General features: G+C 67.6%; 50 protein-coding genes (2 of these 50 cut by a window edge). 21 read left to right on the top strand and 29 right to left on the bottom strand.

All coding sequences use genetic code 11. From position 1 onward, the window contains the following. Both U5A56_RS04850 and U5A56_RS04845 read right to left on the bottom strand, forming a co-directional pair. On the bottom strand, positions 1 to 492 hold the 5' portion of the coding sequence (locus tag U5A56_RS04850) for a sigma-54 dependent transcriptional regulator (protein WP_321921405.1). 546 nt of this gene lie to the left of the window's left edge; 492 of the gene's 1,038 nt are visible here — the first part of the coding sequence; it begins with the start codon at positions 490 to 492; its stop codon lies off the left edge, out of view. Positions 493 to 569: 77 nt separating this feature from the next. Continuing rightward, positions 570 to 869, bottom strand: coding sequence for a hypothetical protein (locus U5A56_RS04845; protein WP_321921098.1), 300 nt, complete (start codon positions 867 to 869; stop codon positions 570 to 572). A gap of 1 nt (position 870) precedes the next feature. On the opposite strand from U5A56_RS04845, the gene U5A56_RS04840 reads away from it, so the two are divergent. Together U5A56_RS04840 and U5A56_RS04835 are read left to right on the top strand one after the other, a co-directional pair. Then, a complete protein-coding gene (locus U5A56_RS04840) occupies positions 871 to 2,838 on the top strand; it encodes an ATP-binding protein (RefSeq protein ID WP_321921097.1) in 1,968 nt (655 codons plus the stop codon). Positions 2,839 to 3,218: 380 nt separating this feature from the next. After that, a complete protein-coding gene (locus U5A56_RS04835) occupies positions 3,219 to 3,863 on the top strand; it encodes a DUF4142 domain-containing protein (RefSeq protein ID WP_321921402.1) in 645 nt (214 codons plus the stop codon). Between the two features lie 34 nt (positions 3,864 to 3,897). On the opposite strand, the gene U5A56_RS04830 is transcribed toward U5A56_RS04835, so the two are convergent. The 3 genes from U5A56_RS04830 to U5A56_RS04820 all read right to left on the bottom strand — a co-directional run bounded on the left by U5A56_RS04830 (position 3,898) and on the right by U5A56_RS04820 (position 5,487). Beyond that, entirely contained in the window at positions 3,898 to 4,398 is a 501-nt protein-coding gene (locus tag U5A56_RS04830) for a PRC-barrel domain-containing protein (protein WP_321795510.1), read from the bottom strand. A 66-nt stretch (positions 4,399 to 4,464) separates the two neighbouring features. Continuing rightward, on the bottom strand, positions 4,465 to 4,896 hold the full coding sequence (locus tag U5A56_RS04825; protein WP_044843097.1) for a CBS domain-containing protein: 432 nt from the start codon (positions 4,894 to 4,896) through the stop codon (positions 4,465 to 4,467). 342 nt (positions 4,897 to 5,238) lie between these two features. Then, entirely contained in the window at positions 5,239 to 5,487 is a 249-nt protein-coding gene (locus U5A56_RS04820; RefSeq protein WP_044843098.1) for a hypothetical protein, read from the bottom strand. Positions 5,488 to 5,629: 142 nt separating this feature from the next. On the opposite strand from U5A56_RS04820, the gene U5A56_RS04815 reads away from it, so the two are divergent. The 5 genes from U5A56_RS04815 to U5A56_RS04795 all read left to right on the top strand — a co-directional run bounded on the left by U5A56_RS04815 (position 5,630) and on the right by U5A56_RS04795 (position 11,718). Further along, on the top strand, positions 5,630 to 5,929 hold the full coding sequence (locus U5A56_RS04815) for a hypothetical protein (protein ID WP_321795514.1): 300 nt from the start codon (positions 5,630 to 5,632) through the stop codon (positions 5,927 to 5,929). Positions 5,930 to 6,220: 291 nt separating this feature from the next. Beyond that, entirely contained in the window at positions 6,221 to 6,532 is a 312-nt protein-coding gene (locus U5A56_RS04810) for a hypothetical protein (RefSeq protein WP_044843100.1), read from the top strand. Between the two features lie 207 nt (positions 6,533 to 6,739). Next, entirely contained in the window at positions 6,740 to 7,618 is an 879-nt protein-coding gene (locus U5A56_RS04805) for a MipA/OmpV family protein (RefSeq protein WP_321921095.1), read from the top strand. Between the two features lie 108 nt (positions 7,619 to 7,726). Next, the gene (locus U5A56_RS04800) at positions 7,727 to 9,421 is read left to right on the top strand and encodes a VRR-NUC domain-containing protein (protein WP_321921094.1); all 1,695 of its coding nucleotides are present in this window, start codon (positions 7,727 to 7,729) and stop codon (positions 9,419 to 9,421) included. Beyond that, the gene (locus U5A56_RS04795) at positions 9,418 to 11,718 is read left to right on the top strand and encodes an ATP-dependent DNA helicase (RefSeq protein ID WP_321921093.1); all 2,301 of its coding nucleotides are present in this window, start codon (positions 9,418 to 9,420) and stop codon (positions 11,716 to 11,718) included. Before U5A56_RS04800 ends, U5A56_RS04795 begins: the two co-directional genes overlap by 4 nt. Positions 11,719 to 11,772: 54 nt before the next feature. Here the strand turns inward: U5A56_RS04795 and U5A56_RS04790 are convergent, their stop codons facing one another. After that, entirely contained in the window at positions 11,773 to 12,543 is a 771-nt protein-coding gene (locus U5A56_RS04790; RefSeq protein WP_044843104.1) for an IclR family transcriptional regulator domain-containing protein, read from the bottom strand. Positions 12,544 to 12,705: 162 nt separating this feature from the next. On the opposite strand from U5A56_RS04790, the gene U5A56_RS04785 reads away from it, so the two are divergent. Beyond that, positions 12,706 to 12,939 (top strand): AbrB/MazE/SpoVT family DNA-binding domain-containing protein, encoded by a 234-nt coding sequence (locus U5A56_RS04785; RefSeq protein ID WP_044843105.1) that lies wholly within the window; start codon positions 12,706 to 12,708, stop codon positions 12,937 to 12,939. Beyond that, positions 12,926 to 13,339 (top strand): PIN domain-containing protein, encoded by a 414-nt coding sequence (locus U5A56_RS04780; protein ID WP_321921092.1) that lies wholly within the window; start codon positions 12,926 to 12,928, stop codon positions 13,337 to 13,339. The genes U5A56_RS04785 and U5A56_RS04780 overlap by 14 nt, the downstream gene beginning before the upstream one ends. 42 nt (positions 13,340 to 13,381) lie before the next feature. On the opposite strand, the gene U5A56_RS04775 is transcribed toward U5A56_RS04780, so the two are convergent. Next, positions 13,382 to 14,683 (bottom strand): UDP-N-acetylglucosamine 1-carboxyvinyltransferase, encoded by a 1,302-nt coding sequence (locus U5A56_RS04775; protein ID WP_124519561.1) that lies wholly within the window; start codon positions 14,681 to 14,683, stop codon positions 13,382 to 13,384. Positions 14,684 to 15,045: 362 nt separating this feature from the next. On the opposite strand from U5A56_RS04775, the gene U5A56_RS04770 reads away from it, so the two are divergent. After that, on the top strand, positions 15,046 to 15,663 hold the full coding sequence (locus U5A56_RS04770; RefSeq protein ID WP_321795533.1) for an HNH endonuclease: 618 nt from the start codon (positions 15,046 to 15,048) through the stop codon (positions 15,661 to 15,663). Positions 15,664 to 15,694: 31 nt separating this feature from the next. Here U5A56_RS04770 and shiA read toward each other — a convergent pair whose 3' ends face one another. Further along, complete coding sequence (shiA, locus tag U5A56_RS04765; RefSeq protein WP_321921091.1) at positions 15,695 to 17,002, bottom strand: shikimate transporter; 1,308 nt, start codon at positions 17,000 to 17,002, stop codon at positions 15,695 to 15,697. Positions 17,003 to 17,359: 357 nt separating this feature from the next. Between shiA and U5A56_RS04760 the strand changes: the two genes are divergently transcribed. Then, positions 17,360 to 18,487 carry a 4-hydroxyphenylpyruvate dioxygenase family protein gene (locus U5A56_RS04760; RefSeq protein WP_321921090.1) on the top strand — a complete coding sequence of 376 codons (1,128 nt, stop codon included), beginning with the start codon at positions 17,360 to 17,362 and terminating at the stop codon, positions 18,485 to 18,487. A 70-nt stretch (positions 18,488 to 18,557) separates the two neighbouring features. On the opposite strand, the gene U5A56_RS04755 is transcribed toward U5A56_RS04760, so the two are convergent. From U5A56_RS04755 to U5A56_RS04735, 5 genes are all read right to left on the bottom strand, one after another. Further along, complete coding sequence (locus tag U5A56_RS04755; RefSeq protein WP_321921089.1) at positions 18,558 to 19,793, bottom strand: NADH:flavin oxidoreductase; 1,236 nt, start codon at positions 19,791 to 19,793, stop codon at positions 18,558 to 18,560. Positions 19,794 to 19,914: 121 nt separating this feature from the next. Continuing rightward, positions 19,915 to 21,249: a type II toxin-antitoxin system HipA family toxin gene (locus U5A56_RS04750; RefSeq protein ID WP_321921088.1), complete on the bottom strand. Its 1,335-nt coding sequence runs from the start codon at positions 21,247 to 21,249 to the stop codon at positions 19,915 to 19,917. 2 nt (positions 21,250 to 21,251) lie between these two features. Next, positions 21,252 to 21,674: a helix-turn-helix transcriptional regulator gene (locus U5A56_RS04745; RefSeq protein ID WP_321921087.1), complete on the bottom strand. Its 423-nt coding sequence runs from the start codon at positions 21,672 to 21,674 to the stop codon at positions 21,252 to 21,254. 175 nt (positions 21,675 to 21,849) lie between these two features. Then, positions 21,850 to 22,974, bottom strand: coding sequence for a bifunctional 3,4-dihydroxy-2-butanone-4-phosphate synthase/GTP cyclohydrolase II (gene ribBA, locus U5A56_RS04740; protein ID WP_321921086.1), 1,125 nt, complete (start codon positions 22,972 to 22,974; stop codon positions 21,850 to 21,852). Next, the gene (locus U5A56_RS04735; RefSeq protein WP_321921085.1) at positions 22,971 to 23,909 is read right to left on the bottom strand and encodes an alpha/beta hydrolase; all 939 of its coding nucleotides are present in this window, start codon (positions 23,907 to 23,909) and stop codon (positions 22,971 to 22,973) included. Before U5A56_RS04735 ends, ribBA begins: the two co-directional genes overlap by 4 nt. Positions 23,910 to 24,190: 281 nt before the next feature. Between U5A56_RS04735 and U5A56_RS04730 the strand changes: the two genes are divergently transcribed. Further along, the gene (locus U5A56_RS04730; RefSeq protein WP_044843154.1) at positions 24,191 to 25,381 is read left to right on the top strand and encodes a helix-turn-helix transcriptional regulator; all 1,191 of its coding nucleotides are present in this window, start codon (positions 24,191 to 24,193) and stop codon (positions 25,379 to 25,381) included. A 277-nt stretch (positions 25,382 to 25,658) separates the two neighbouring features. Here the strand turns inward: U5A56_RS04730 and U5A56_RS04725 are convergent, their stop codons facing one another. Together U5A56_RS04725 and U5A56_RS04720 are read right to left on the bottom strand one after the other, a co-directional pair. Next, positions 25,659 to 26,030, bottom strand: a complete 372-nt coding sequence (locus tag U5A56_RS04725; protein WP_415749090.1) for a histidine kinase — start codon at positions 26,028 to 26,030, stop codon at positions 25,659 to 25,661. 60 nt (positions 26,031 to 26,090) lie between these two features. Continuing rightward, complete coding sequence (locus tag U5A56_RS04720; RefSeq protein ID WP_321921398.1) at positions 26,091 to 26,828, bottom strand: hypothetical protein; 738 nt, start codon at positions 26,826 to 26,828, stop codon at positions 26,091 to 26,093. Positions 26,829 to 27,239: 411 nt separating this feature from the next. On the opposite strand from U5A56_RS04720, the gene U5A56_RS04715 reads away from it, so the two are divergent. From U5A56_RS04715 to U5A56_RS04680, 8 genes are all read left to right on the top strand, one after another. After that, positions 27,240 to 28,250, top strand: coding sequence for a DNA-binding protein (locus U5A56_RS04715; RefSeq protein ID WP_321921397.1), 1,011 nt, complete (start codon positions 27,240 to 27,242; stop codon positions 28,248 to 28,250). Between the two features lie 123 nt (positions 28,251 to 28,373). Beyond that, positions 28,374 to 28,994 carry a TetR/AcrR family transcriptional regulator gene (locus tag U5A56_RS04710; RefSeq protein ID WP_044843116.1) on the top strand — a complete coding sequence of 207 codons (621 nt, stop codon included), beginning with the start codon at positions 28,374 to 28,376 and terminating at the stop codon, positions 28,992 to 28,994. A 207-nt stretch (positions 28,995 to 29,201) separates the two neighbouring features. After that, positions 29,202 to 30,245, top strand: a complete 1,044-nt coding sequence (locus tag U5A56_RS04705; protein ID WP_044843117.1) for an NADP-dependent oxidoreductase — start codon at positions 29,202 to 29,204, stop codon at positions 30,243 to 30,245. Positions 30,246 to 30,339: 94 nt separating this feature from the next. After that, positions 30,340 to 30,639: a putative quinol monooxygenase gene (locus U5A56_RS04700; protein WP_044843118.1), complete on the top strand. Its 300-nt coding sequence runs from the start codon at positions 30,340 to 30,342 to the stop codon at positions 30,637 to 30,639. A gap of 143 nt (positions 30,640 to 30,782) precedes the next feature. Beyond that, positions 30,783 to 31,238 carry a (2Fe-2S)-binding protein gene (locus U5A56_RS04695; RefSeq protein ID WP_321921084.1) on the top strand — a complete coding sequence of 152 codons (456 nt, stop codon included), beginning with the start codon at positions 30,783 to 30,785 and terminating at the stop codon, positions 31,236 to 31,238. An 84-nt stretch (positions 31,239 to 31,322) separates the two neighbouring features. Further along, complete coding sequence (locus tag U5A56_RS04690; RefSeq protein ID WP_321921083.1) at positions 31,323 to 33,542, top strand: xanthine dehydrogenase family protein molybdopterin-binding subunit; 2,220 nt, start codon at positions 31,323 to 31,325, stop codon at positions 33,540 to 33,542. 16 nt (positions 33,543 to 33,558) lie between these two features. Next, positions 33,559 to 34,887, top strand: a complete 1,329-nt coding sequence (locus U5A56_RS04685) for a cytochrome c (protein ID WP_321921082.1) — start codon at positions 33,559 to 33,561, stop codon at positions 34,885 to 34,887. 177 nt (positions 34,888 to 35,064) lie between these two features. Then, positions 35,065 to 36,510: an NAD-dependent succinate-semialdehyde dehydrogenase gene (locus U5A56_RS04680; RefSeq protein WP_044843122.1), complete on the top strand. Its 1,446-nt coding sequence runs from the start codon at positions 35,065 to 35,067 to the stop codon at positions 36,508 to 36,510. 139 nt (positions 36,511 to 36,649) lie between these two features. Here U5A56_RS04680 and U5A56_RS04675 read toward each other — a convergent pair whose 3' ends face one another. The 7 genes from U5A56_RS04675 to U5A56_RS04645 form a co-directional block, all read right to left on the bottom strand. Then, a complete protein-coding gene (locus tag U5A56_RS04675) occupies positions 36,650 to 37,519 on the bottom strand; it encodes a 4Fe-4S dicluster domain-containing protein (protein ID WP_321921081.1) in 870 nt (289 codons plus the stop codon). A gap of 10 nt (positions 37,520 to 37,529) precedes the next feature. After that, the gene (locus U5A56_RS04670) at positions 37,530 to 40,508 is read right to left on the bottom strand and encodes a molybdopterin-dependent oxidoreductase (RefSeq protein WP_321921080.1); all 2,979 of its coding nucleotides are present in this window, start codon (positions 40,506 to 40,508) and stop codon (positions 37,530 to 37,532) included. A gap of 54 nt (positions 40,509 to 40,562) precedes the next feature. After that, positions 40,563 to 41,300: an OmpW/AlkL family protein gene (locus U5A56_RS04665; RefSeq protein ID WP_124645833.1), complete on the bottom strand. Its 738-nt coding sequence runs from the start codon at positions 41,298 to 41,300 to the stop codon at positions 40,563 to 40,565. Between the two features lie 115 nt (positions 41,301 to 41,415). Then, positions 41,416 to 43,410, bottom strand: a complete 1,995-nt coding sequence (locus U5A56_RS04660; RefSeq protein WP_321921079.1) for an acyl-CoA synthetase — start codon at positions 43,408 to 43,410, stop codon at positions 41,416 to 41,418. Then, positions 43,407 to 44,363, bottom strand: a complete 957-nt coding sequence (locus tag U5A56_RS04655; protein WP_321921078.1) for a fumarylacetoacetate hydrolase family protein — start codon at positions 44,361 to 44,363, stop codon at positions 43,407 to 43,409. The genes U5A56_RS04660 and U5A56_RS04655 overlap by 4 nt, the downstream gene beginning before the upstream one ends. A gap of 36 nt (positions 44,364 to 44,399) precedes the next feature. Next, positions 44,400 to 45,470: a VOC family protein gene (locus tag U5A56_RS04650; RefSeq protein WP_321921077.1), complete on the bottom strand. Its 1,071-nt coding sequence runs from the start codon at positions 45,468 to 45,470 to the stop codon at positions 44,400 to 44,402. Between the two features lie 12 nt (positions 45,471 to 45,482). Further along, the gene (locus tag U5A56_RS04645; RefSeq protein ID WP_044843129.1) at positions 45,483 to 45,791 is read right to left on the bottom strand and encodes a hypothetical protein; all 309 of its coding nucleotides are present in this window, start codon (positions 45,789 to 45,791) and stop codon (positions 45,483 to 45,485) included. Between the two features lie 148 nt (positions 45,792 to 45,939). Here U5A56_RS04645 and U5A56_RS04640 point away from each other — a divergent pair, with 148 nt between their 5' ends. Next, positions 45,940 to 46,689, top strand: coding sequence for a TetR/AcrR family transcriptional regulator (locus U5A56_RS04640; RefSeq protein WP_124484818.1), 750 nt, complete (start codon positions 45,940 to 45,942; stop codon positions 46,687 to 46,689). Between the two features lie 146 nt (positions 46,690 to 46,835). On the opposite strand, the gene U5A56_RS04635 is transcribed toward U5A56_RS04640, so the two are convergent. The 7 genes from U5A56_RS04635 to U5A56_RS04605 form a co-directional block, all read right to left on the bottom strand. Next, positions 46,836 to 47,330: a helix-turn-helix domain-containing protein gene (locus U5A56_RS04635; RefSeq protein ID WP_321921076.1), complete on the bottom strand. Its 495-nt coding sequence runs from the start codon at positions 47,328 to 47,330 to the stop codon at positions 46,836 to 46,838. An 81-nt stretch (positions 47,331 to 47,411) separates the two neighbouring features. Next, the gene (locus U5A56_RS04630; RefSeq protein ID WP_321921075.1) at positions 47,412 to 48,113 is read right to left on the bottom strand and encodes a PqiC family protein; all 702 of its coding nucleotides are present in this window, start codon (positions 48,111 to 48,113) and stop codon (positions 47,412 to 47,414) included. Further along, entirely contained in the window at positions 48,110 to 49,705 is a 1,596-nt protein-coding gene (locus U5A56_RS04625) for an intermembrane transport protein PqiB (RefSeq protein WP_321921074.1), read from the bottom strand. Before U5A56_RS04625 ends, U5A56_RS04630 begins: the two co-directional genes overlap by 4 nt. Positions 49,706 to 49,744: 39 nt before the next feature. After that, on the bottom strand, positions 49,745 to 51,079 hold the full coding sequence (locus tag U5A56_RS04620; protein WP_321921073.1) for a paraquat-inducible protein A: 1,335 nt from the start codon (positions 51,077 to 51,079) through the stop codon (positions 49,745 to 49,747). A 134-nt stretch (positions 51,080 to 51,213) separates the two neighbouring features. Continuing rightward, complete coding sequence (locus U5A56_RS04615) at positions 51,214 to 52,680, bottom strand: efflux transporter outer membrane subunit (protein WP_321921072.1); 1,467 nt, start codon at positions 52,678 to 52,680, stop codon at positions 51,214 to 51,216. Continuing rightward, on the bottom strand, positions 52,680 to 55,850 hold the full coding sequence (locus tag U5A56_RS04610) for an efflux RND transporter permease subunit (protein WP_321921071.1): 3,171 nt from the start codon (positions 55,848 to 55,850) through the stop codon (positions 52,680 to 52,682). The genes U5A56_RS04615 and U5A56_RS04610 overlap by 1 nt, the downstream gene beginning before the upstream one ends. Then, positions 55,847 to 56,673 carry the 3' portion of an efflux RND transporter periplasmic adaptor subunit gene (locus U5A56_RS04605; protein WP_321921396.1) on the bottom strand. Its footprint extends 340 nt past the window's final position, so 827 of the gene's 1,167 nt are visible here — the last part of the coding sequence; its start codon lies beyond the right edge, outside the window; it ends in the stop codon at positions 55,847 to 55,849. The genes U5A56_RS04610 and U5A56_RS04605 overlap by 4 nt, the downstream gene beginning before the upstream one ends.

The raw sequence follows: 56,673 nt of genomic DNA, 5'->3' as shown, positions 1-56,673 counted from the left end.
GCCGCCGACCCGCACGATCGTGTTCGATTCGAGCGCCCGCAGCAGCTTCACCTGCAGCGACGCGGGCATCTCCGCGATCTCGTCGAGCAGCAGCGTGCCGCCGCACGCGGCTTCGAAAAAACCCTCCCGTTGCGCGATCGCGCCGGTGAAGCTGCCTTTTTCGTGACCGAACAATTGCGCTTCGGCGATGTCCGCCGGAATCGCGCCGCAGTTGACGGGCACGAATGGCCCGTCGCGTCGCGCGCTGAGGTCGTGCAGCAGGCGCGCGACGATATCCTTGCCGACCCCGCTTTCGCCGGCAATCATCACGCTGGCGCGGGTCGGAGCGATTTTCTCGATACGGCCGAGCAGCGTGCGCATCGCCGCGGAGCGGCCGGACAGCCGGCGCGCGTCGGCGCCTTGCTTCGGACGGTTTGCGGATTCAGCCATAAGCGTCGGCGGGCCGTTTTGAAAATCGGCACCGCACCTTCCCTTCATTGCAATATCTATCATCGACAGCGAAACCGCACGGAAGGTGCCGCGATTTAGAAATTTACAATGTCCGGTGCGGGGATCGAAGAAATACGCGATCACGGGGGCACGATGCCGACAGGCGGCAGCCGACACCGCGTGTCGATGCTTTTTTGCAGCCGACCGATGAAAAATCGCAAGTCGGCATCACCCGCGTTCCGCGCAAACGCGGCGGGGCGGCCGAGCGACGCGGCGCGGCGGCACGCGCAGCACGCCGCGCCGCGAAGCCGCCGCGCGGCCGTGCCGCGGGTACGCGCGTTGCGCCGGCCCTTGGGCTCGCCCCCGAACGCTCGACGGCACATGCCGGCCGCCGAGGCGGGAGCCGTCGAGCGACGGTCGCCGGGGCGATGCAGGGACACGATGAGGATCCTTACCCGTGAACTGTTCCGGCAGGGTGCATGGGTCGTGCTGGCCGTCGGGGTGGCGTCCGTGCTGCAGGCGTGGGCGATGCACGTCGTCGGCGTACATGCACCGTTTGCACAGCTGCCTTTCTACGCCGGTGTTGCGGCTGCGGCCTGGCTGACGTCGTTCGGCGGCGGCCTGGTCGCGACGGCCGCCAGCGCGGTCGTGATCGGCGCGTTGGGCTGGCGCGAGGTGACGCTGCCCGCGCTGCTCGCGCAGGCCGGCGCCTTCGTCGCGATCGGTTTCGTCGAATGCGTGCTCGTGGTGGTCGTCAAGCCGCTGCTCGCAAACGATCGGCTGCGCGGCGCCGAGGATGCCGAAGAAAATGGCGCACGCCCGCCGCGCCGCGAACCGACACCCGCGGCGCGCTCGCTCGACGACATCCTGCTGCGCCGCGTGGTCGATGCGTCGCCCGACGCGATCGTCGGCGTCGATGCCGTCCGGCGGATCACGAGCTGGAATCCGGCCGCGCGGCGCCTGTTCGGCATCGATGCCGCGGCGGTGATCGGGCACGACGTCACGACGCTGATCGCGCCGCGCTGGCTGCGCTTGCATCCGGTTCCCACGTCGTTCGCGAACGCGCGCCCGCCCGCAGGCCCGCTCGACATTCTGTGCCTGCGCCACGACGGCGGCCGCTTTCGCGCGACCTTCGTGGCGGCGCCGATCGTCGACGCGCAAGGCAACTGCACCGGCATGTCGATGACGCTGCGCGAAGCGCGTGAACGCCGCCGAAGCGAGCGGCGCAACCTGCGTTCGTTACGCGGTGCGCGCGACGCGCGCGTGCAGGCCGACGAGTCGAACCGGCTGAAGGACGAACTGCTCGCCACCGTATCGCATGAACTGCGCACGCCGCTGAACGTGATCTACGGCTGGGTCGAGGTGATGCGCAGCGCCGACGGCCAGAGCTTCGCTCACCAGGCGATCGATGCGATCGACCGCAGCGCACGCTCGCTGTCGCGGATGGTCGGCGACCTGCTCGACGCCTCGTCGCTCGCGACGGGGCGGATGCGGCTCGAGCGCGCGCCCGTCGATCTCGTGCGCGTCGTGCGGGAGGCGGTGCGCGAACTCGGCGCGACGGCGGAGGCGAACGGTCTCGAACTGTCGATCGCGTGCGCGATGTCCAACTGCGTGATCTCCGCCGACGGCGAGCGGGTGCGCCAGATGCTGTCGAACCTGCTGTCGAACGCGATCAAGTTCACGCCGCCGGGCGGCAGCATCAAGGTGTCGCTGACCCGGGCCGGCGCGCGCGTGCGGCTGTCGGTCGCCGATACCGGCCAAGGCATTTCGGCGGAACGCCTGCCGCATCTGTTCGATACGTTCAGCCGGCCGGAAGGCGCGTCGGCCTCGCCCAAGCGCGGCCTCGGACTCGGCCTGTCGATCGTGCGCAACATCGCACGGCTCCACGGCGGCGAGGTCACGGCGGCGAGCGATGGCACCGGGCGCGGCACGACCGTGACCGTGATGCTGCCGGTGGACTGGGACGCCGACGTGCCGAACGGCCAGCCGTTACGGCCGAGCGGCGCGTCGACGGCGGTCGCACTCGACGGCCGGCGCGTGCTGGTGGTCGATGACGATGCGACGTCGCGCGCGAGCCTCGCGGCGGCGCTCGAAACGCTCGGCGCGCAGGTGTCGACCGCGCAATCGGGGCGCGACGCGCTCGACGTGGTCGCGCGGCAGCACCCGAGCGTCGTGCTGTCGGATCTCGCGATGCCGGACGGCGACGGCTTCTGGCTGCTCGACCACATTCGCCATTTGCCGAACGGCAGCGGGCGCCTGCCCGTCGTCGCGGTGACCGCGCATGCGGGTGCGGCGGACCGGAACCGCGTGATGGCCGCCGGCTTCGACGCGTATCTGTGCAAGCCGGTCGACATGCCGACGCTGGCCAGCGTCATCGTCGACGTGTCGAGCGCCGAGCGGCATCGCTGACGCGCGGCGGCCTGCGCACTTCGCGCAAGGCGGCACGATGAAGGGATCGAACCTTGCCAGGCGCGACAGCACCGGCGGCAGGCCGAGTCGACGGGCAGCGTGCCCGACGAGCGGCGACGCGCGACCGCGATTCGGGTCGTGCAAGACATCGACGGTGCGCGCGGTGTGTGCGACAGGCTGCGGATCCGCGGGAAGTCACGTATGACACGACGTTCGCGGAGCGCACGCTGCGGGTAACCGCCGCATTGTCGATCGAGTATGTCGAGGGTGCATGGAGCAAAGGCGCGTGGACCGATTTCCCGCGTCCGCGCATCGTCCCGCATGACGGGCCGGTTGCCGCGTTCGGCAGGGCCGATCCGTCGACCGATACGGAGGTCCGGATGAAAACGAGCGACAGGAATCTGCGCCGAGCCACCGCGGTTGCCGGCATCGTGTGCCTGGTGGGATCGGGCGTGCTCGCGGTGTTGCGCGTACCGGCATTCGCGCCGGCGCATGCGCAGGCGCCGCCGGCATCGTCCGTTCAGGTCGCGCCGGGCGTCGTCAGTCCCGGCGCGACCGCCGACGAGGCGGACATGACGCGGCGGCCGAGCGGCATCGACGCCGAATTCATCGACAAGGCCGGCATCGTCGGCAAGACGGAGTTGCAGGCAAGCCAGCTCGCGCTCGACCGATCGTCGAATCCGGGCGTGAAGGCCTTCGCGCGCCGGATGATCGACGATCACGTTCGCATGACCGCGGAATTGCGCCGGCTCGGCGCGCAAAAGGGCTTGCCCGTGCAGACGCGGATGCTGGTCGATCCGGCGGTGAATGCGCTGCGAAGCAAGAACGGCCATGCGTTCGACAAGGGGTACATCGAGCTGGCGGGACCGAACGCGCACGACGCGGCGATCAGGCTCTACTCAGCCGAGGCGCGCGACGGCCACGACCGGCAGCTTCGCGCGTTCGCGGCCAACGCGCTGCCGACGCTGAAGGCGCACCTGAGCGCCGCGCGCGCACTCGAGCGTGCGATCGCGGCCGCGCACTGATCCGCACGGCGATCCGCGCGCCCCGGCGCGTCCGTCAGTGCGGCCGCGTGTCGCTTTCCGGGCCGTCCGGCGACGCCTCGAAGGGCGGCGCATCGAGTACCGTTTCGCCTTCCTCGATCAGCCAGTACGGCGATGCGCCATAGTACGCGTGCAGCCCCTCGGCCCAGGCGGGATCGGCCATCGTCGGCCAGCGGTCTTTCTCGAAGCCGGGCGCGTCGCGCACGCGCTCGGTCGAAACGGGCAGCACGAAGCAGCGGCGCCCGGCGTCGAGCGTCAGCACGTTCCACGGCACCGCGAGCAGCTTGTCGCCGATCCCGAGCAACCCGCCCGACGACACGACCGCATACGCGATCCGGCCCGAGCGGATATCGAGCATGATGTTCGTGATCTTGCCGATGTCGTCGCCGTCCAGCGTCAGCACGCGATCATCTTCCAGCGTGCTGGCGGCCATCACGTCCGGCCCCGGCCCGCCGGCCGAACGGCCGCGGTCGCCGACGATGCGCGCCTGCGTGCGCGACGGTCTGTCCGTTGTCATCGCTGTTCTCCTGGTCGAAGCGGCGCGGCGCACACGGCGCGCGGGCCGCACGGGTGAGGGCCGCGGTCAGCGGCGGCGCGGCAGGGACACGTCCTCGAGCGTGTTCGCCAGCTCGTCGCGTGCCGGGCCGCCCGCGCGTGTCGCGATGTCGCCCAGCGACACGATGCCGACGATCTGGTGATTGGCGTCGAGCACCGGCATCCGGTGCAACTGCACGTCGGCCATCCGCTGCTGGACGTCGCCGACGCCGTCGTCTTCCACGCACCACTGCACCGGCGCGGACGCGACCACCTTTACCGGGGTATCGGACGAATGCCCGTGCGACAGCGCTCGCACTGCGAGGTCGCGGTCCGTCACGATCGCGACGAGCCCGGTGTCATCGCAGACAGGCAGCACGCCGATGTCGAAGCGCTGCATCAATTCGGCCGCATGGCGAATCGTGTCGGTCGGCGCGACGCAGACCACGTCGCGCGACATGATTTCATTGACGCGATACATGAACGCCTCCTTCGTGAACGAGACGACATGGAAGCAGAACGCGTGCCGCGTTCAATCGGCACAGGCCGGGCCTGCGCGGCCGGGCCACGGCGAAATTTGCCAGCCGGCTTGTACATCTTCCACGGCGGCAGCCGCGGCCGGGCCGCGAGCGACGCTCAGTGGCCGACGCCCGTCATCACGACGATTGCCAGGACCAGCGCGCTCTCGATCGCGGCGAGCGCCGCGACGCCTGCGGCGCCGCTGACTTCGTGCCATGCACGTTCGATGCGTTTCATCACTTCACTCCGGTTGGGCCGGCCGGGCGACGCTACGTTGCCGCGCATCGCGGGCCGGGTGCCGCCGTCAGCCGTGATCGCGGGGCGGTTGCGGGGCGTCGGGCGCGCGACGTTCGCGTTCGCCGGACGGCCTGGCGGGGTCGATGCGGGTCGCACCGCCGACGGCGGGCGGATCGCTGGCCGGGAACGTCTCCTCGAGCCCTTCGTCGATGCGCTCTTCCGTCTTGTCGTCAGACGGCTTGCGCGACGTGGCCAGGGAGAGCGGGCTGGCAGCCGGTGACACGGCGTCTCGGCTACCGGGGGCGGATGCGGTCATGATCGAACCTCCTTATGGGTACGAGGGGTGCAAGCGCCGTACCCGCGCAGCGCGGGCGGCATGACGCTTGCAGCCGTCGAGCCGGCCGGGCGGGCTGAGACGTGGCCGGCCCCGCCGCCGGCGTGGACGAGAGGACATCGTGATGAATGAACCCAGGGAAAGAATACGTTACGACGCGAACGTGTGCGGCGGCGATTTCAGTCAGGTGCGCGAGCGTTTCGACACATGGAAGCGCGAATCGCGGCTCCATCGGCCCGAGCGGCGCATGTTCGACGGGAAGGACGAGGTTCGCGAGCTGGACCCTACCGTCTACGCGGGGCCGGAAAGCGCACAGCGGGCGCTCGCCGCGCGATGCGCGCCGTCCGATCGATTCGCACTCGCGGCGCGCCTCGCCGCCGAAGGGCGCACGCTGTGGCTGGTGATGGCGGCCTACGATGCATGACCGGTGCGCACCCGGGCAGGCACGCCGCTTGCGCGCGCTCGCCGCACCCATCGACACGCGCGAGCCGCCGCGCAGGAGCGACATGAGTACACGATCCATGCTGCACCGTCCGGAGCCGACGCCCGACTTCGATCCCGATCCGGCGCTGCCCGAGCACGACGATCCGTTCGATCCGCCCGTGCCCCCGGGCCTGCCGCACGGCGATCCGCCGTCGCAGCCGCCGCCGATGCGGATGCCGGGCGAGGGCAGCGAACCACGGCCGGCCGCGCGATCACTGAAAGGAGGACCATCATGGACATTCACGTGCAATCGCCCGACAAGCGCGCGATCGCCCAGGTGCTGGGCCGCTATTTCGAGTCGCGTTCGTTGCGTTACCACATCGAGGAGTTGCCGGGCGGCGTGCTGCATATCGGCTTTCGCGCGAGCGGGCGCCCGGTCGCCGTCACCGTGTCGTTCGACGACACCGCCTACGACACCTACACGCACTGGGACGCGAGCCAGAAGCAGCTCGCGCTCGGGCGTCTCGCGGACGGCTTCTCGCGCATGATGGCGAAGCGCAGCCCGGCCGCGCTCGCCGGCGACTATCACGTCGAGCGTTTCTGATTTCGCAACCCTGCGCCGGTTCATGCCGGAATACGGCAAAGTGCCCGCGTTCAACGGGCGCTTTGCGGCTTCGCGTGCGCCAGCGTAGGATGTTCACAATTCAGCGCACGCTACGTTCGCGCCGTCGGCTGCTCGCCGTTGCAGCCGGCCAGGCTGCGACGCGCTTTCCCTCAGGTTCGTTTCGTGCAACCGACGGAGACCGCCTTGATGACCGTTGCCCGCCCGTTGTTGTCGCCCGGCACCCGCCGGTTCGTGTCCGGCCTGTCGGCCTTCGCCGCGCTGGCGGCGGGCGGTGCCCGCGACGCGTCGGCCCAGACGCCGTCGCCGCTCGGCGAATGGCAATACTCGGCGGGCGTCCCGCTGCAGAAACTGTTCAGTCCGACCGTCCCCACGTGGCAGGTCAGCGTCGGCGCGGCGATGACGCTGCAGCCGCGCTACGCGGGTTCCGATCGCTATCGCGTGATGGGCGGCCCGAATTTCGACGTGCGCTATCGCGACCTGTTCTTCCTGTCGACGGGCGACGGGCTCGGCGCGAACGTGTTGCGCGGGCCCAACTGGCGCGTGAGCCTGTCGGTCGGCTATGACCTCGGACGCCGCGCGGCCGACGATCTCGACCACCTGAACGGGCTCGACAACATCAACGCGGCGCCGGTGATGAAGCTCGCGGCCGACTACGTGATCTCGAAGGATTTTCCGCTCGTGCTGCGCGCGGATGTGCGGCGCAGCATCGGCGGCTCGAACGGCTGGGTCGGCGATTTCTCAGCGTACATGCCGATGCCGGGCAGCAACGAACACTTCTTCTGGTTCGCCGGGCCGACCGTGTCGTTCGCCGATTCGCGCTACATGAACAGCTGGTTCGGCGTGCCCGCGGGGGCGTCCGCGCGCTCGGGGCTGCCGGCCTATTCGTCGGGCGCGGGGATGAAGTCGTTCGGCGCGGGCGTGACGATGGTGTGGTTCGTCAACAAGCACTGGTTCGTGACGATGGACGGCGCGATCGAACAGCTCGTCGGCCGCGCACGGCGCAGCCCGATCACGCAGCAGTCGACGAACGGCGTGTTCGACATGTCGGTGAATTACCAGTTCTGACCGCGATCGGCGACGGCCGGGCGGCCGCGTCGTGGTGCGCGGCATGCGGCATTTTTCGTCACATTTGATATGATTCCGACCTGTACAAACGTACAGTGATCGATCCCCGTGACGCCTGCATCGCCGACGCCCCCGGCGTTTTACTACCTGACCAATTTCGAACGCGCGCTGGCCTGGCTCGGCGAGCGTTACGACGACCTGCTCGATGCGAGCGAACATGCGTTTCTCGCGCATTTCGCGCAACTGCCGAAAGCGTCGCGTGCGTTGCTCGTGCGGATGCTGATGCGCAGCGGCACCGACTTCCGCGCGAGCAAGCTCGCGTACGACGAAATCGGCAGCACGCTCGACGCGGCCGCGCCGGTCGTCGAGCTCGGCTGGGTCGATCCGGCACCCGCGCTCACGCTCGACGAGTTGTTCGTGCTGTCGACCAAGGCCGACCTGCTGAAGGTGTTCCCGTCGCTCGCCGCGCACGCGGGCGAGCGCAAGCCCGAATGGCTCGAGCGGTTGCGGCCCGCGCACGACGTGGCGCAGCCGTTCGACGCATGGTGCGCGCAGGCCGACGATCGCGTGCTGCGCGTGACGGTCGGCGCGCTGTGCGACCGCCTGCGGCTGATGTTCTTCGGCAATCTTCATCAGGACTGGAGCGAATTCGTGCTCGCCGATCTCGGCGTGTTCCAGTACGAAAGCGTGCCGTTCGCGCCGTCGTCGCGCGCGTTCCAGCAGCGCGACGACGTCGACGCGTATCTCGCGCTGCAGACCTGCCGAGAAGCACTCGACGCATGGCCCGACGACCAGCCGTTCGACGATCTGCTGCAGGCGATCGACGCGGTCGGTTGCGCGCAGCCGTGGCTCGCGACGCGCCGCGCGAAGCTGCTGTTCACGCTCGGGCAGACCTGCGAGCGCCGCGCCGACTGGGCTGCCGCGCTCGACGCGTATGCGCGCAGCGCGTGGCCGGGCAGCCGGCACCGGCGCATTCGCGTACTCGAACGCTGCGGCCGCGACACCGATGCGCTCGCGCTCGCGCTCGATGCGCGCGGCGGCTTCGAAAGCGACGAGGAGCGCCAGCGCGTCGAGCGGATGCTGCCGCGCCTGCAGCGCCGTCTCGGGCAGCGGGTCGAACGCGCGGGCGGCACGCCCGACGTGCCGCGCGAGACGCTCGTGCTGGTGCGACCTGAAGCGTTCGTCAGCGTCGAATACGCGGTGCGCGACCATCTCGCGCAGCCCGGCGCGCCGGTTCACTACGTCGAGAACACGCTGATCAATTCGCTGTTCGGCCTGCTGTGCTGGGAGCCCGTGTTCGCGGCCGTGCCAGGCGCGTTCTTTCACCCGTTCCAGCGCGGCCCGGCCGACCTGCACGCGCCCGATTTCGCCGTGCGCCGCACGGACGCGTTCGCAGCCTGTTTCGCGCAACTCGACTCGGGCGCGTACCGCGACACGATCCGCCGGCACTTCGCGACGAAGACGGGGCTGCAATCGCCGTTCGTGTTCTGGGGCGTACTGACCGACGAACTGCTCGACGAGGCGCTGGCCTGCCTGCCGCCCGAGCACCTGCGGCTGTGGTTCACGCGCCTGCTCGCGGATATCCGCGGCAACCGCTCGGGGCTGCCCGATCTCGTCCGTTTCTGGCCCGGCGAGCGGCGCTATGAATTGATCGAGGTGAAGGGCCCCGGCGACCGGCTGCAGGACAACCAGACGCGCTGGCTCGCGTACTGCCTCGCGCACGGCATGCCGGTGCGTGTCGTCGATGTCGAATGGGCCGGAGCCGGTGTCGAGCAAGCCGAAGCGGCGGGATTGTCCGCATGAGCTACGTCGTCGCGGTGCGGGCGATGTGCGAATTCACCGCGCGGCGCGGCGATCTCGACCTGCGCTTCACGCCCGCGCCGACCGCACTCGAAGGCATTGCCGGCCACGGCGCCGTCACGTCGAAGCGCGGTGCGCGCTACGAAACCGAGATCGCGCTGACCGGCACGTGGGGCACGCTCACCGTGCGCGGGCGCGCGGACGGCTACGACCCGGTCGCGAACCGGCTCGAGGAGATCAAGACCTACCGCGGCAGCCTCGACGCGATGCCGGCCAACCATCGCGCGCTGCACTGGGCGCAGGCGAAGGTCTATGCGCACCTGATGTGCGACGCACGCGGCCTCGCGGAAATCGACGTCGCGCTCGTGTATTTCGACATCGTGTCGGAGCGCGAGACCGTGCTCACCGAGACGCTCGGCGCAAGCGCGCTCGCCGCGTTCTTCGCCGAGCAGTGCGCGTGCTTCGTCGGCTGGGCCGAGCGCGAGACCGCGCACCGCTCGGCCCGCGATGCGGCGCTGCGTGCGCTGACGTTTCCGCACAGCCGGTTCCGCAGCGGCCAGCGCGAGCTGGCCGTGTCCGTCTATCGGGCGGCGCGCGACGAGCGCTGCCTGATGGCGCAGGCGCCGACCGGCATCGGCAAGACGCTCGGCACGGTGTTTCCGCTGCTGAAGGCGTGCGGCGAGGGCGAGCTCGATCACGTGTTTTTCCTGACCGCGAAGACGCCCGGCCGCGCGCTCGCGCTGGAAGCGGCGACCACGCTCGGCGCCGGCACGCCGGCGCTGCCGCTGCGCGTGCTGGAGCTCGTCGCGCGCGACAAGGCGTGCGAGCATCCCGACCGCGCGTGTCACGGCGAATCGTGCCCGCTTGCGCAAGGCTTCTACGACCGGCTGCCGGCGGCGCGCGACGCGGCGATCGGCGCGGGGCTGCTCGATCGCGATACCGTGCGCGAGGCGGCGCTCGCGCACGACGTCTGTCCGTACTATCTCGCGCAGGAGCTGGCGCGCTGGTCGGACATGGTGATCGGCGACTACAACTACTACTACGACGGCAGCGCGATGCTGCATACGCTCGCGCAGCAGAACCAGTGGCGCGTCGGCGTGCTCGTCGACGAGGCGCACAACCTGCTCGATCGCGCCCGCAAGATGTACAGCGCATCGCTCGACCCGTTCGCGTTCGCGGCCGCGCGCGAGGCGGCGCCCGCAGCACTGCGCAAGGCGTTCGACCGGCTCGCGCGCGCGTGGGGCACGCTCAATCGCGCACAGGCCGAGCGCTATGCGGCATACCCCGAGATCCCGGGGCCGATCGTGTCGGCCGTGCAGAACCTCGTCGCGGCAATCGGCGAACACCTGACCGATGCGCCGCGCGCGAACGGCGACGCGCTGCTGCGCTTTCATTTCGAGGCGATCCAGTTCGGCGTGCTCGCCGATGCGTTCGACGGCGCGTCGATCTTCGACGCGACGCTGCACGGCGAGCCGCTGCCGCGCCAGTCCGGGCTCGACGGCGTCGCACCGGCCGGGCGCCGGCGCCGCATCCAGTCGACGCTGTGCGTGCGCAACGTGATTCCGGCCGGCTTTCTCGCGCCGCGTTACGACGCCGCGCGCGCGACCGTGCTGTTTTCCGGCACGTTGAGCCCGTTTCATTTCTATCGCGACACGCTCGGGTTGCCGGCCGACACCGGCTGGCTCGACGTCGACGGGCCGTTCCGCGCCGAGCAACTGACCGTGCGCGTCGCGAGCCACGTATCGACGCGCTGGCGCGACCGCGACCGTTCGCTCGAACCGATCGTGGACCTGATCGCCGCGCAGTATGCGACACGGCCCGGCAACTACCTCGGCTTCCTCAGCAGCTTCGACTATCTCGGGCGCGTCGTCGCGCTGATGCAGACGCGTCATCCGGACGTGCCCGTGTGGGCCCAGGCGCCCGGCATGGCCGAAAGCGAGCGCGACGCGTTTCTCGCGCGATTCGACGCGGGCGGGCGCGGGGTCGGCTTCGCGGTGCTGGGCGGTGCGTTCTCGGAAGGCGTGGATCTCGTCGGCGAGCGGCTGATCGGCGCGTTCATCGCGACGCTCGGGCTGCCGCAGGTCAACGATGTCAACGAACAGATGCGGCGCGCGATGGAGGCGCGCTTCGGCAACGGGTACGACTACATGTATCTGTACCCGGGCCTGCAGAAGGTCGTGCAGGCGGCCGGGCGCGTGATCCGCACCGAACACGACGAGGGCGTCGTGCATCTGATCGACGATCGTTACCGGCGGCGGGAGGTGCGCGATCTGTTGCCGCGGTGGTGGCGGATCGGGTGACGGGCGTGACGGATGTCGTGAGCGGGATGACGTGCGTGCGGCTCGCGTGAATCCCTAAAGCACGTTGAGCATCGCGAGCGCGGTTTCCTGCAGATGCGGCAGCACGCGTCGCACGGCCGCGTCGGTCGTCTCCGTGCCGATCGGCATGTTCGTGCTCAGCGCGGCGACGACTTCGCCGTGACGGTTCTTCAGCGGCACCGCGATGCCGCGCACGCCGACCTGCAATTGCTGCTCGATCACCGCGAAGCCCGCGTCGCGCGCGTGGTCGACCTGTTCGAGCAGGCGCGCCTTGTTGGTGATCGTGTGCGGCGTGAACGGCGCGAGTTCGGTGTCGTCGAGCCACGTGCGGACGGCCTCGCGATCCGGATGATGCGCGAGCAGCACGACGCCCGGCGACGTCAGCGGGGCGGGCACGCGCGCGCCGAGCACGAAGCCGGTCGTCATCACGCGCGACACGCCGTTGCGGGCGATGAACACGAGTTCCCAGCCGTCGAGCACGCTCACGTACGCCGATTCGTTCAGCGACGCGCTCAGTTGCTGCAGATAGGGCTGGACCGTGCGCGGCAGGCGCGCCGAATCGAAGTACGACCAGCCGACCCGCAGCACGCGCGGCGTGAGGCCGTACAGCTTGCCGTCGGTGTACACGTAGCCGAGCGATTCGAGCGTCAGCAGGTAGCGTCGCGCGGCCGTGCGCGTGAGGCCGGTGCGGGCGGCGGCCTGGGTCGGCGTCATCCGCGCGTGCTGGCTGTCGAATGCCTCGAGGATCATCAGGCCCTTTTCGAGGCCGGCTATCCAGTCGCGTCGGTCGAGATCGGGCTTTTTCATGGTCTGGGATGCGTCGTGCGCGGTGTTCGTGCGGGAGTGGGCGATTATCGCGCGGCGCGGCGGACAATGCGATATGCGGCGAGCCGGCGCTGTCCGTTCGGCCGGCTGTGCGGCCTCGCATCGCAGATATACAATTTATCTTGTATATCCACGGAGGTTCGTATGCAGGTTGCAAAGTGGGGCAACAGCCTGGCGGTCCGCCTTCCGGCCAGTGTGGTCGACGCACTGGAGCTTCGCGAGGGGGACGATATCGAAATCGTCGTCGACAGTCCGCGCGTTTTCGCCGTGCGTCGCAAGCCGAGGCCGGACGAGCTTCTGCAGCGATTGAGGCGTTTCAGGGGCAAGCTGCCCGCCGACTTCAAGTTCAGCCGGGATGACGCGAATGAGCGGGATTGAGTCGGCGAAATCGTTCGTCGACAGCAATGTCGTGCTTTATCTGTTGTCCGAGGACGAAACCAGGGCAAATCGTGCGCAGGCGCTATTCCTTCGGCGGCCGACCATCAGCGTTCAGGTACTGAACGAAGTCGCCAGCGTTTGCAGCCGCAAATTGCGGATGCCCTGGCGCGAGGTGGGGCAGTTTCTGGAGCCGATCAGGAGTTTGTGCCATGTCGTGCCGATCACGGTCGATACGCACGACCTCGCTCGAAGGCTGGCGGAGCGGCATCGCTTGTCCTTCTACGACGCGTGCATCGTGGCAGCTGCGTCGATCGAGGGTTGCGAATACCTGTACACCGACGACATGCACGACGGCTTGAGCGTGGAGGGCGGTCCGGAGTTGCGAAATCCGTTTGCCTGAGGATGCGGCGCGAACGTTACACGCGCCGCATCCGGGTCGACGTTACTCGCTGCTCGTCCACTCGACGTTCGCACCGACCGAACGCAGGTTTTCGACGAAATGCGGGTGCGCGCGGCGGATCGGCAGCGCGTTCATGATTTCCGAGCGGCCTTCGATGCTCGCGGCCACCATCAGCAGCGCGATCGCGACACGGATGATGTACGGGCTCTCGACGCGCGCCGGCGTCAGCTGCAGGCCGCCGAACGTGATCAGCCGGTGCGGATCGGACAGCAGCACATGCGCGCCGAATTTCGACAGTTCGCCGGACCAGCCGAGCGCGCCGTCGTAGACCTTGTTCCAGAACATCGCGCTGCCTTCCGCACGCACGCCGAGCGCGATGAAGATCGGCAGCAGGTCGACCGGCAGGTACGGCCACGGCGCGGCTTCGACCTTGGTCAGGATGTTCTGCGTGAACGGCCGGCGCACGCGCAGCGGGCCGTCGCGTTCCGCACGGGACCAGCCGTCGCGGTGCGTGACGGTCACGCCGAACTTCGCGAACGTGCGGTCGATCAGCGGGAAATGCTCCGGCGACGAGTTGCGCACCGTGATGTCGCCGCCGGTGATCGCGCCCAGTGCGAGGAACGTCGCGATTTCGTGGAAATCCTCGGCGAAGCGGAATTCGCCGCCGCCGAGCTTGCCGCCGCCCGTCACGCACAGGCGCGACGTGCCGATGCCTTCGATCGCGACGCCGATCATCGCGAGGAACTGGCAGAACTCCTGCACGTGCGGCTCGGACGCCGCATTCATCAGCGTGGAGGTGCCGCCCGCGGCCGTCGCGCACAGCGCGAAGTTTTCGGTGGTCGTCACCGATGCGTAGTCGAGCCAGTGATCGTTGGCCGTCAGCGGGCCGTCGGCACGGACGATCAGCGAATCGGGCGTGCGCTCGATATGCGCGCCGAAGCGCTCGAACACTTCGACGTGCGGATCGATTTCACGCACGCCGAGCGTGCAGCCCTTCACGTCGTTCTCGAGGCGCGCGACGCCGAAGCGCGCGAGCAGCGGCGGAATCAGCATGATCGACGAGCGCATCGCCTCGGGCAGGCGGTGAACGGCCGGGTCGAACGTCGTGTTGCGATGGTGGAGTTCGAGAATGCCGGTCGTGAAGTCGACCGACACGTCGCTGCCGAGCGTGCGGAAGATGTCGAGGATCTTGCGCACGTCGGTGATGTCCGGCACGCCGACGAGGCGCAGCGGCTGATCGGTCAACAGGGTGGCGCACAGGATCGGCAGGACAGCGTTCTTGTTCGCGGACGGCTTGATGTCCCCGCGCAGCGGAGTGCCGCCGTGGACGATGAGATTCGACATGATATGGGGGCGTATCTGTGACTGACGTAGGCCCATATGATGCCATTGGTCGGCGGGTGACGTGGAATGTTCAGAGGGGAAAAAGGGCTTCTGCGCGCGGGATTGACCGTGTTTGACGTTGGGCGAGGGCGGCCGACACGGACGCGGATCGATCGCAGTGTAAGGACAAAAAGGGGGCAGCCGCGAATGCCCGGATTGGGACGGATCCATATCTCGTAAAATCGAGGCCGGATTTTCGAATGATTCCATCCATGTCGACATCATCCCCTCAATCCCCATTTGCTGAAGAGGCTCCGGAGAATGCTGACGGGCGGCCTTGGACGCGCGATGAACTTCGAGCGTCGGTAGAGGAATATCTCAAAATGCTCGAGAGTGAGCGCGGGAGGCAGCCATACGTCAAGAAGGCGGTCTACGACGGGTTGGCTGGGCGATTCAATCGCACCGCGAAGGCGTTCGAGTACCGGATGCAGAACATTTCGTACGTGCTGGCGTTGATGGGCCGAGAGTGGCTATCCGGACTCAAACCCGCTAAAAACGTCGGGGCGAACGGCGTGCTGATCGAGCAGTTCATCAACGAATGGGAGAAGCGGTCGGCTGCCCCGACCGTGAAATTCGAACTCGACGTGCGCGACGCGCTGAAAAAAACGCCGCTCGCGCCGCCGCCGGGCAATCCGAACCCCGGGACGACTAGCTCGACCGTGACTCAAATCCGCCGCGATCCGTTGGTGAAGGCCTGGGTGCTGACGCAAGCGAACGGGACCTGCGAATGCTGTGGCGAACCGGCCCCGTTCAAGGGGGCGGACGGATTGCCTTACTTGGAAGTACACCACGTCCGCAAGCTGGCGGAACGGGGCCCCGACCTCGTGTCGAACACGGTGGCTGTTTGTCCGAATTGCCACCGTGCATTGCATTTTGGTGAGAACGCCCGGCTCCTCGTCGAGCGCCTTTACGAACGATTGCCGCGCCTCGTTCGCCCGTGACCGGCGTCGCTCACCGGTCATGGGCGCGTCCTCACTCCGCCGCCCGCATCCGCGCGGCGACCACCAGCGAGATCAGGCAACCCACCGCGAGATAGCCGGCGACCAGGTGCCACGAACCGCCGGCCAGGCTGACCAGCGCCACCGCGATGAACGGCGTGAACCCGCCGCCGACGACGCTCGCGAACTGATAACCGACGCCCGCGCCGCTGTAGCGGTATTCCGCACCGAACAACTCGGTGAAGAGCGGTTGCTGGACGCTCACGACCATGTCGTGCGCGGCATTGGCCAGCAGGATCGAGAAGACCACGATCCACGCGATCGAGCGCGATTCCAGCGCGACGAAGAACGGCACCGCCGACGCGAGGCCGATCAGCGCGCCGATCAGGTAGATGCGGCGCAGGCCGAAGCGATCCGCCAGCCATGCGAAGCACGGGATCGTCAAGCAGCTGACCGCGCCGACCAGCAGGCCGATGTTCAGGAACAGGTCGCGCGACATGCCGAGGTTCGACGTCGAATAGCTGAGCGCGAACGCGGTGACGATATACATCGTGAACAGTTCGGCGAGCCGCAGCGCGACGATCAGCAGGAACGCCTTCGGATGGCGCGTCAGCGCCTCCAGCACCGGCAGGCGCAGCTTGCGATTGCCGTGCTCGACCTTTTCGACGAATTCCTGCGACTCGTCCATGCTCTTGCGGACCCACAGCCCGATCAGCACCAGCACGATGCTGAACACGAACGGCAGGCGCCAGCCCCACGACTTGAACGCGGCCTCTCCGAGCGTATGGCTCAGGATCGACACGATCCCCGTGGCCAGCACGAGCCCGACGCCGTAGCCGACCTGCACGCCGCTGCTGTAGAACGCCTTTTTCTGCTTCGGTGCGCTCTCGACGGCCATCAGCGCCGCGCCGCCCCATTCGCCACCGACCGCGAAGCCCTGGATCGCACGCATCAGCACCAGCAGCACGGGCGCCCACCAGCCGATCGTCGCGAAGCTCGGCAGCAGGCCGATCGCGACGGTCGACAGCCCCATCAGCATCACGGTCAGCACGAGCATCCGCTTGCGGCCGAGCCGGTCGCCGTAATGGCCGAACACGACGCCGCCGAGCGGCCGGAACAGGAAGCCGACGCCGAAGGTCGCGAACGCCGCGAGCGTGCCCATGGTCGGGCTGACCTTCGGAAAGAATTCGGAATTGAAGACGAGTGCGGCGACGATCCCGTACAGCAGGAAGTCGTACCAGTCGACGACGGCACCGACGAAGCTGCCGATCGCGGCCTTGCGGGCCTGGCTGCGCGCGCGGGCGCTGGCGGCGGCGTCGAGGGTGTCGAAGGTTGGGGTCATGGCGAAGTCTCCTGGCATGGCGCATCGTGGAATCGTGGCGGCGCCGCGTCCGATGCTGCATTGAAGTCGATGGGTGGACGGAGAATAGGGCGCGCGCCGCGCGACGGCAATTGGCCGATCGGACAAAATGCGCGATTATCGCTCTTTTATGTGCGATTATCGAACGAATCCCGGGTTTGCACTAGGCGAGGCATTCGTATCCCGTTCGGCCAGGGTGTGCCGGCGTGAACGATCTGGTTAAAATCGGGACCATCAAAACCTTGCCCGAATCGGGCGGACACCCGGCCACCCCACCGGCCGGGCATGCCGCACGCGCCGGGCGTCATCCCCATCGACCGCATACCCCCGGAGACTGTAATGCCCGGCAATTCCCACCCCCTGTCCAGCGATACGCCGCCCGTTGCCGATCCGGCCGCCAATCCGCTCGGGATGGCCGGACTCGAATTCGTCGAGTTCGCGGCGCCGGTGCCGGACGCGCTCGCGCAACGCTTCGAGCAGCTCGGATTCAAGGCGATCGCGCGCCATGTCAGCAAGAACGTCACGCTGTACCGGCAAGGGCAGATGCAGTTCCTGATCAACGCCGAGCCCGATTCGTTCGCTGCGCGCTATGCAGAGGAATACGGGATGGGCGTGTGCGCGATCGGGCTGCGCGTGGCCAGCGCGCGGCGCGCGTTCGAGCGTGCGATCGAGCTCGGCGCGTGGGCGTTCGAGGGCGAGCGGATCGGGGTCGGCGAGCTGAAGATTCCGGCGATCCAGGGGATCGGCGATTCGCACCTTTATTTCGTCGACCGCTGGCGTGGGCGGGACGGCCAGCGCGGCGGCGTCGGCGACATCTCGATCTTCGACATCGATTTCCGGCCGATCGACATCGCGACCGCGCATACCGATCTCGATTGCGCGGGCACGGGCCTGCAGCAGGTCGACCATTTCACGCAGACGGTCGGCGCGGGGCGCATGCGCGAGTGGCTCGACTTCTATCACGACCTGCTGCACTTCCGCGAAATCCATGAAATCGACGCGCACTGGCATGTGTCGGAAGAGTCGCGCGTGATGGTGTCGCCGTGCGGCGCGGTGCGGATTCCGGTCTACGAGGAAGGCACGCGCCGCACCGAGCTGATGCACGCGTATTTGCCGGACCATCCGGGCGAAGGCGTCCAGCACGTTGCGCTGGCGACCGACGACATCCTGGCGAGCGTCGATGCGCTGCGCGCGAACGGCGTCGAACTCATCGAACCGCCGGCGCGCTATTACGACGAAGTCGATGCGCGGCTGCCGGGGCACGGCGTCGATCTCGACGCGCTGCGCCGCCGCGCGGTGCTGGTCGACGGCGAAATCGGCAGCGACGGCGTGCCGCGCCTGTTCTTCCAGACCTTCGTCAAGCGCCGGCCCGGCGAGATCTTCTTCGAGATCGTGCAGCGGCAGGGGCACCACGGATTCGGGGAAGGGAACCTCGCGGCGCTGGCCCGCGCCCGCGACGCCGGGTGAGCGACAGAGGGCGTGGTCGCGTAGTGGCCACGGCCGCGAGTGCGACTGCGAAATCAGCGACCGCGTAACGTCACACGCCCGCGGCCGGCACACGGTTCGGCGCCGGATCGTTCGGCGCCTTGAGCGCGCATGCGGTACCGCCCGGCGTGTACATCGACACGACGCAGCGATTGCATGACGTGCAGCCCGATTGCGCAATGCGGCCGTCGCGCAGTTCGTTCACGAAACCCGGCTCGAACACGAGCGCGCGGGCGAGCGCCACCGCGTCGAATCCTTCGCGCATCGCCAGCGCGACGTTTTCGCGCGAGCGCACGCCGCCGAGATAGGCGAGCGGCATCCGGACGGCCGCTCGCACCTGCCGCGAATGCTCGAGGAAATACATCTCCCGAAACGCGCCCATCTTCGGCTCGGTGAGCTTCTGCAGCGCCATCGCGGTGCGCACGATCGCGTTGTCGGCGTTCGCGCGCGCCTCGCCGGGCAGCGGGCTGCCGAACAGCTGCCACACCGACTCGACGTTCATCCCGCCGCTCAGCACCAGCAAGTGCGCGCCCTCGGCCTCGAGCCGCCGTGCGATCTCGGATGCGTCGTCGGGCGTTCCTCCGCCACGCACGCCTTCGGTCACGCCGATCTTGCAGACCACGGCGAGATCGCGGCCGACCGCATCGAGCACGCGGCGCAGCACCTCGACGGGGAACGTCGCGCGACGCACCGCATCGCCGCCGTATGCGTCGCGGCGGCGGTTGTACAGCGGCGACAGGAACTGGCTCAGCAGATAACCGTGACCCATATGGATCTCGACCGCGTCGAAGCCCGCGTCGCGCGCGTGGCGCGCCGCGCGTGCGAATTCGTCGGCGATGACGGTCATCTGGTCGCGCGTCATCGCCTGCTTCAGGAAGCGGCCGCTCATCACGCCGACCTTGTTGAACCCGCCCGACGCACTCAACGGACGTTTCGTCGACAGCGACGGCAGGAACGTGAAGCAGCCGCCGTGGGTGATCTGCGCGGACGCCGCCGCGCCGTGGCGATGCACCGCGTCGGTCAGCGCGCGGAATTGCCGGACCGTGGGCGCATCGAGTCGCGCCTGGTCGACGAACGTGCGGCCGTCGTCGCTGACCGCGCAGTATGCGACCGTCGTCAGCGCGGCGCCGCCCGCGGCGATGCGTTCATGAAACCCGACGAGCGCACGCGACGGCACGCCGTTCGGCGTCATCCCTTCGTTGGTCGCGGATTTGATCAGGCGGTTGCGCAGCGTCAGCGGGCCGATCTGCAGCGGGCTGAACGCGGTATCGAGGGCGGCAGGTTCCATGTCGGGCGTGCGTCGGAATGGGGATGGCGACCATTGTGCGGAGCCGACGCCGGATCGCATCGTCCACGTGGATGATCCGCCGCCCACCGCCCACCGCCCACCGCCCGGGCGCCCGCACCGCCTAGTCGGCCGCGCCCAGCTTGCGCGCCTGGCGGCGCATCCCGTCGAAGATCGCATCGGCCACGTCTGACGGGAAATCCGCCGGAATGCGCGACGCGACGCCGGCGATTACCGGTTCGGTGCGTGCCGCCACATCGGCCATGGCCGCGCGTACGGCGTCTTCGGTCAGACCGACACGCGCGCCTTGCGCGATCCAGTGACGCGGCTGGATGTCGCCGATCACGTAATGGCGATTCTTCCCGCGCACGGCCATCGCGAGCCGGGCGCGCCGCGGCGGCAGTTGATTACGGCGCGTGCCGATGATCGGATGCGCGGACAGCACGTCGTACAGAGGCGTGCTGCGATACGTGTTGCCGGGCAGGTGCGCGATGCTGAAATTCTTCGCGTGGCCGTCGATGGCCGCGAGCACCCAGAACACGAGCTGCGTGACGAAGAAGTTCGTCCGGTCCCGCGCGGCCTCCGCGGAATTCGCGAGGATGCCCATGATCGTCGCGATGCCGGGGCCGCCGTCGGATTCGTATTTGGCGCCCGACGGCGTGCCGGTCGCCTGGCACATGTCCTCCTGCGGCAGCCGCAGGATCCAGGTGCCGTCGCGGGACGGACGGCGGTCGAAACGCTCGACGATCAGCGCCTTCTGGTCGTCGAACCGGCCGATGTCGCACGCGGCGACCGGCAGGCCGTACGCGGCGACGATCTTCGAACACAGCCATTCGTTCTCGACCGACGTGCGCATGTCGGCCTGCATGTTCCCGACGCGCCCCAGCGGCAGCTTGAAGATATGCGTGGTCGGCGTGCTGCCGGCCGGCAGCAGCCAGCGATTGCCGTCGCGCAATAGCGCGGTCTTTTCCTGCGCGCCGGCGATCGACAGGCGCAGCTCGCCGTCCGGCTCCGCGTGGCCGGGCAGCGGCGCGGCGGTCGCGTGGCGCAGCACGTCGGCCACGGCCGCGTCGTCGAGCGCGGTGCCGTCGATCGATTCGAGGTCGACCGGTGCTTCGTCCGGAGGCAACAACTGCAGCGCCCCGACGCAATCGCGGCCGATCGACGCGAGCAGTTCGAACGGCGCCGTCGACCCGAGCCGGTAGCGCTGCGCGATGCGGCGGCGGATCGGCTGGCTGTCCGGGAGCAGGTTGTCGAAGTAGTCGGCGACGATCGCGCCCTGGTGCGGCTGGTTGCCCGGCGTGAACGGCAGCGACAGCGACAGCGGACGGCCTTGCGGATCGTCGACCCACGCCGGCAGGTAGACGAGGCGCTCGACGCCGCGCCGGACTTCCCAGTAGCCGACCGGGATGCCGTTCATCCACAGGTCGAGGCGGTCGTGGCGGGGGCGGCGGGCCATCGTCACCAGTCCTCCCGTGTGGTGCCCCGAGGCTTGCCGGGCGTGGCGGCGGCAGCCCGTTTCCGCGTGGCGGCGGATGGGGCCTTCGCAGCGGCCGGCGGGCGAGCCGGCAGCTCGGACGAACCGGGCGAACCGGACGAGCGACCGCGCGCGGCCGGCGTGCGCTTGGGCGCCGGCGCGGTGCCAGCGGGCGCCGCTGCGTCGTCCGGCGTGCCCGGCTCGAGCGCCAGGCGAACGCCGAGCACGTTCAGCACCTTGAAAAGACGTTCGATACTGACCGCGGACGGATTGGCTTCGAGCTGCGCGTACGACTGTTGCGTCACGCCGAGGCGGGCAGCGAGCTGCGCCTGCGTGAACCCCGCCGACTTCCGGAAGCCGACGAGGATCGGGCGCAACTGGCTCAAGGTCTGGACAGGGAATGCCATGGGCTCTCCGCGCAATGACAGGCGATCGTTTGTAATCGGAAAATACAGTCTATGGTATGTATCGTCAAAATACAAACCCGAGACTGTATTTCATAAAAACAAGCGATAGCCTGTCAAGCGGAAACCCGTGGGGCGGAGCCAGGACGCGCGGCACGCGCCCGTCAGCCCGGCATCATCACGCCGCCCGCAGCGGGCCCGCATCGGCGGCGCGCGCGCTTTCCGGATCGTCGTCGCCGAGCGGGATGAACGCCATGATTTCCAGGTCGTGCCCCGACAGCGCCGGCAGCCGGAACGGACTCGACAGCACATTCAGCCGCCGCACGCCGAGGTCACGCAGGATCTGCGAGCCGATTCCCGTCACGCGGCCGTCGCGGCGTGCGTGGCCGGCCGGCGTTCGCATCGCGTCGCCGCGCATGTCGCAGTCGAGCAGCACCGCGACGCCGCAACCGGCCGCGTCGATCCGTTGCAGCGCCGCGTGCAGCGGCCACGAATGCGCGGACGGTTCCGCGTCGAGCAGGTCGAGCAGCGAATGGCATTCATGCACGCGCGTCAGCACGGGTGTCGACGGATCGGGCTCGCCGCGCACCAGCGCGAGATGCGGCGCACCGTGCACGGTGTCGCGATACTCGATCGCGCGGAACCGGCCCCACGGCGTATGCAGCGGCCGTTCGCCGACACGTTCGACGAGCGATTCGTGCTCGCGGCGGTAATGGATCAGGTCCGCGATCGTGCCGATCTTCAGCCCGTGATGCGCGGCGAACGTCTGCAGCTCGGGCAGCCGCGCCATCGTGCCGTCGTCGTTCATCACCTCGCAGATCACCGACGCGGGCGTGAGCCCGGCGAGCGCCGCGAGATCGCAGCCGGCCTCCGTGTGTCCCGCGCGCACCAGCACGCCGCCCGGGCGCGCGGCGATCGGAAACACGTGGCCGGGCTGCACGAGATCGTCGGGACGCGCGCCCGCGCGCACCGCCGCGCGGATCGTCCGCGCGCGATCGGCTGCCGAAATGCCGGTCGTCACGCCTTCGGCCGCCTCGATGCTCACGGTGAACGCGGTACCGAACGGCGTGCCGTTGCGATCGGCCATCGGCGGCAGACGCAGTTGCTCGCAGCGCTCCGCGGTCAGCGTCAGGCAGATCAGCCCGCGCCCGAAGCGCGCCATGAAGTTGATCGCGTCGGGCGTCACGTGATCGGCCGCGATCACGAGGTCGCCTTCGTTTTCGCGGTCCTCCTCGTCGACGAGCAGGACCATCCGTCCCGCACGCAGCTCGTCGACGATTTCCGGCGTACTGGCGAGCGTCATTGCGCCTCCGTCGCGTCGAAGGCGCGGCGCAGCGCGTCGGCGCCGAAGGTCAGCACGCGATCGGCCGCGTCGACCGCGCCGAGCATGCTCGCGAAGCCGTGCAGCTGGCCCGGCCAGCGCACGAGCGAGACCGGCGTGCCGGCCTGCGCGAGACGCAGTGCGTACGCTTCGGCCTCGTCGCGCAACGGATCGAATTCCGCGCTGACGATGGTGGCCGGCGCCGCGCCCGACAGGTCCGCCACGGCGAGCGGGCTCGCGAGCGGCGATGCGCGGTCGGCGCCGTCGTCGAAATACTGGCGCTTGAACCAGCGCATCGCGTCCGCCGTCAGGAAATAGCCTTCGCCGAGCGATTCGTACGACGGATGCTCGGTCGCGCAATCGACGACCGGATACAGCAGCAACTGGTGCGCGATCGCGATGCCCGAGCCGCGCAACTGCAGCGCGGCGACCGCGGCCAGGTTGCCGCCCGCGCTGTCGCCGGCCACGGCGATCGCCCCGGCGCGCGCGCCGAGATCGCGCGCACCGGCGGCGGCCCAGCGCACTGCGTCGCAAGCGTCCTGCGCGGCTGCCGGGAAGCGCGCTTCGGGCGCGAGCCGGTAATCGACCGACAGCACGAGCGTGCGCGCCCGCCTGGCAAGACTGCGGCACAGGTTCGCGTGCGAATCGATCCCGCACGCGACGAAGCCGCCACCGTGGAAAAACACGGTCAGCGGCAACGGCCCGTCGGCATCGGGCCGATACAGTCGTGCGGATAACTGACGACCCGGCGCCGGGATCTGCCAGTCCTCTTCGGCGGCAATCGCGTCGCCGGGCGCGAACGCGCTGCCTCCGGCGAGGCTCGCACGGTACGCGGGCACGGTCAGTCGATCGAAATCGATCGCGGGCACTTGGGCGAGCGCGGCGAGCAGCGCCTGCGCCTGAGGGTCGAGCGGCATTGGAACTCCTGTCTGAATCGGATGCGGTCTGAATCAGGTAAACCCGCATCGCGGTTTTCCCTGAGCCCGCGCCGGATGCTTGCCGGCACGGCCTGACGGGCATTCCAGCGCAGCGGGCAGGGCGCCACATCATCCGATTGGACGATGGTTCGCGCGTCCGGATGGCCAAAGCTCACCATTCAGTGAATGTCCCGATGACGCCGGAATTAAGACACGTCTTAATCATGGCGGCGCGGATGAATCGCACCGAACACAAGTTGCATGGAGGATGGAGCGTGCTGATGGAGACGAGATGGGCCCCGCAAGAGAGCCAGTCAACGAGTGAGGAGGCCGACATCGGCGTCGCTGATTTCAGCGAGCTGATGGCGCGCATCTACCAGGGGCCGATGGAAACGCCGCCGTGGGCGGGCGCGCTCGAGATGGTTCGCCGGCTGCTGCAGGCCAGCTACGTGACGCTGATCCTGCGCGCGGCCGCGAGCGACCGTCGCGCGCCGCTGTCCGTGCATGCATCGGAGTTCGGCCCGGTCGTGCCGGGGGACGGCGAGGCGTCGTACAACAACTACTACTATTCGCTCGACCCGTTCGTCGGCCTGCCGGCCGATCGCGTGGTCACGGTCGACGACGTGTTCGGCGATACGGGCTGGCTGTCGAGCGAACTGTACAAGCAGTTCCTGAAGCCGCAGGACGTGCGCTACATCCTCGGCGCGGACCTGCGCACGCCGTCGGGCGTCGAGTGCCGGTTCCGCGTGTGCCGCAATCATGCGTCGAAGCAGTTCTCCGCGCGCGACAAGGCGATCTGCGCGCTGCTGCTGCCGCACCTGAAGCGGGCGGTCGAACTGCATTCGCGGCTCGACACGGCCGAGGTCGAGCGGTCGATCTATGCCAACGCGATCAACCGGATGCAGATCGGCACGATCACGCTCGACGAGAACGGCACGATCATCGACATGAACGGCGTCGCCGACGAGATCCTGAAGCAGAACAACGGTCTGACGATTGCGCGCGGCACGATCGAGGCGACCGATGCGCAGGAGAACCGCACGCTCAAGCGGCTGATCCGCCACGCGGTGATGGGGCACCACGGCACGGCCGCGGCGATCGTCGAGGCGATGCCGATCACGCGCGGCTTCGACAAGCCGCGCCTCGGGCTGCTGGTGCGCACCGTGCTGCTGTCCGACTGGTCGGAGGACAACAAGCGCCGGCCGGCCGTTACGCTGTTCCTGCGCGACCCCGACCGCAAGCCGCAGGGCGCGCAAGAAATCATCCGCAAGCTGTTCGACCTGACACCCGCCGAGACGTCGCTCGCGCTGCTGCTGACGAACGGGCTGACGCTCGAGGAGGCGGCGGAGGAATCGGGGATCAGCAAGAACACGGCGCGCACGCACCTGCGCGCGATCTTCTCGAAGACGGGCGTGACGCGCCAGGCGACGCTCGTGCGGATTTTGCTCGGGAGCGTGGTGCCGCTGGGTTGATCGGGGCGGCATGTCGTGCCGTAAGCCGCTGCGTCGATATCGCGCGCATTCGTCTGCCGATACATAGACTGCGCTCGACGTATGCGTTGCGGCGATCACGGCATCGAGAACAAGAGGCTCGCATGGTGCGAGCCTCGTTCGTTTGATGCGCAGCCGATGGCGTGCATCGGGCGCTTCAAGTCATCGCGCGGTCGATGTCGCACGCATCGTCACGACGCGGATCGCGGCAGGCGCCGACAACGGACGCGCGGCGTGACCGGGCGTCCGTCGCGGCGATTTACTTCAGCAGCGCGAGCAGATCGTCCAGCGACTGACGGCATGCCGCAGCGTCGGGCTTGTCGGCGCGCAGCGCAGCCAGCGCGCGGTCGATCGCCTTGTCGATCACATGCCAGTCGGCAGCCGAGCGCGGTTTCAGCGACGGCTCCGCATCGTCCCATTTCGTCTCCAGATCCTTGATGCGTGTCTTCGCGCCGGCGAGATTGCCCGCTTCGACGAGCTTCCGGGTGTCCGTCGCGATGCCGCGGAACGACGACAGGTCGCCAAGCTTCGCGGCGGTTGCCGCATGGACGGGCGAGACGAGCAGCATCGACATGGGGCCGGCTGCGAGTGCCGCGACGATCGTGGCGCACATCAGTTTTCGAGTAAGCATGTCATTTCCTTTGGAGAGTCGGACGGGATATGCGACAGGCAAGGCAAGGCAACGCGACGGTCATCGCGCGCTTGCCTGCCGGTTGGCGAGCGTCGTGCATGCGACCAGCAGCACGATCGACGTCAGGAACACCGCGCTCGTCGTCGCGGCACCCAGCCCGATGCCGCCGTATTCGCGGGCCTGGGACAGGAAATCGCCGAGCGACGCGCCAAGCGGGCGCGTGAGGATGTAGGCCACCCAGAACGCGAGCACGCGATTCGTGCCCAGTCGCATCGAGACGGCCACCAGCGCGATCGCCGCGCCGAACGACACGATGCCGAGCCGGAACCCGAGACCGAGCGCTTCGGTGGCCAGATCGCCGGCGGCGGTGCCCAGCGCGAAGGTCAGCAGGATCGCGGCCCAGTAGAACGCTTCGCGTCGCGTCGTGACGATGGTCTCGATCGACAACGTCCGCTCGCTCCGGTACCAGGCCGCGAACAAGGCCGCGAGCGCGACGGCGAAGCAGGCGGTGCTCGCGTACAGGCTGACGCCCAGCCCGTCCGTCAGCGCGTCGGTGATCTGCGTGCCGACGACGCTGACCAGCACCACGTTGAGCCAGTACAGCCACGGCACGCAGGTTCTCGCGCGGAACTGCAGCACGAGCGCGCAGACGAGCAGCAGGGCCATCAACGCGTCGGTGACGGGCACGCCGAGCCCGGCGCGGACGGCAAGATAGTCGGCGCCGGTTTCGCCGACGGTGGTCGACAGGATCTTGATGATCCAGAAGATGGCGGTGACGGCGGGCACCTTGTTCAGCAGGATCGTCGATACGACGGGAGGGCGCGGATTCACGGATCGCTCCTTGAAAAGGCGCCGTCATGCATGCGTTGCGGCGCGGGTCGGAGGCCTCGGGCGAGGACTGGGCGCCACTATGCGGGCTGGATTCTTAACGGATGCTTATCGGGTGGGGCGACGTGGACACACGAACCGGAAGAGGCGGGACGGCGTATGTTGATCGGGAAGGGCGCTTTCGGCGTTGCGGGCGCGGGCGGGATCAGAGGACGCAATACGTCAACGGGAGCAGCGAGGTGGCGAGTCAGGTACGGAAATAACGAAGCCCACCTCTCTAAACTCGACATTATAGAAATAATGTCAAACAATAGAGGTGTGACAATTGGATATTTAACGGTTTACGTTATATTATTAACGAAACCACCGACTCAAACCGTCATGTCCGACCTCGTTGCCGACGAATCCCGCCTGATCGCCGAAATCGACCGCCTGAGGGCCGATTTCCCGAAGACCCGCGAGCTCTATCGCGAGGTCTGCGCGTTGATGTTCTTCCGTTTCGGCGTCACGCCCACCGCGAACCGCCTTTACCAGCTCGTGCGCAAGGGCAGCATGAGCACGCCGACGGCGGTGCTCGGCGAGTTCTGGGCCGAGTTGCGGGAAAAGAGCCGGGTGCGCATCGAGCATCCGGATTTGCCGGCCGATCTGCAGGCGGCAGCGGGCGAACTCGTCGCCGCGTTGTGGCGCCGCTCGAGTACCGATGCCGCCGCAGCGCTCGATGCACTGCGCGCCGAAGTCGAAGCCGAGCGGGCCGCGGCGAAAGCGGAGGTCGCGGCATTGCAAGTCGACCTGTCCCGCACCGAAACCGCGCTGGAGCACCGCACGAGCGCGTTGCTGGCGGCCCAGGTGCGCATCCAGGAACTCGAGCAGGCGAGGGCGGCCGACGAAGCATCGCGCCGCGCGCTGCAAGCGGAAATCGAGCGGCTGAAGTCCGACAACGCGGACGCCGATCGCGCGCTGGCGCAGGCGCGCGCTGATTTCACGTCGCAACTCGACCGGCTGCGCGACGACGCGGGCCGGGCCGAGGAACGCTTGCGTGCAGCGGAGAGGCGAGCGCTCCAGGAGATCGACCGCGAACGGCTCGCGGCCGCGCGCGTTCAGAAGGAATTCGACGCGGCCACGGCTCGCGCCGAACAGCGCGATACGCAGCACCGCAAGGATCTCGCGGCACTGCAGGCGCAACTGGCCGACACGCAACACCGCTGCGGCATGCTCGAAGGCCAGCTCGACGGGGCCCGCGCGGCCAATGCCGCGTACGTCGGCGAACTCGACGCATTGCGTGCCGAACGCGCGTCACGCCCCCCCGCGCGCCGGGCGCCGGGTCGACCGGCGGGCGGCACCCTGCGTGCGGCGAAACCGGTCGCGAGGAAGCGCGTCCCGAAACCCGTGTGACGTGGGTGCCACGGTGCGGCGACGACGCGTCCGCGACGCGGTGCGATTCGGGTAAAGTGCCGCTCAACTTGCCGGCTCGACGTTACTAGACGACCGGTCTAATCGTTGCTAAGATACGCCATCATGAATGCATCTTCAGGCGCGGAAGTCCGCCAGCACATCCTGAATATCGCGAAGCCGATCATGCTCCACAAGGGGTTTTCGGCGGTCGGTCTGAACGAGATTCTCGCCGCGGCGGGCATCCCGAAGGGCTCGTTCTACCATTACTTCGGCTCGAAGGAGGCGTTCGGCGAGGCGCTGCTCGAATCGTATTTCGAAGGCTATCTCGAGCACCTCGACAACCTGCTCAAGCACCCGGCCGGCACGGGCGCGCAGCGCCTGATGACGTACTGGGGCAACTGGCTGCGCACGCAGTGCGCAGACGATCCGGAAGGCAAGTGCCTCGCGGTAAAGCTCGGCGCGGAAGTGTCCGATTTGTCGGAGGCGATGCGCGCGGTCCTGCGGCGCGGCACCGGCCAGATCATCGAGCGGCTCGCGGGCGGGATCGAGGCCGGGTTGGCCGACGGTTCGCTGGGCGGCGTCGACGATCCGGCGCATACGGCCGCGATCCTTTACGAGCTGTGGCTGGGCGCGACGCTGCTGGAGAAGATTCACCGCGACCGCAAACCGCTCGAACGCGCGATGCTCGAAACACGGCGGATGCTGAACCTGCCGTCCTTCGAGCCGGACGGAGTGCAGTCGTAATGGGGGGGGGCGCGCAGGCGCGCCTTGTTTTTTGTGTGAGTGCTAGACGACTGGTCTACTTACGCTGAAGTCACATTGTTTTACCCGCGAGGCGGCGGCCCGGCCGCCGGCCGATTCGCCGGCAAGGCCGCAGCCTCGCGCATCACGGTTGTCCAACGTTGATCCGATCGTGCCCGTGCACTCCCCTTCCTGTTGACGGAGGTTCCCATGCCGCAAGGCAAGGCAGCAAACCGCAGAATCATCCTGAATACGCGCCCGGTCGGCGCGCCCACCCCGAACGACTTTCGTCTCGAAACCGGCGACGTACCGGTGCCCGGTGCCGGCCAGGTGCTGCTGCGCACGATCTGGCTGTCGCTCGACCCGTACATGCGCGGCCGGATGAGCGACGCGCCGTCGTATGCGCCGCCGGTCGAACTCGGCGACGTGATGGTCGGCGGCACGGTCAGCCGTGTCGTGGCGTCGAACCTGCCCGCGTATCGCGAAGGCGACCTGGTCGTCGCGCGCGGTGGCTGGCAGGACTATTCGCTGTCGGACGGCAGCGGTCTCATTCCGCTCGGCCGCGACTTCGCGCATCCGTCGCATGCACTCGGCGTGCTCGGCATGCCGGGGTTCACCGCGTACACCGGGCTGCTGAAGATCGGCGAGCCGAAGGCCGGCGAAACCGTGGTCGTCGCCGCCGCGAGCGGTGCGGTCGGTGCGGTGGTCGGCCAGATCGCGAAGCTGAAGGGCTGCCGCGTGATCGGCGTCGCGGGCGGCGCCGACAAGGTCGCCTACGTGAAGGGCACGCTTGGCTTCGACGATTGCGTCGACCACCGCGATCCGCAATTCGCCGCCCGGCTGAAGGAAGCCTGTCCGAAGGGCATCGACGTCTATTTCGAGAACGTCGGCGGCGCCGTGTTCGATGCGGTGTGGCCGCTGCTCAACGAGCATGCGCGCGTGCCGGTGTGCGGGCTGATCGCCCATTACAACGACACCGCGTTGCCGGCCGGCCCCGATCGCCTGCCGCTGCTGATGGGGACGATCCTGCGCAAGCGCATCCGGATGCAGGGCTTCATCATTTTCGATCATTACGCGACGGGCTACGCGCAGTTCCTGACGGAGATGAGCGAGTGGCTCGCGCAGGGCAAGGTGAAGGCGCTCGAGGATGTCATCCCCGATCTCGCCGATGCGCCGAACGCGCTGATCGGCTTGCTCGCCGGCAAGAATTTCGGCAAGGTCGTCGTGCGCGTGGGTCCGGACGAACTGGCCTGACACCGGCGCAAGACGACACACGACGATTGCACGCTGGCGTCGCGAGACGCCGGCTTGTGGCATGCTCGATTCCGTTTCGAAAGGAGTGACAAAGATGGCGCTTCACGTGATTGCTTCCCTGTTCCTGAAACCCGAACACGCGCAGGCCGCCGAGGCCGAATTGCGCAGCATGGTCGCCAAGACGCGCGTCGAGCCGGGCAACCGGCGCTACGACCTGTTCCGCGAGCAGGACGGTTCGCCGAACCTGCACCTGTACGAGATCTACGATGACCAGGCCGCGTTCGACGCGCACCTCGCCAGCCCGCACTTCACGGAATTTCGCGTGAAGTCGGCCGACTGGTTCGCGGCGCCGCCCGTCATCAAGGTGCTGTCGGGCATCGACGTGGCCGAGTAACGACGCGGTACCCCCCGTCACGGCCCGTTCTCGCCCGGGACCGTACGGCAGCCGTCACGCATGACGCAACGGCGACGACAACGACAACGCGGCGCTGCGCATCGTTCGCGCCGCTTCCCCAATACACCGCCCCCGGAGGCCGAATGGTCACCCTCAACATCAACGGCGAGAACCGCACGGTCGACGCCCCCGACGACATGCCCCTGCTGTGGGTCCTGCGCGACGTCGTCGGCCTGACCGGCACGAAATTCGGCTGCGGGATCGCGCAATGCGGTGCGTGCACCGTGCATCTCGACGGCGTCGCCGCTCGCGCGTGCGTGCTGCCGGTCGCGGCCGTCGCGGGCCGCAAGATCACGACGATCGAAGCCGTCGGCGCGACGCCGGCCGGGCAGAAGGTCCAGCAGGCATGGCGCGAGCTCGACGTCGTCCAGTGCGGCTACTGCCAGTCCGGGCAGGTGATGGCGGCCACCGCGCTGATCGCATCGAACCCGAACCCGAGCGACGCCGACATCGACGCGGCAATGGCCGGCAACATCTGCCGCTGCGGTACCTACAACCGGATTCGCGCGGCGGTCAAACACGCCGCGAAGGGGATATGAGATGAAACAGCCCCCACGCTCACTTTGTTCGCTGCCCCCCGAGGGGGCGGTCAGCCTCCCTGAGGCGGCTCTGCGGAGGCTGACATGTCGCGAGGACTGATCGAAGCAGGTCGGGCCGGCGCGGGCGTGTCGCGCCGTACGTTTCTCAAGGCGGGCATGTCGCTCGGCGCGGCGGCGGGCGGTGGCCTGCTGCTCGGCTTCAGCATGCCGGCGGCGGGCGATGATGCACGCCGCTCGGTGATCGGCGGCGATGCGGACGAAAGCGCGCGCGCCGGTGTATTCGCGCCGAACGCGTTCGTGCAGATCGACCGCGCCGGCAAGGTCACGCTGGTGATGCCGAAGGTCGAAATGGGCCAGGGCGTCTACACGGCGCTGCCGATGCTGATCGCCGAGGAACTCGAGGTGCCGCTGTCGAACGTCACGCTCGACCATGCGCCCCCGAACGAGAAGCTGTTCCTCGATCCGCTGCTCGGCGGCCAGCTGACCGGCGGCTCGACGTCGGTGCGGTACGCGTGGGAACCGCTGCGCCGCGCGGGCGCGACCGCACGCACGCTGCTGGTTTCGGCGGCGGCGAAGCAATGGAACGTGGATCCGGCCACCTGCCGGGCGGCGAACGGCGAAGTGCATCACACGCCGAGCGGCCGGCGCGCATCGTACGGCCAGCTCGCGGATGCCGCGTCGAAGCTGCCGGTGCCGAAGGACGTCGCACTGAAGCAGCCGGCCGATTTCAAGCTGATCGGCAAGCCGGTGAAGCGGCTCGATTCGCCGGAGAAGGTCGACGGCACCGCGCAGTTCGGGCTCGACGTGCGCGTGCCCGGCATGCTGTATGCGGTGATCGTGAACAGCCCGGTGTTCGGTGGCACGGTCGCGAGCGTCGACGACACGGCCGCGAAGAAGATCCCCGGCGTGCGCCAGGTGGTGCGCGCGGACAACGCGGTCGCGGTGGTCGGCGATCACACGTGGGCCGCGAAGCGCGGTGCGTCGGCGCTCGTCGTGAAGTGGAACGAAGGCGCGGGCGCGAAGGTGTCGACGAAGGACATCGTCGCCGATCTCGCGCAGGCCGCCGCGAATGGCAAGGGCGCGGTCGCGCGCAAGGACGGCGACGTCGGCCGCGCGTTCGCGAACGCGAAGACGCGCATCGATGCCGTCTACGAACAGCCGCTCCTTGCGCACGCAACGATGGAGCCGGTGAACTGCACGGTGCACGTGCGCGGCGACGGCTGCGAGATCTGGGTCGGCACGCAGGTGCCGACGCGGGCGGTCGACACCGTGCAGAAGCTCACGGGTCTCGCGCCCGACCGGATCGTCGTGCACAACCACCTGCTCGGCGGCGGTTTCGGCCGACGGCTCGAAACGGACATGATCGGCCAGGCCGTGAAGATCGCGAAGCAGGTCAACGCGCCGGTGAAGGTCGTGTGGACGCGCGAGGAAGACATCCAGCACGACATGTATCGCCCGTACTACTACGACCGGATCTCGGCCGGCCTCGACGCGAACGGCAAGCCGGTCGCATGGCAGCACCGGATCGTCGGTTCGTCGATCCTCGCGCGCTTCGCACCGCCGGCCTTCAAGGACGGCGTCGATCCCGACGCGGTCGAGGTTGCCAACGACCTGCCGTACGACCTGCCGAACCAGTTGATCGACTACGTGCGCCAGGAACCGCGCCACGTGCCGACCGCGTTCTGGCGCGGCGTCGGGCCGACCCGCAGCACGTTCGTCGTCGAGAGCTTCATCGATGAACTCGCGGCGCAGGCCAAGACCGATCCCGTCCAGTACCGCCGCGCGCTGCTCGACAAGACGCCGCGTGCGCGCAACGTGCTCGACGTCGCGACGAAGGCGGCCGGCTGGGGCACGCCGCTGCCGAAGGGGCAAGGGCGCGGCGTATCGGTGATGCACGCGTTCGGCAGCTTCTTCTCGATCGTCATCGACGTCGCGGTGGAAGGCGGCGAGGTGCAGGTCAAGCGTGCCGTGTGCGCGGTCGATTGCGGGATGGCCGTGAATCCGAGCACGATCGAGGCGCAGGTGCAGGGCGGCATCATCTTCGGGATCACGGGCGCGCTGTATGGCGAGATCACGATCGAGGACGGCCGCGTCGTGCAGAGCAACTTCACCGACTACCGGGTGATGCGCATCAACGAGACGCCGCCGATCGAGGTTCATCTCGTCAAAAGCGCCGAGGCGCCGGGCGGAATCGGCGAGCCGGGCACCGCGGCGACCGCGGCTGCCGTGTCGAACGCGATCTTCGCGGCGACCGGCACGCGGCTGCGCAAGCTGCCGGTCGGCAACCAGCTGAAGACGGCTTGAGGGGAGGACACGAACCATGCGAAACCTCACCTCGAATCGTCCGAACCGCCTGAATCGCGCCGCTCGCACGTTCGGCACGTCGTTGATCGCGCTGTCCGCACTGATGGCCGGCACGGCGGCGCACGCCGCGCAAGCGGCGGCCGCCGACAGCGCGCTGGTCGCACGCGGCGCGTATCTCGCGAAGGCCGGCGATTGCGTCGCGTGCCACACCGCGCCGCGCGGCACGCCGTTCGCCGGCGGCCTGAAGATGGTCGCGCCGATGGGCGCGATCTACACGACCAACATCACGCCCGACCCGGACACGGGCATCGGCGGCTATACGGAAGCCGATTTTGCGAACGCGTTGCGCAAGGGCGTCGCGAAGGACGGCCACAACCTGTATCCGGCGATGCCGTATCCGTCGTACGCGAAGCTGAAGGACGACGACGTGAAGGCGCTGTACGCGTACTTCATGCACGGCGTCGAGCCGGTGAAGCAGGCGAACCGGGCGTCCGACATCCCGTGGCCGCTCAACATGCGCTGGCCGCTCGCGTTGTGGAACATGGTGTTCCTCGATACGACGCCTTATGCCGACAAGCCGGCCAAGGACGCGATGTGGAACCGCGGCGCGTATCTCGTGCAGGGGCTCGGGCACTGCGGATCGTGCCATACGCCGCGCGGTGTCGGCTTCCAGGAGAAGGCGCTGGACGAGGGCGGTTCGGCGTTCCTGTCGGGCGCGCCGATCGACAACTGGTTCGCGTCGAACCTGACCGGCGAGCACAATACCGGGCTGGGCCGCTGGAGCGATGCGGATATCGCGCAATTCCTGAAGACCGGCGCGAACCGGCATGCGACCGCGTTCGGCTCGATGGTCAGCGTGATCAACCACAGCACGCAGGAACTGACCGACGACGATCTGGCGGCGATGTCCCGCTACCTGAAATCGCTGCCGGCAGCGGGCGGCACGGGCGCGCCGCCTTACCGTTATGAGCCGAAGGCGACGCAGGTCGTGTTGGGCCGGCCGGCGAACGATCCGGGCGCAAAGGTGTATAACGCTTACTGCCTGCATTGTCATGGCGCGGACGGCCGCGGCTACGCGCCGCTGCTCGCGCCGCTCGCCGGCAACCCGAACGTGCTCGAGGCCGATGCCGCGTCGCTGATCAACGTGACGTTGAACGGCAGCGAGTCGCTCGTGATCGGTGGCGTGCCGTCCGCGTACCCGATGCCGGCGTTCGCGAACCAGCTGAACGACCAGCAGATCGCCGACGTGCTGACGTTCATGCGCGCCGGCTGGAACAACGGCGCGCCGGCCGTGCAGGCGGCGGAGGTCGCGAAACTCCGCAAGGCGACGGCGGCCGCGCGCTGAGCGCGGAGCGCCGAGCGCGGCCGACCGCGGCGGACGACGACGGGCATGCGTGCCGCACGCCCGTCGTCGAACATTGTGCCGGGTGCAGGGCGCCCGGTGGCGCAGTTCTTTCTGTCAACCGGCGTGCGGCCGTTCGCGGCCGCGCGCGTTTTATCGACGTAAAACTGGGGTGTCTGGATGGCTAACGTGACTTATACGGATACGCAACTGCTGATCGACGGCGAGTGGGTCGACGCCGCGAGCGGCAAGACGATCGACGTCGTGAACCCGGCGACGGGCAAGGCGATCGGCAAGGTGGCCCACGCGGGCATCGCCGATCTCGATCGCGCGCTGGCCGCGGCGCAGCGCGGTTTCGAAGCATGGCGCAAGGTGCCCGCGCACGAGCGCGCGGCGACGATGCGCAAGGCGGCCGCGCTGGTGCGCGAGCGCGCCGACACGATCGCGCAGCTGATGACGCAGGAGCAGGGCAAGCCGCTGACGGAAGCGCGTGTGGAAGTGCTGTCGGCCGCCGACATCATCGAATGGTTCGCGGACGAAGGCCGCCGCGTGTATGGCCGGATCGTGCCGCCGCGCAATCTCGGCGCGCAGCAGACCGTCGTGAAGGAGCCGGTCGGACCGGTCGCGGCGTTCACGCCGTGGAATTTCCCGGTCAACCAGGTCGTGCGCAAGCTGAGCGCCGCGCTCGCGACCGGCTGTTCGTTCCTCGTGAAGGCGCCGGAAGAAACCCCGGCATCGCCGGCCGCGCTGCTGCGCGCGTTCGTCGACGCGGGCGTGCCGGCCGGTGTGGTCGGTCTCGTGTACGGCGATCCAGCGGAAATCTCGTCGTACCTGATTCCGCATCCGGTGATCCGCAAGGTGACGTTCACGGGCTCGACGCCGGTCGGCAAGCAACTCGCGGCGCTCGCGGGCCAGCACATGAAGCGCGCGACGATGGAGCTGGGCGGCCACGCGCCGGTGATCGTCGCCGAGGACGCGGACGTCGCGCTGGCGGTGAAGGCCGCCGGTGGCGCGAAGTTCCGCAACGCGGGCCAGGTGTGCATCTCGCCGACGCGTTTCCTCGTGCACAACAGCATCCGCGACGAATTCACGCGTGCGCTGGTCGCGCATGCGCAGGGGCTGAAGGTCGGCAACGGCCTCGAGGAAGGCACGACGCTCGGCGCGCTGGCGAACCCGCGCCGGCTGACCGCGATGGCGTCGGTCGTCGAGAACGCGCGCAAGGTCGGCGCGAGCATCGAGACGGGCGGCGAACGGATCGGCTCGGAAGGCAACTTCTTCGCGCCGACCGTGATCGCGAACGTGCCGCTCGAAGCGGATGTGTTCAACAACGAGCCGTTCGGCCCGGTCGCGGCGATCCGCGGTTTCGACAAGCTCGAGGATGCGATCGCCGAAGCCAATCGCCTGCCGTTCGGGCTGGCCGGCTATGCGTTCACGCGTTCGTTCGCGAACGTGCACCTGCTGACGCAGCGCCTCGAAGTCGGGATGCTGTGGATCAACCAGCCGGCGACGCCGTGGCCGGAAATGCCGTTCGGCGGCGTGAAGGATTCGGGCTACGGGTCGGAAGGCGGGCCGGAAGCACTGGAGCCGTATCTCGTCACGAAGTCGGTGACGGTGATGGCGGTCTGACGACCGCGTGGTCGCGTGCGTGCCGCCGTTTGGGCGGTGCGCACGCGGCATGGCGTTGCCGAGAGCCGGGTGTTTCGCCCGGCCTTGTTTTTTCTGATTCGTTCACCGGCGGTCACCGCAGCGTCCAGTCTCGCCCGGATCATGAGCACTCGATCGCCACGGCGTTTGTCGATTGACTGAGCCTGATCTCGCCCAGGTAGGCGCTGTCGCCCAATTTGCACTCGCGCCAGGCATTGCCGCGGGCATGCCGGATTTGGACTCGGTAGAGGCCGCTGCCCCTGGCCAGGCCGTCGAACCGGAAATCGCCGAAGCCGTCCGAGACGGTTTCGGCTACCTGCCGATTACCTGCATACAAGACGACGACCGCATCCGTGACACACTCGACCACGTCTCCTGCCTCGGCACTGACACTTCCGCCGACGAAGCACGTTTCCCACCGCTCGAGGCCGCTATACCACACGCGGGGTTTCGTGCTCAGGTTGGGTCGCAATACCTTGAGTCCCTCGCGCCTGGCCTTCTCGGCCATCGCCGTGTCATCGAGCTTGACCGTCTCGAAGACATCGGTGGGGCACGACTGCTGACAACGCGGGCGAGACCAGCCCTGGTCGAGCAAATGCGCATCGAAGATCCAGATCTGCGGCAGTTGCAGTTCTTCGTTCCAGACGATCGCCTTATAAGGGCACGCCTTGACGATGTCCTTTCGGCCTCGCGCCTTGTCCGGATCGATGATGACGATGCCGTCGGCGCGCTTGCGAATGGCGCTGCCGCCCACACGCATGCAGGGCGCGTCGTCGCAGTGGTTGCACATGACCGGCAGATAAGTGGTCTCGATCATGTGCGACGCACCCTGTACACGACGCAGGATGCGGATGGGGCTCTCGGCACTGGCCGAAGCGGGTGCCGCGTAGCCGGGAAAGTCATTGCCGACGTGCTCGTCCCGCGCGGCGATCACACAGTTCTGGCAGTTCTCGCAACGGCCGACGTTGATGATCAGGTTCCACTTGCTCATTTGAGATTCCTCACGCTGCGCGACCGAGCATGAATGCCTCGGCACCGCGCCATTTCTCGACCTGCACCAGGCAGGAATTCGGGCTCATGCTGCTGGTGCCGGCGGTCTGAGGCCGGTCGGGGGTCAGCATGTTCATGCAGCCGCCGATCTCGACTTGCTCGCCATCGATTTCGATCAGCTGAAATTCAGCGCTTGCCTCGTAGGATTTCACCACTCCGGCGTTCACCAGGGGCGAGACATCGGCCGCACAGATCACGGCGCCGCGGTCGTTGTGTACTTTGACGAGATCGCGATGGGCGATGCATCGAACAGCGGCGTCTGCCGGGTTGAGCCTCAGCAGCCAGAACCGGTGCCCCGCGATCAGCGCGCGGTGATCGTCGATGCCGTTCACGGCAGAATTCTTGCCGTCGCAATGGGTATGGAAGCTGTAGCGGCTGTGGGTGGCGATCAGTTGCAGCGGGTAGCGCCGGGCCAGGTCCGAGCGCAACCCCTCCCAGGAGGGGATATATCGGTTGAGCGGGGGGCGCTCCGGATTGTCCGCGGTGTGCCGCTTCAGCAACTCGGGCACGAACTCCAGCTTGCCGCTCGGCGTCTGCAGGCCCTTGCCGAACCGCTCCGAGAACTGTGACGGCAGCGGATGAGGTTCCGGCAGGTCCTTCTTCCTGTCTTCCGCATACCAGCGCATGTCCACGGGATGGCGCAGCTCGGGCTTTTCGGGCGGCACGACGAAATAGCCCTTGCGGCAAAATTCGCGCCACGAAATGTGATCGGGCAGATCCGACGAGTCGAAGACCCGCTTGACCCAGTCGAGATCTCCGCAGCCTTCGGTGAAAATGCCACCCAGGCCCAACCGGGTCAGGATGGCAGTGAAAATGTCGTAGTCGGAGCGGGACTCGCCCAGGGGTTCGATGCACTTGTGCTGCAGCGTCAGCATGCGATGGTTGACCGTGCCATACCCGTGGTGGGCGTAGCCGCCCGAATTCGCCCATTCTCCGATGTCCCAACGCTCCACCGAAGTGCACGCGGGCAGGATGATGTCGGCGAACTGGGCTTCGCCTTCCATCCAGATCGACTGATTGACGACGAATTCGATGCTCGAGTGCCGGTAGGCCTGCGTCCAGCGTCCGGAATTCGTCACGGTACTGAACGCGGATCCGCCGTAGCGATAGATCATGTGGATCGGCGAATAGCCGGGCATCGGGTACGTGAACGGCGCAAACTGGGCTTCCTGGGACATGCCGTCCCAGAGATAACCGGTGGCGTGACCGTTGAGGATCGCATCGGGCATCTGCTGTCGCGGCACCATTTGCTTGACGGGATTCATGGTCAGGATATGCGGCATGCGCTGGTAGTTGTCCACCGCATTGGCGGTCCACGCCAGGTCGCCTGAAATGCCGCCGTCCGCGTAGCCGGGGAAGTAGAACTGGAGATCGTGCGGGACGCCGATTTCGAGGCAGCCGAAATTCACCCCCGGCTTGCCCCAGCCCTGCATGGACATCATCATGATCATGCAGCGCGCCCATTGCGCGCCGGTCGCCCCGCGGCCCGCGCCACCGAATCCCGCGCCGGTCATCCCGACGGCGAGATGCACCTTCTTCTTCCCCCACAGGCGCGCAAGCGCACGGGCGTCCTTGGCCGGCACGCCGGTCTCGCTCTCCTGCCACTCGGGCGTCTTGGGGGTACCGTCGGTTTCGCCCAGCAGGTAGGCTTTCCAATCGTCGAAACCGGTCGTGCGGGTCGCGACGTAATCCTTGTCGTACAGGCCCTCCACGGTCCAGACGTACATGATGGCGGTCGCCAGCGCGGCATCGGTTTGCGGCCGGATGGGGATCCAGCGGCCGCCCAGCAGCTGTGCGGTGGGATTGCAGTGCGGGTCGATGTGAACGAACTCGATGCCGAGCTCCTTGGCCCACAGGCGGCGCGGGGTTCCCTCGAATCCTGCGTAGGCTCCGTTGGTACTTTCGGGGTCGCAGGACCAGAAGACGATCATTTCGGCCTCCTTGAGACCGTCCTCGAGGCCGCCGTAGCCGGCGGGCACGCCGACGCGCATCGAGTTGCCGAAATGATGCATGGCCCCCCAGTACCAGCCTTCCCAGCTGTCCGGATTCGCGGCCACCCGGGTGAAGCCGATCAGGTTGGCGAAGCGCGTCAGCGCGCTGAGGTAGTAGCCGACGTTGCCCCACTGGTGGTGGGACGACATCGGGAACGTGATGGAACCGGGGCCGTGAACACGCTTCTGCCGGTTGATCTCCTTGGCGACGATGTCCAGGGCCTCGTCCCAGCTGATGCGCACATAGCCGGACTTGCCCCGGTTCTGCGGATTGCGCTCGCCGTCCGGGTCGAAGTCGACCCGTTTCATCGGGTGAAGGATGCGCTTGTCGGAGTAGACCAGCGACTTGAGGGTCAACGCGTGGGGCGCGACCAGTCCGCGCCGTGGCGGGCTGAAGCGGCGTCCACGTGCCTCGATCACCCAGCTTGACGCATCCGTATCGTCCAGCTCGATGGGCGTCACGCGGACGATGCGGCCATCCTTGACGTAGACGAACAGGGGCCCGCCATTGGTACAGGTGGTGTAGCGTCGGGTGCCGTCGCGCATGGGCGTGCCCATCGTCAGGCCGACCGTGCGCATCATGCTCAGGGTTTGCATGAGCCAAACCAGCAGTTCGTCCTCGCCCTCGGTGACCACCTTGAAGTTCTTGGCGGCGTGGACGATCTCGCCCTGGTCCGGGTTCGGGGAAAGGAACTTCAGGGCGGTGGCGACGTCCTTGAAGGCCATGCGCACATCGGGCCGCGCATGCTTGCCGGCGCGCGACCGAATGCGGCCATTCCTGAACTCGATGGCGCGACCGATGCTTTGATCCATGAGCCCGATCCACGCGACGAGATTGCGCTCCTTGAGGCGATCGCGATAGGCGGGGAAGCGGCGCGCCGTCAGGTCCAGAACCTTGGGCAATGCAAAAAGAATGGTCTTGAGAGCCTGTCGTTTCATCGTTCTATCCAAAGTGTTGCTTCCATGCGGGGGGCTGGCATCGGGGCGCACCCGCTAGAACGTGTAAGCGACGTTCAGGAAAACGTTGACGGGATTGAGTCGGAGCGTCGATGTGGAAACGATCTGCGTGCCGGTCGCGGTCTGTCCGTATAACGTGAGGTGGGTCTTCACCGGCATGTAGCCGACGGAAGCACCGACCGACCAGTGTTTGGTCATCGCGTAACTCGCCCCGAGCTCGAACACCGGGTTCCACGATGAACTGAGTGTCGCGCGCGCCGAGCCGCCCGGCCCGAAGCTGTCGGTGACGAACTGGCGATTGGTCGCCCGAACCTGGGTGAACCACGTGTAGTTGACGCCAAGTCCTACGTACGGACGGAATTTCGATTCAGCTGAAAACAGGTGATATCGAAGTTCGACGGCGGGCGGCATCGGCCTTGTCGTGCCGAGGGTTCCGTACTTCTGCAACGTCCCGTCACCGACCAGATTGACTGTCAGTGGCAGTCCGAACAGCATGGCGACACCAATGTTGTCGGTGACGTAGTACTCGGTGGTGATGCCCATCGTATCCGTCGAGCTGGCATGCGCCCCGGTACCAGCCATCTGCTGATTCACCGTTACGCCGCCGACACTTTGCACGGTCAGGGGCGTCGCGTCGCCCTGGGGCGCGACGTGCAGCCATCCAACCGACGTAGTGATGCTTCCGGCCGTCTGCGCATCTGCGTTGTCGGCAAGTGCAGCCGTGCAGATGCAAACCATCGCACCTGCGAAACTCGTCGTTCGCCTCAATTTCATTTTGCGTCTCCTCTGTCTCGGTCCGATTAAAGAACTACAGTTGCTTTGGATACCTTATTGATAGTGACAAGCCGCTCTCGGAATTTGTGTTGTCGCGGCTAGTCGCGCGCCTCCGTCACCGCAGATCTGTTGCTGCCGGACCGGACGACCGAATGGGTTCCGCTGCGAACGAGATCGAAAACGCAAACGGAAAACGCCCCAGCACGAAGCGCGCGGCAGTCTCGAGCCCGGGATTGCTCAGCTCGACCGAGACCGACATTCCGCCGGAACCACTGGTCGAGACGTCGACTGATGCGCCGGGCGCTCCGCCCTGGTCCAATGCCGCGCGGAGTGCGTCACTCGTCTCGCGGCGCTTGAGTTCGGGTTTGAATATCTTGCCGACGCCGGTGAGCGGGATCGCCTCGACGATTCGGACGTGCTTCGGCAGGGCGGCGCGTTCCGCGATCTCCTGCTGCATGAACACTTCCAGATCATGTTCGCTAGCGGTCATGCCCGGCTTGAGCTGAACATACGCGACCGGCAACTCGCCGGCATAGGCATCGGGGCGCCCGATCGCCGCTGCGATCTGGACTGCCGGGTGTCGATGCAGCGGTTCCTCGATCGTCGCCGGGTCGATATTGTGTCCGCCGCGGATGATCAACTCCTTCTTGCGGCCGGTCAGCCAGAAGTAACCGTCGATGTCGCAGCGGCCGAGGTCGCCCGTGTTGAGCCAGCGCTTGCCGTCGCCGAGATCGAGCCACAGAGCCTCGTTCTGGTCGGCACGCGTGTAGCCGGTGAACACGTTCGGCCCGGAGAGGACGAGCAACCCCTCTTCGTTGGCTGCGCAGTCGCGCAGATACCGTCCCGCATCGTCCACGACGACCGCCTTCATCGCCTGGAAGGGGATGCGAAGCCCGATTGATCCCAGCCGACGCTCGCCGTTCGGCGGGTTGACGCTGCTCACGCACGTTCCTTCGGTCAGGCCGTAACCTTCGAGAATCCGGATACCCGTTTTTTCCTGGAAGGACCTGAAGACGCCGACAGGCATCGGCGCGGCACCGCACAGGCCGTATTCGAGCGAGTCGATGACATGATCCTCGGAGGGAATGTCGAGCAGCGAAGCATAAAGCGTCGGGACGCCACTGAAGAAATTGATGTGGTGATGTTCGACGATTTCCCAGAAGCGTTTGACGACGCCGTCGCCCCGGTAACCCTGCGGTGTGCCGAGCACGACATGGGCACCGCGCGAGAACGGCAGGAGGCCGGTCACCATCGCGGCGTTGACGTGAAAGAGCGGCAAGCCGCAAAAAGTCGTTTTGCCGGGGCCGATACTGTCGCCGAAGAACCGGCCGGCGCTCCAGGCATTCGCCACTTCGTTGCCATGACTGCGCATCGCGATTTTCGGCAACCCGGTGGTTCCACCGGTACAGAAGTAAGAGGACATGTCGCCGGGTCGAATGCGGCGCGCATTGTCGAGCGCCGTACCGGATTCGTGCGCGATTGCCGTACCGAAGTCGTGGATCTGGATGTGCGCAGGCACGGCGCTGCGCAAACCGCCAGCGCCGTACAACTGCGCACACGCGTCGTGCTGGAGCGTGCGTGCCGCCGATTGCGCCATGCCCCGCACGCGATCGGCCAGGTTGACCAGCACGAGATGCCGCAGCGGCTCGACCTCCTGAAGGATGTCCGCGACTTTTTGCCAGAGATCGGTCCCGGGAAATGGCGCGAGCGTCACGAGCACGCTGGCGCCGGCGGCTTTGAGCAGCTGACCGATCGCTTCGCCTTCAAGCAGCGGATTGATCGCGCATACGATGCCGGTTGCCTGTCCGCCCCAGATCACGAAATGCGTTTCGGGCAGATTGGGCAGCACATAAGCGATCACCGACTGCGAATTCACACCGAGGCGCGCGAACATGTTGGCCGTGCGCGTGATGTCGCGAACCAGCTCGCGGTAGGTCCAGCACTCGGCGTCGCGGTGCGCGTCGGCGGTCATGAAAAAGGAAAGGGCGGGGGCGGACGGATCGATGGCCGCACCGGCGCAGATCATCTCGTACGTGCTGGCCGGAAGGTCCGGCGGAAGGCCCGGCGCTTCGATCGCCAGCACGTCGTCTAGGGTCGCGATGCCGTTCATGCTGCTTCGTCCACGATCTCGTTACGTTGCACGCCCAGGTCGATCGATCCGTCGCGGCTCGCGATCCGGGCTTCGACGATGTCTCCGGCCTTCAGATACTGCGCGCGCCCCGCCTGCACCTTCATGAACATCTTCCATTTGACGGATTCGGGGAAAAGCGCGACGGCTCGCTGCTTGAGCGGCGACGGGATGCTGAGTGCGCAGCCGGCCGGCGTGCCGGTCGCGAGCAGGTCGCCGGCGCGAAGGTCGTGCACGCCCGACAACTCGGTCAACGTTTCTGCCGGACCGTAGACGAGGTTCGACGTCGAGTCCTGCTGGCGCACCGCGCCGTTGACGGTCAACGTCAGGTCGAGCGCCTTCAGCTTCGGGAAGTCATGCCGCTCGAGCAGGCACAGATAGGGGCCGACCGGGCCGAACGTCCGGAAGCTCTTGCCCTTGTAGAACTGCATCTGCGGGATCTGGACATCGCGCGCGGAATAGTCGTTGACGATCACGGTGCCGGCGACATAGTCGTGCAGGTTCGCGTCCGTGATCTGCTGATGAGACGTGATGTCGCGTTTGAGGATGAGACCGAGCTCGATTTCGTAGTCGAGAAACCGGACGTGCCGGGGTTTCACGACTCGTGAGTCGGCGGCGACGATGCAACTCGTCGCCTTCGTGAAGATCATGTTGAACTTTTTCGCGTCCGGATCCATGCCCGATTCGATCATGTGCCGACGGTAATTCGCCCCCTGGCAAACGAACTGCTGGTTGGCGGTCACCGGTGACAGCCACTCCACGTCCGACTCCGGAATCGTCGGTCCGTCGAGCGAGACGAGTCGTTCAACCGGATTCGCCGCGAGAAAGCTCGCGGTTGTCTCGAAGTCGCCGGGAATCGGCGTGACGGCGCCGTTGGCGACCACACCCCATTGGGCGCGGCCATGATGCCGGAAGTGCAGGACATGCAATGACATGAATGATCTCTCGTGAGTCGAATGGGCGGTTGGGGATCAGGCGAACAGCTTCGCCAGGGTCAGCAGCTTGCTGACCGTCAGATCGGGACTGCGGCGCAGGTTGCGGAACAGCGCCGCAAGGCTCGATGGCGTGAGCCGGGGCTTCGTGAAGCTGCGCGGCATCGTCGGGCCCCACTGCGCCATCGCTTCGCGGCTGACCGCGTGCACGCCCGTCGGCTCGTCGGCCGTGAACAGGTCGCCGTCGCAATAGTGTTCGTGCTTGTCGCCCCACGGGTCCTGCCAATAGTCGAAGATCTGGCTGCCGAGAATGTGTCGGCCGATGCCCCACGCGTGTGCCCACCCGTTGTCGCGGAGCGTGCGCTGGCCCATGCCGACGGCATCGGCGTCGACCAGTTCGTACGCGCTGTGGCTATAAGTCGGCACGAACCCCTGGGCGAGCGCGAGCGTATGGTGGTCGGCCGGCCGGTCGCCGAGATCGAGCCGCATGAAGGCAACCGCGGGTGAGCCGTCCGGCAGCACCTGGACATCGCTGGGGATGAACCCGAAATGTCGCGTGTACCACGCGCAGGTTTCCTGGTAGTCGGCGAGTTCGAGCACGACGTGTCCGAGCCGAATGACTTCAGGCGCGCTCGCCGGCGGCCGCTGCGTTTCGTTGATCCGCAACGGCGTGTCGACCGAGTTGAATGAAAGCGCGGCACGGTGCGGCAACGTGTCGGCCCGGGTCTGGCCGGCAATCGCGTCGACCCGAAAACCCGACGGATCGGCGAGCCGCACCCGGAGGCCGCCGCCTGGCCAATCCGATGCCTCGATCTCCGACGCGCCAGGGATTTTGGCGAGCGCCTCGAGATCGGCACGACTGTTGACCTGCAATCCGAAGCCTACGAAGCGGGCCTTCGGCGCGTGGCGAACGACATAACAGAAGTGTGCGCTGCCGGTTCCGCGCAGCAGCAATTGCGTGTCATCCCGCAGCACCGTTCGGAGACCGAAGTCGTTGAGAAAGTGCTCTGCTTCGTCGAGATCGGGGCGATCGAAGATCAGATAGGCGAGCGCCGATGCCTTCGTTGTGGGGTGCGGGTGGCGAGCCGGTTGTGTGGTCGTCAGTTTCATGGCGGATGACAATCAGGCAGGTCGAATGACAATTGCGAAGGCGGGCGCCGTCGCATCGAGGGGCTTGCCGCGCAACGGCGGGCATGCAATCTCACCGTCGCAGGACATCACTGGCCGGACCACGAATGTCGCGAGGTCGCTCGTCGATTTCGCATGGGAGCGGCGCGCCTCGCCGCCGGCGCCGTGACTGGCCGAAAAATGGCCCGATGCGGCGCCGACCGGCGTGAATCCTGCGATCAATACGCCGAGCATCGAAGGCAGCCCGCACTTCGGCGACGCGTGCGAGCTGTTGTGAATGGACGCGCTGGCGCCCGTGTGCATGTGTGTCTCCACCGTATCTCCATTCGTCGTTCGATCGGTCTTGAGGCCGTGTTCTGCCGTCCTTGATGACATTAAAATCATAGATGATGACTTTGTCAATGTAGACGTTTGAATCTATACTTGGGCACGAACAAGGATCGAAAACGTCATGACGAATACACCGAGCCGCCGCACACCAAAGCGCTCCGCTCCGGAAGCATCCAGTCCCGCGGTCGCCGAAGAGCGCGAGCCGCGTGGCGCGCGCCGCAAGCGGGAGACCCGTGCCCGCCTGCTGGATGCCGCGCTCAGACTGATGGCCGAGAAGGGCATGGAAGGCGTCGCCATCAACGAAATCACCGAGGCCGCCGACGTCGGCTTCGGCTCGTTCTACAACCACTTCGAATCGAAGGAGGCGATCTACGCGACCCTCGTGGAATCGGTATTCGAGGAGTTCGCGGATTCGCTCGATCGCCTGGCCAGCGGCTTGTCCGACCCGGCGGAGATCATTTCCGTCTCGGTGCGACATACGCTGATGCGCGCGCGGCGCGAGCCGGTGTGGGGACACTTCCTGATACGCGAGGGCTTTTCGGCGCGCGTCCTGACGCTCGGCCTGGGTCAACGCCTGCTGCGGGACATGGAGCGCGGTATCGCCGAGAAACGCTTCGTGGTCGCCGACCCATTCGTCGGCTTCCTTTCGGTTGGCGGTACGGTGCTGACCGCGATTGCCGCCGAACTCAACTTCGTCGCTCCGGGCGCACCGGCTGCCGGTGTCCTGAAGGAACTCGGATTCAACGGAGAGCATTTTCCGGAACGCACGGCGGCGACGCTGCTGCATACGCTGGGGCTCAAGCGTGCGGAAGCCGAGAAGATCGCAAGCCGGCCGCTGCCCGTTGTGGATGCGGCCGAGACGGCGCAGTGACGTAATGGGGTGACGCAGGCGGCGGCCAAGCCACCCCGTGCGCTCGTGCGGTACCCGGCCGCTAACTCGGGCGCCGGGCCCGGCGTGCACCGTTCAGCCCGCGCACGCATCGCGGTGTCCTGGGTCAGCTCTTCGTGCCATGCGTACTACGCACCGGCACGCATCAGCGCAACGCCGAGCACTGCCGCCCATTCGGCCGACGATGGCATGCGCTCCGACGCGTCTGCCGTATCGCTCGCCGCAGCCGGCGGCGCCGGCTCGGCGTGCAGCCGGTCGACGATCTGCCGGATCCCGGCATCGCGCAGCGCGTACAGGTGCACCTCGACCCACAGCGGGAAACATTCCCAGCCGGCGGCGATGTCTGCGGAGCCGGCGGTGCGGGAGCCTTCGCGCTCATGCGCTGCCGGCCGCATTTTCATCAGTAATTTCGGGCGGTCGCGGCGCAGGATCTCGATCAACAGCTCGCGCTTGTGCCCGAAGTTCGCATAGAACGCGCCGCGCGTATAGCCAGCGCGTTCGACGATGTGCTCGACGGTCGTATCGGCGAAGCCGTTCGCGATGAAGCATTCGCGAGCGGCGGCGATGAGCCGTTCGCGGGTGTCGAGCCGGCGCTGCATACGGGTGAGGCGGGCGGGTTTCATCCTGAGCTGTCCGTGCAGTGGAAAGGGCTGAAGCGGCGCGATATCGCGCCGCGGGAAATGTCGCGTCGTCACGGCGCCGATTCAATCGTCGAGCGCGTCCGGCGCGCCGCGATCGACAGCGGGGCGTGCGATCGGGCGCCCGAGTGCGCCCGCGCGGCAATCGGCCGGCGGCGCGGCATGCGCGGCCGCCGCGCGAATGCCCGCGGCGATCCCGAGCGCGAGCGCATCGAGCGCGCGATGCTGCGCGTCGACGAGTGCTTCGTAGCCCGTCGACGCACCGGACCGGACGATGCTGCGGCACGTCAGTGCCGGCTGTCCGGACCCGGAACTCACACTCCACGTCGCATCGAGCAGCACGTGCGATGCCGGCCAGGATTCGATTCGCTGGACGTCCACCGCGACCCGGTAGACGGGCGCGCCGTCCGGGTGGGCGACGCGATGAACATCGATCGTGCCGAGCCGGGACGCGACGCGCGTCGACAGTCCGCCGCGCATCTCGTCGCCGAGCGGCGCGGCCCAGCGCTCCTGCTCCAGGATGTCGGCCCGATCGGGGCTGCGTTGCACGACGAGCCGGTTGCCGTCCGCAGGCGCCGCGACGTGCACGGCCTGGATGTCGATCAGCCAGGCGGGATGCGTGGCAGTGGCCTCGGCACCCGCATCGTCCGCCACCGCGAGGGTATGGAAATGCACCGGCGGCGACGCGCACGCGCTCAGCACCGCGAGTGCGACGCACGTCGCGATGCGCGCCGGCATACGGAGACGACCGAACGAACGCGCTTTCATTGGCGGTCTCCCTTCTTGCCGAACAGCAGCGATTCGGGATGACGTTCCAGATAGTCCGCAAGCGCATTCAACGACTGCAGCGTTTGCGTGAGCGACTGCATCGCCTCATGAACGTCCGACTGCATCGGCGAATTCTGCCCCAACGTCGACTCTGCCGCGCTGAACGTGCGTTGCGCGGCGGCCAGCGTGTCGCGCGCCTGCGGCACGACCTGCTCATCGAGGTGACCGAACAACTGGTTCGCATGCGCGAGCGCGCCGTTCAGATTGTTGCCGATCCGGTCGAACGGCACCTGATCGAGCTTGCGCGCGATGTCGGCGATCTGCACCTGCAGTTCGTCGAGCGTGTTGGGCACGGTCGGCAGTTCCACCGGCGTGCGGCGCGCGTCGACGCTCGCGTGCGGCGCCTTCGGGAACATGTCGAGCGCCACATAGAGCTGACCGGTCAGCAGGCTGCCGGTACGCAACTGCCCGCGCAGCCCCTGGAGCACCAGGTGCTGGAGCAGTTCGTGGCCGCCGGCCGTATCGGGCGCGGGCAGCGCCGTATCGCTGTGTCGGCTCAGTCGTGACGGATACAGCGCCATCGCGACCTTCATGCTGAAGTTGCGCGTGTGTTCGTTGTACTCGATCCCGATGTTCGTGACCTGACCGAGCACGATGCCCCGCAGATCGACCGGCGCGCCGACCGACAGCCCGCGCAGCGACTGGTCGAAGCGCATGACGACCATCAGCGGCGTGCCGTCGGGGTCGCGCATCGCGTCGGCTTCGTCGGGTGCGAGCAGGAACGGCGTGTTGTCGGCTGCCTGCGGCGCGTCCGCTTGTCCGGGCGGCGACTGAAACGCGAGACCGCCGACGATCACGGTCGCCAGCGACTGCGTGTTGAGTTTCAGGCCGCTCGAATCGAGCCGAAGATCCACGCCGCTCGCGTGCCACCAGCGCGTATTGACGCTGACGTACTTGTCGTAGGGCGCCTTCACGAACGCCTGTACGTCGACGCCAGTACCGTCCTTGTCGAGCGAGAATCCCACGACCTGACCGACTTGCAGATGCCGGTAGAACACCGGCGAACCGATGTCGACCGAGCCCAGCGAGTCGCCGTGCAGCAGAAAGCGTCGGCCCTGCTGGTCCGCGGTGACCGCAGGCGGCGTCTCGAGACCGGTGAAATCGGTCTGCTTCTGCGACGAGTGGCCGAGATCCGCGCCGATGAATGCGCCGGAGAGCAGCGTGCCGAGGCCGGAAATGCCGGTGGCACCGACGCGCGGTCGAACGACCCAGAAGCGCGTGTCGCGGTTCGCGAAGCGCGCGGCATCGTGCGTCAGCTGAATGCCGACGACCACGCGCTTGAAATCAGGGGTGAGCGTAATGGTCTGGACGGAGCCGATATCGACGTCCTTGTAGCGGACCTTGGTCTTGCCGGCTTCGAGGCCCTCGGCGTTGGCGAACGTGACCGTGATCGTCGGACCGTTGGCGGTGACCGTCCGGATCACGAGCGACAGCCCGATCAGCGCGCACACGAGCGGCACGATCCAGACGAGAGACGGGATCCAGCGGCTGCGCGGCCGGATCTCGGGTGGAGAAAAGTCGAAAGAGGACATCGTTTTGGGATTCGAAATAAAGCGGGCGCTTGCGCCGGTTCAAGGTTGATGATGGGCGGCGGCGGGGCGGGGCGCACCGTCCCAGATGAGCCGCGGGTCGAACTGCATCGACGCGCACATGGTCAGCACGACCACGGCGCCGAATGCGAGCGCGCCGGGGCCGGGCGTGATGTCGGCGAACGAGCCGAAATGCACGAGCGCGATCGTGAGCGCGACGACGAATACGTCGAGCATCGACCAGCGGCCCACGCGCTCGACCAGCCGATGCAGCCGGGCTCGTTCGAGCGGCCGCCATTGCACGCCGCGATGGGCGGCGATCGCCTGGAATGCGAGGGCCGCAAGCTTGAGCATCGGCACGAGCACACTCGCGATGAACACGATGACGGCGAGCGCCCAGTCGCCGGACGTCCAGAAGTACGCGACACCGCCGAGGATCGTGTCGTCCTCGGCCCGGCCGAGCGAGGTCGCGTGCATGACGGGCAACAGGTTCGCCGGGATATAGAGCAACGCAGCGGCAGCGACGAGCGCGCCCGTGCGCGCGATGCTGTGCGGACGGCGCGCGTGCAGCGGCGATCCGCAGCGCGTGCAGCGCTCGCCGCATGTGTGTGCCGGCTGCACGCGCGCGCAGAGGTGACAGGCGATCCATCCCGCGGCGCGGGCCGTCATGCCCGCCGATCCGCTGCTTTCCGCGGCCCGGGGCGCAGCATGTCGCGTCGTGTCGGGGCGGGGCGGTTTCGTACGGTCGGCATCGCCTGGCCGCAGTGCGACGAGTTCGTCGTGCGCTTCCCACAGTCGGGCCGGTTCGATCGTCGACAGCACGCAGAGCATCACGGTAAGCCCGGCGAACGCGAATAGCGCGGGCCCGGCAAGCACGTGTGCGAGGCTCGTCAGTTTGACGATCGTGATGAGCACGCCGAGCATCAGCACCTCGACCATGCTCCACGGCCGCAATCGGTGAATGCCGCGCAGCACTTGCGCGAAGTGGCGCGGTACGCGGCCCGCGCGCAACGGCACGAGCAGGTACATCCATGCGGCCAGCTCCAGTATCGGAAACAGCATCGTCGTGCAGAACACGAGCGCGGCCACCAGCGGCTGACCGTTCGACCATAGCGCGCGAACCGCGTCACCGAGCGTCGCATGCGACGCGATGCCGGCCGCATCGAGCGCGACGATCGGAAAGGCCTGCGCGACGCAACACGTCACCAGCGCGGCGACCGTCAATGCGCACAGCCGGTCGAGCGAGCGGCGGCCGTGCGCCGCACCGCTCACGCGAGCATGGCATCTCGGGCAGTGCGCCGTCAGCGCGCGCAGGCGCGGCGGACGCTGAATCAGCAGGTCGCATTCGTGGCAGGCGACCAGGTTGTCGGATTTCATCGGGAATCAACCATGCGGGTAATGAAGGCGCGGCGCCGCGCGATGCACGGTACGCCGGGCATCGGGCTTCGAGATTGCGGACCGGCGCGGCCCGAAGGCGCGCGGCCAGTCCATCGAATCGACGCAAGCAGCGGCTATTGCCGGGCCGCGACCGTCGTGCCGGTGGCGGGCGGCAGTTCGCCCATTGCCTGCAGCAGCGCCGCGGTATCGGTCATCCGGCGGCTCGCGGCACGCACCGCATCGAGTTCCGCGTTCAGATAGAGCTGTTCGCTCGACCGTTGCGCGGACATCGGAACGGCACCCAATGTGCGGCGTTGCGCCGTTTCATGGAAAGCCTCGCCTGCCGCGCGCGCCGCGAGTTCGTTCGCGGCCAGCCCTTGCGCGTCGTTGTCCAGCGCGGCGAGCGAATCGGCGACATCGCCGAATGCGGACAGCACCGCCGCCTTGTACTGCAGCACCGCGGCGTCGTACGCATCGCGCGACGCCCGCCGGTGAGCCAGCAGCGCACCGCCGTGGAAGATCGGCTGCGACAGCCCGGCGCCGACGGCCCACAGCCCGCCCGCGCCCGACAACAGCGCTGGCCAGCTGAAGCCGCCGCGCCCCATCGTCGCGGTGAGCGACAGGCTCGGGAACAACTGGGCGGTCGCCTCGCCGACGTCCGCCGATGCCGCTTTCACGGTTGCCGCGGCCGCGCGGATGTCCGGTCGTGCCTTCAGCAGGTCGGACGGCACGACCACGGGCACGTGTTCCGGCAGCGACAGTCCGGTGAAGGAGGGGACCGGCGGTGGCGCGTCGGGCGTGCGGCCCAGCAGGATCGCCAGCGCGTGAACCGCGCTCGCACGCTGCTGGCGCAGCGGCGGCAGCGTCGCGGCGAGCGACGCCGCGCTCTGCGTCGACGCCAGCGCCTGCACGTGGGACACCGCGCCGAGCGCGTAACGTTGCTGGTCTTCGAGCGCGGATGCCTCGGCAACGGCGACCAGGCGCTCCGTCAGCAGGATCTGGCGGTCGAGCGTCGCGGCGCGGATGGCGGTGCCGACGATGTTGGCCGCCAGCGCACGCCTTGCCGCTTCGAGTTCGCAACCGCGCACGTCGACGCGCGCGGCGCTCGCCTCGTTCGCGTATCGCGTGGCGCCGAACAGGTCGAAGGTGTAATGCGCCTGCAGTTGCCCGACGAAGACGTTGTAGCGCAGGCTTTGCGCGCCCGCGCCGGAGATGTCGGGCGTGCGCGTGCGGGCCACCTGCGCGTTCGCGTCGATCGACGGCAGCGTCGACGCGCCGATCTGCGCGCGCAGTTCCTCCTGCGCGGCGGCGAGCGTCTTTTCCGCCGCGGCCAGCGTCGGGTTCGCGCGCAGGCCTTCGTCGACCAGCGCGTCGAGCGCGCTGGACCGGTACAGGCGCCACCATTGCGGGACGGGCGCGGCGCCGACGTCGAACTGCTGCGCGACGCCTGCCGCTTCGGCGGTGCGCGGCGCCTGAGGCGTCGCGCCGTAGTGCGCCAGCGACGGCATCGCGGGCGGCGTGCTGCTCGGGGCCATTGCACAGCCGCTCAGGCAGAGCGCCGCGCTCGCGGCGAGCACCGATGTGGTAAGGGGAAATTTCATCAGCATGTCTCCGAGGACGCGACGTCCATCGCGCGCGACTCGCGTTCGTCGCTGCGCACCTTGAAGCAGGTCGCGTAGAGGGCCGGCAGGAAGAAGATGGTCAGCACCGTCGCGATCGTGATGCCGCCCATCAGCGCGGTGGCCATCGGGCCGAAGAAGCCGGAACGCAACAGCGGAATCAGCGCGAGCACGGCGGCCGCGGCGGTCAGCATGATCGGCCGGAAGCGGCGCACGGTCGCGCCCACGATCGCGGTGAAGCGTGGCTGCCCGGCCGCGATGTCCTGGTCGATCTGGTCGACCAGGATCACCGAGTTGCGCATGATGATCCCGAACATCGCGATCACGCCGAGCAGCGCGACGAAGCCGAACGGCTTGCCGAACAGCAGCAGCGCCGCGACCACGCCGATCAGGCCGAGCGGGGCCGTCAGCACGACGATGAAGGTGCGCGAGAAGCGCTTGAGCTGGATCATCAGCAGCGTCAGCACCGCGATGATCATGAGCGGCATCTGCGCGTTGATCGACGTCTGGCCCTTCATGCTCTCCTCGGCTGCACCGCCGACCTCGATCCGGTAACCGGTCGGCAGCGTGGCGCGCAGCGCCGCCAGGGTGCCGTCGATGGCGCGCGTCACGCCGATGCTCGGCGCTTCGCCACGAACGTCGGCCTGCACCGTGACGGTCGGCTGGCGGTCGCGTTCCCAGATCACGCCGTATTCGAGCGTGTCGCGCACGTGGCCGATCGTGCCGAGCGGCACCGGGCCGTGCGGCGTCGGGATCGCCAGGCCGGCGAGCTGCGACGGGTCGATCCGTTCGCGCTTCGGCGCGCGCAGGTCGACGTCGATCAGCTTGTCGCGTTCGCGATACTGCGTGACCGTATAGCCGGACAGCGTCATCGCGAGGAAACTCGACACGTCTTCCGACGTCACGCCGAGCTGGCGTGCCTTCAGTTGATCGATTTCGAACGACACCGATCGCTCCGCCGGCTCGTCCCAGTCGAACTGCACGTTGCGCGTGCGGGCATCGGCGCGCATCTTGTCCGCCACTTTTTCGGCAATGCCGCGAACGGTCGCGATGTCGTCGCCGCTCACGCGGAACTTGATCGGAAAGCCGACGGGCGGCCCGTTCTCGAGGCGCGCGACGCGCGTGCGCACGGTCGGGAAGCGGCTTGCCAGCGTCGACTCGAGCCAATGCGACAGGCGGTCGCGCGATTCGACGTCCTTGGCCGTGATCACGAACTGCGCGAAGTTCGGCTGCTGGAGCTGCTGGTCGAGCGGCAGGTAGAAGCGCGGCGCACCGGTGCCGACGAAATCGACCACGTGATCGATTTCGGGCCGACCGTCGAGCACCTTCTCGAGCCGCGTGGCCTCACGCAGTGTCGCGTCGAACGAAGCGCCTTCCGGCAGGCGCAGGTCGACCAGCAGCTCGGGGCGCTCAGAGTTCGGGAAAAATTGCTGTGGCACGCGCGTGAATGCCGCCATCGCGATCGCGAACAGCACGGCCGTTACGCCCAGCACCACCCAGCGGCGCTCGATGCACGCCGAGATCCATCCGGACAGCCGCCGGTAAAAGCCCGTTTCATAAACGTCCTGCCCATGTGCATGAGCGTCGTGATGCTGCTGCTCGGGCAGCATGTGGTAGCCCAGCAGCGGCACCAGCACGACGGCCGCGAACCACGACACGATCAGCGAGATCGCGGACACCTCGAAGATCGACCGCGTGTATTCGCCGGTGCTCGATTTCGCGAGCGCGATCGGCAGGAAGCCGGATACCGTGACGAGCGTGCCGGTCAGCATCGGGAACGCCGTGCTCGTATAGGCGAAGGCCGCCGCGCGCGCGCGGCTCCAACCCTGCTCGAGCTTCACCGCCATCATTTCGACGGCGATGATCGCATCGTCCACCAGCAGCCCCAGCGCGAGCACGAGCGTGCCTAGCGACACCTTGTCGAGGCCGATGCCGAACACGTGCATGCACAGTGCCGTCACGGCGAGCACGATCGGAATCGTGATGACGACGACCATGCCGGTGCGCAGGCCCAGCGACACGAGGCTGACGACGAGCACGATCGCGACGGCTTCGCCGACCGCTTCGACGAAATCGTCCACCGAGTGCTTGACGGCATGCGGCATGCTCGACACCGCGGCCAGCTTCAGTCCGGCCGGCAAGCCGGCCCGGAGCTCGCCTGCCTTCGCGTCGAGCGCCTTGCCGAGGTCGATCACGTCACCGCCTTTTTGCATCGTGACGCCAATGCCGAGCACCGCGTGACCGTTCGTACGCATCTGCGTGACGGGCGGATCGTCGTAGCCGCGCGTGACCTTCGCGACGTCGCCGAGCCGGAACGTCCGGCCGTTCACCGTGATCAGCATGTCGGCGAGCGCCTGCGTGTCCTTGAACGCACCGCTCGGCCGCACGAACACGCGGTCGTCCGATGTCGTGATCGTGCCGACCGGTGCGACGGCGTTTTGCGCGTCGATGGCCTGCGCGAGCTGCTGCGGCGTGATCGCGAGCCGCGTCAGTTGCGCGTTCGAGATCTCGACGAATACGTGCTGGGCGGGGTCGCCAAAGTAGTCGACCTTCGCGACACCCGGCACGCGCAACAGCACGGTGCGCAGCTTGTCCGCGTAATCGTGCAGTTGCGCGGGCGAGTAGCCGTCGCCTTCGAGCGCATAGATGTTGGTATAGACGTCGCCGAATTCGTCGTTGAAGAACGGGCCGACAGTGCCCTTCGGCAGCGTCGCCCGGATATCGCCGACCTTCTTGCGCACCTGATACCAGGTTTCCGGCACCTGGTCGACCGGCGCCGAATCCTTCATCGCAAAGAAGATCATCGACTCGCCGGGGCGCGAATAGCTCTTGATGTTGTCGACGTAAGGCGCGGCCTGGAGCTGGCGGCCGATCCGGTCCGTGACCTGTTCCTGCACTTCGCGCGCCGTGGCGCCCGGCCAATAGGTCTGGATCACCATGGTGCGGAACGTGAACGGCGGATCCTCCGATTGCGCGAGGCGCGTATAGCCGATCATGCCGAAGATCGTCGCGAGGCCGATCAGGAAGATCACCAGTTGCTGATGCTTCAGCGCCCATGCCGACAGATTGAAACCGCCGTCGTCGCGCGACGCGGCACCGCTTTGTGCGCCGAGCGCACCGTCCGTCGAGGACCGGTGTTCTGGAGCGTTCATGATGCGAAGTCCTCCGCATGCAGCGGCGGCACGACGCGCACGTGCTGGCCGGTACTCACCGTATGGACGCCTTGCATCACGACGCGCTCGTTTTCCGCGAGGCCGGACGTGACCGTGACCGTACGCTCGTCGTAGCGTCCGACCGTCACCGGGCGCAGTTCCAGCGTGTCGCTGCCTTTGCGAATGACCCAGACCGCCGGCGCTTCGCCGCGATGGAAGAGTGCGGTGGCCGGCAGCGTGATCGCGTGGTCCGCGGTGGTGTCGGCGGCGCCGTCGAACGAGATGCTGGCGGTCATCCCGGAGCGGACGTCCGGCCCCGGCGCGACCAGCGTCAGCTTCACGCGCCAGGTGCGGCTTTGCGGATCAGCGGCCGCCGCGACTTCGCGCACGCGTGCGTCGAGCACCTTGCCCGGCAGTGCCGTCAGGCTGACGTGCGCGGTGCGGCCGACCGCGAGATCGCGCAGGTCGCGCTCCGCGACGTCGCAGACGATGTCGAGGTCGCCGCTCCAGTCCAGATGAAACACCGCCTGACCGGGCTCGACGTTCTGCCCGGTATCGGCATCCTCCGACGTGATGACGCCGTCGTGATCCGCGACCAGCGTCGCGTAGCGCAGGTGATCGCCTGCGAGCGCCATTTGCGCGAGCGCGGAATCGCGTTGCGCGACCGCCGATGCATACGCGTCCTGCGTTGTCTCGAGCTGCGCGGGCGCGATCAGGTTGGCCTGAGCCTGCGCGCGGTCGCGATCCAGTTGCTGCTTCGCATAGGCGACGCGATGCTCGGCGGCATCGAGCTGCGCGCGCGCGTTCAGCAACGTGTTGTGCA

It is taken from the genome of Burkholderia sp. BCC1998 (genome assembly GCF_905339875.1).
GTDB lineage: Bacteria > Pseudomonadota > Gammaproteobacteria > Burkholderiales > Burkholderiaceae > Burkholderia.
This window is presented reverse-complemented; position numbering and strand designations above follow the sequence as displayed.

Excerpts from the sequence above, each read along its gene's own strand:
- U5A56_RS04840 (WP_321921097.1), top strand. The coding sequence starts at position 871 with ATGAGGATCCTTACCCGTGAACTGTTCCGGCAGGGTGCATGGGTCGTG.
- U5A56_RS04835 (WP_321921402.1), top strand. The coding sequence starts at position 3,219 with ATGAAAACGAGCGACAGGAATCTGCGCCGAGCCACCGCGGTTGCCGGC.
- U5A56_RS04830 (WP_321795510.1), bottom strand. The coding sequence starts at position 4,398 with ATGACAACGGACAGACCGTCGCGCACGCAGGCGCGCATCGTCGGCGAC.
- U5A56_RS04825 (WP_044843097.1), bottom strand. The coding sequence starts at position 4,896 with ATGTATCGCGTCAATGAAATCATGTCGCGCGACGTGGTCTGCGTCGCG.
- U5A56_RS04820 (WP_044843098.1), bottom strand. The coding sequence starts at position 5,487 with ATGACCGCATCCGCCCCCGGTAGCCGAGACGCCGTGTCACCGGCTGCC.
- U5A56_RS04815 (WP_321795514.1), top strand. The coding sequence starts at position 5,630 with ATGAATGAACCCAGGGAAAGAATACGTTACGACGCGAACGTGTGCGGC.
- U5A56_RS04810 (WP_044843100.1), top strand. The coding sequence starts at position 6,221 with ATGGACATTCACGTGCAATCGCCCGACAAGCGCGCGATCGCCCAGGTG.
- U5A56_RS04805 (WP_321921095.1), top strand. The coding sequence starts at position 6,740 with ATGACCGTTGCCCGCCCGTTGTTGTCGCCCGGCACCCGCCGGTTCGTG.
- U5A56_RS04795 (WP_321921093.1), top strand. The coding sequence starts at position 9,418 with ATGAGCTACGTCGTCGCGGTGCGGGCGATGTGCGAATTCACCGCGCGG.
- U5A56_RS04790 (WP_044843104.1), bottom strand. The coding sequence starts at position 12,543 with ATGAAAAAGCCCGATCTCGACCGACGCGACTGGATAGCCGGCCTCGAA.
- U5A56_RS04785 (WP_044843105.1), top strand. The coding sequence starts at position 12,706 with ATGCAGGTTGCAAAGTGGGGCAACAGCCTGGCGGTCCGCCTTCCGGCC.
- U5A56_RS04780 (WP_321921092.1), top strand. The coding sequence starts at position 12,926 with ATGAGCGGGATTGAGTCGGCGAAATCGTTCGTCGACAGCAATGTCGTG.
- U5A56_RS04775 (WP_124519561.1), bottom strand. The coding sequence starts at position 14,683 with ATGTCGAATCTCATCGTCCACGGCGGCACTCCGCTGCGCGGGGACATC.
- U5A56_RS04770 (WP_321795533.1), top strand. The coding sequence starts at position 15,046 with ATGCTCGAGAGTGAGCGCGGGAGGCAGCCATACGTCAAGAAGGCGGTC.
- shiA (WP_321921091.1), bottom strand. The coding sequence starts at position 17,002 with ATGACCCCAACCTTCGACACCCTCGACGCCGCCGCCAGCGCCCGCGCG.
- U5A56_RS04760 (WP_321921090.1), top strand. The coding sequence starts at position 17,360 with ATGCCCGGCAATTCCCACCCCCTGTCCAGCGATACGCCGCCCGTTGCC.
- U5A56_RS04755 (WP_321921089.1), bottom strand. The coding sequence starts at position 19,793 with ATGGAACCTGCCGCCCTCGATACCGCGTTCAGCCCGCTGCAGATCGGC.
- U5A56_RS04750 (WP_321921088.1), bottom strand. The coding sequence starts at position 21,249 with ATGGCCCGCCGCCCCCGCCACGACCGCCTCGACCTGTGGATGAACGGC.
- U5A56_RS04745 (WP_321921087.1), bottom strand. The coding sequence starts at position 21,674 with ATGGCATTCCCTGTCCAGACCTTGAGCCAGTTGCGCCCGATCCTCGTC.
- ribBA (WP_321921086.1), bottom strand. The coding sequence starts at position 22,974 with ATGACGCTCGCCAGTACGCCGGAAATCGTCGACGAGCTGCGTGCGGGA.
- U5A56_RS04735 (WP_321921085.1), bottom strand. The coding sequence starts at position 23,909 with ATGCCGCTCGACCCTCAGGCGCAGGCGCTGCTCGCCGCGCTCGCCCAA.
- U5A56_RS04730 (WP_044843154.1), top strand. The coding sequence starts at position 24,191 with ATGGAGACGAGATGGGCCCCGCAAGAGAGCCAGTCAACGAGTGAGGAG.
- U5A56_RS04725 (WP_415749090.1), bottom strand. The coding sequence starts at position 26,030 with ATGCTTACTCGAAAACTGATGTGCGCCACGATCGTCGCGGCACTCGCA.
- U5A56_RS04715 (WP_321921397.1), top strand. The coding sequence starts at position 27,240 with ATGTCCGACCTCGTTGCCGACGAATCCCGCCTGATCGCCGAAATCGAC.
- U5A56_RS04710 (WP_044843116.1), top strand. The coding sequence starts at position 28,374 with ATGAATGCATCTTCAGGCGCGGAAGTCCGCCAGCACATCCTGAATATC.
- U5A56_RS04705 (WP_044843117.1), top strand. The coding sequence starts at position 29,202 with ATGCCGCAAGGCAAGGCAGCAAACCGCAGAATCATCCTGAATACGCGC.
- U5A56_RS04700 (WP_044843118.1), top strand. The coding sequence starts at position 30,340 with ATGGCGCTTCACGTGATTGCTTCCCTGTTCCTGAAACCCGAACACGCG.
- U5A56_RS04695 (WP_321921084.1), top strand. The coding sequence starts at position 30,783 with ATGGTCACCCTCAACATCAACGGCGAGAACCGCACGGTCGACGCCCCC.
- U5A56_RS04690 (WP_321921083.1), top strand. The coding sequence starts at position 31,323 with ATGTCGCGAGGACTGATCGAAGCAGGTCGGGCCGGCGCGGGCGTGTCG.
- U5A56_RS04685 (WP_321921082.1), top strand. The coding sequence starts at position 33,559 with ATGCGAAACCTCACCTCGAATCGTCCGAACCGCCTGAATCGCGCCGCT.
- U5A56_RS04680 (WP_044843122.1), top strand. The coding sequence starts at position 35,065 with ATGGCTAACGTGACTTATACGGATACGCAACTGCTGATCGACGGCGAG.
- U5A56_RS04675 (WP_321921081.1), bottom strand. The coding sequence starts at position 37,519 with ATGAGCAAGTGGAACCTGATCATCAACGTCGGCCGTTGCGAGAACTGC.
- U5A56_RS04670 (WP_321921080.1), bottom strand. The coding sequence starts at position 40,508 with ATGAAACGACAGGCTCTCAAGACCATTCTTTTTGCATTGCCCAAGGTT.
- U5A56_RS04665 (WP_124645833.1), bottom strand. The coding sequence starts at position 41,300 with ATGAAATTGAGGCGAACGACGAGTTTCGCAGGTGCGATGGTTTGCATC.
- U5A56_RS04660 (WP_321921079.1), bottom strand. The coding sequence starts at position 43,410 with ATGAACGGCATCGCGACCCTAGACGACGTGCTGGCGATCGAAGCGCCG.
- U5A56_RS04655 (WP_321921078.1), bottom strand. The coding sequence starts at position 44,363 with ATGTCATTGCATGTCCTGCACTTCCGGCATCATGGCCGCGCCCAATGG.
- U5A56_RS04650 (WP_321921077.1), bottom strand. The coding sequence starts at position 45,470 with ATGAAACTGACGACCACACAACCGGCTCGCCACCCGCACCCCACAACG.
- U5A56_RS04645 (WP_044843129.1), bottom strand. The coding sequence starts at position 45,791 with ATGCACACGGGCGCCAGCGCGTCCATTCACAACAGCTCGCACGCGTCG.
- U5A56_RS04640 (WP_124484818.1), top strand. The coding sequence starts at position 45,940 with ATGACGAATACACCGAGCCGCCGCACACCAAAGCGCTCCGCTCCGGAA.
- U5A56_RS04635 (WP_321921076.1), bottom strand. The coding sequence starts at position 47,330 with ATGAAACCCGCCCGCCTCACCCGTATGCAGCGCCGGCTCGACACCCGC.
- U5A56_RS04630 (WP_321921075.1), bottom strand. The coding sequence starts at position 48,113 with ATGAAAGCGCGTTCGTTCGGTCGTCTCCGTATGCCGGCGCGCATCGCG.
- U5A56_RS04625 (WP_321921074.1), bottom strand. The coding sequence starts at position 49,705 with ATGTCCTCTTTCGACTTTTCTCCACCCGAGATCCGGCCGCGCAGCCGC.
- U5A56_RS04620 (WP_321921073.1), bottom strand. The coding sequence starts at position 51,079 with ATGAAATCCGACAACCTGGTCGCCTGCCACGAATGCGACCTGCTGATT.
- U5A56_RS04615 (WP_321921072.1), bottom strand. The coding sequence starts at position 52,680 with ATGAAATTTCCCCTTACCACATCGGTGCTCGCCGCGAGCGCGGCGCTC.
- U5A56_RS04610 (WP_321921071.1), bottom strand. The coding sequence starts at position 55,850 with ATGAACGCTCCAGAACACCGGTCCTCGACGGACGGTGCGCTCGGCGCA.